This window comes from Acidovorax sp. FG42 (assembly GCF_057809195.1).
In genome coordinates this window covers 55,346-109,862 of sequence record NZ_JBMDJM010000016.1, presented here as the reverse complement: position 1 = coordinate 109,862, position 54,517 = coordinate 55,346, and the positions used below count along the sequence as shown (strand labels likewise).

Sequence of the window (54,517 nt, the reverse complement as noted above, 5' to 3'; positions counted from 1 at the left end):
GCCGTGGAGGTGATGGACCAGCTGGGATGGCTGGATGCAGCCCAGCAGGAGGCCCTGGCGCCTCGCAGAAACGCCGTCATTCGCAATGCCAAGGGGCTGGTGGTGGGCGGCCGCCAGCCTGTCTTTCGCCTGCAGCGCACAACAGCTTGAGCTGGGGTGGCATATGCGTGGCTACTGCCGGAAGTGCCAGCGCATGAGCCCAAGCCGTATTAGGCAAAAATATTGAATCAAATGGGCTGCTAGCGCACTATTCATATGCGCTAGCTGCTTCAAAAAATGTAGCAAAAGGCTCGGTGTCCGGCAGCACGTAGATCACCCCCGGTGCCCTCCCGAACCAAGGCGCGATGAACTGGTCGTAGAACGCGGCAGGTGCGTTCACGCAGCCGTAGCTGATGCGTTTGTCCCGCGCGCCGGGGCTCGCCAGGCGCTGCAGGCGGCGCTCAGCGGCGCTCACGCTGCGCACCCGGTGCAGTGAGACGGCAGCGTCGTAGTCGATCCACACAATGTCTTCACCCTGCAGGTTGCGGCCGGGCTCGGTCACAAAGCGGCCTGCAGGGGTGGTGCGTTCGTGCGGGCGGATGTGGGCCAGGGGCTTGGCCCCGATGCCCGGGGCTGAGCGGTCACCCGCAGCGGCCCCCAGCAGCACGGGTGCGCTGCCCAGCCATTGGGCCTGTGCGGAAAACACGTGGATGCGCGCGGCAGGCTTGTCGATCACGGCAAATGGCAAGCCCTGGTGATCGGCCGTTGCAGTGGACCAGCGCACCAGTTGGCGCACCCGGGCCGATGCGTCGTCTGGCAGCGCCAGGGCAGTCCCCGGTGCGGCTAGCGCACCAGACAGGGTGATCAGGGCACGTCTGCGGTCCATGGAGAAGAGTGGTGTGTGGGCTGTTTACTTCGCAGCCATTGACCGCCCCCCAGGCAGTCGCCACGCCCGCCGCTCCCCGCAGTTTATTGCGGTCAGAGTGAACAAGCTCACAGAAGGTGTCGGTCCAGTTTGCTGCAGCGGCCAATGCCACCAATAATGCCTGCATCCGTGACTCCCGCAAAGCCTGTGGCTTCGAATCGCCATGTTTGACCGTCTTCGCAAAGCGCTACATCTGCCCGGCGGCCCGAATGCCGCGCGGCCCGTGTCCAACCAGGAGGTGGTGCGTTGGGCGGCCACCCAGCGCCTGGCGGTGGTGCCGCAGGCGGTGGACGGGCATTTTGACCTGGGGGGCGATCTGAACGGCCACCCGTGGCGGCTGGAATGTGGCAACCCCACGCGCGACTACGTGCGCGGCCTGGAGTTGCGGGGGCGGGCCGACCTGGGGGTGGACCCTGACGCGGCGGTGATGGTGCTCAACCGTCCCTTGCAGGAGTCGCTGGAGGGCAATGCCTACAACGCCATCACCGACACCCTGCAGACCACGGTGAACGCCAGCCTGCCCGAGGAGATGCGCTGGCTGGCCATGTTTGAAGAGATGACCTGGCCGGGGCTGCCGGCCTCGTTTCGCCAGCACTTTGCGGTGGTGGCTGAGCGCGTCGAGACCGCACAGCGCTGGATCCATGCGCCGGTGGTGTCCCAGTTGCTCAATATCGTGGAAGGCGAGGGCGGGGCCGTGCGGGCGCAGTCGCCGCTGCTGTTGATGCTGGTGCGCGGCAAGGTGTACCTGCGCATGGAGCACACGCAGCGCAGCCTGACGGAGATCGCACAGGCCACGCAATTGCTGCTGGCGGCTGCCCAGGGGGCATTGAACAACCTGCCGCCGCCTGCGGCCGCAGGCGGGCCGACGGAAGACGCTGAAGACCCGCAGTAGGGCTTCTGCGGGTCCCGTGTCCTGTGCCGTGGAGCGTCAGCTACCGCGTGTGACCGGCACGGCGGCGTCGCGGCCGTAGGTGCCGTACTTGCCCAGTTCCCACTTGGCAATCGCGTTGCGGTGCACTTCGTCCGGGCCGTCGGCAAAGCGCAGGGTGCGCGCACCGGCGTAGGCATAGGCGAGTGGGAAGTCGTCAGACATGCCGCCACCGCCGTGCACCTGCATGGCCCAGTCGATGACCTGGCAGGCCATGCTGGGGGCCACCACCTTGATCATGGCGATTTCGGTCTTTGCGACCTTGTTGCCGGCCACGTCCATCAGCCAGGCGGCCTTCAGGGTGAGCAGGCGGGCCATGTCGATCTTGCAGCGGGCCTCGGCAATGCGCTCTTGCGTCACCGTCTGCTGCGCCACGGTCTTGCCGAAGGCCACACGCGAGGACGCGCGCTTGCACATCAGTTCGAGCGCACGTTCGGCCAGGCCGATCAGGCGCATGCAGTGGTGGATGCGTCCGGGGCCCAGGCGGCCTTGGGCGATCTCGAAGCCACGGCCTTCGCCCAGCAGGATGTTGGAGACGGGCACACGCACGTTCTCAAAAGTCATCTCGACGTGGCCGTGCGGCGCGTCGTCGTAGCCCAGCACGTTCAGCGGGCGGATGATCTTGATGCCGGGGGTGTCAGCGGGCACCAGCACCATGCTCTGCTGCGAGTGGCGGGGGGCTTCGGGGTCGGTCTTGCCCATGGTGATGAACACTGCGCAGCGTGGGTCGGCGGCGCCGGAGATCCACCACTTGCGGCCGTTGATCACGTACTCGTCGCCCTGGCGCTCGATGCGCGTCTCGATGTTGGTGGCGTCGCTCGATGCCACATCGGGCTCGGTCATGGCGAAGGCCGAGCGGATCTTGCCTTCGAGCAGCGGCTTGAGCCAGCGGGCCTTGTTGGCTTCGTCACCGTAGCGGGCAATGGTTTCCATGTTGCCGGTGTCGGGTGCGGAGCAGTTGAACACCTCGCTGGCCCATGGCACGCGGCCCATGATTTCGGCCAGCGGTGCGTATTCCTGGTTGGTGAGACCCGCACCTGAATAGCCCGAGGCTGCCGCGCTGTCGACGGGCAGGAACAGGTTCCACAGGCCTGCGGCCTGGGCCTTGGGCTTGAGGTTTTCGATGGTGTTCAGCGCGCTCCAGCGCTTGCCTGCGGCGGTGTTGGCGGCCAGCTCATCCTTGTAGGCGGACTCGTTCGGATAGATGTGGTCATCCATGAACTGGAGCAGCTTGGCCTGCAGTTCCTTGGTTTTGGGCGAGTAGTCAAAGTCCATGGGTTTCTTCTCCGTTGGTAATCGTGGGACGGCGCCGGGGTTGCGTCGTGTGTTCAGCCGCGCTGTGCAAACGACCAGGCCAGCTGGGCCATGGGCCGTGCGGTGTCGCCTGAGGCCTTGGCCTGGGCGCTGGAGGCTGTGCCGGCCTCTACCCGCTTGGCAATGCCCTGCAGAATCGCGGCGATGCGGAACATGTTGTAGGCGAGGTAGAAGTTCCAGTCCGCGCGCAAGGCTTCGGGCGTGGCGATGCCAGTGCGCTCGCAGTAGCGGCGGATGTAGGTGTCTTCGTCGGGAATGCCCAGGGCGCCCAGGTCCAGCCCCGCAATGCCACGCCCGAGCGATGCGGGAATGTGCCAGCTCATGCAGTGGTAGCTGAAGTCCGCCAGGGGGTGACCCAGTGTGGACAGCTCCCAGTCGAGCACGGCAATCACGCGGGGCTCGGTGGGGTGGAACATCAGGTTGTCCAGACGAAAGTCGCCGTGCACGATGGATACGTGGCCCTCATCCCGCGCGCTGGCGGGCATGTTGGCGGGCAACCATTCCATCAGGCGGTCCATCTCTTCGATGGGCTGCGTGATGGAGGCTACGTACTGCTTGCTCCAACGGCCGATCTGGCGGTCAAAGTAGTTGCCAGGCTTGCCGTAGTTGGCCAGGCCACGGTCCGCAAACTTGACGGTGTGCAGCGCTGCGATCACCCGGTTCATCTCGTTGTAGATGTCACCGCGTTCAGCAGGCGTCATGCCCGGCAGGGATTGGTCCCACAGCACGCGGCCCTGCATGCACTCCATCACGTAGAAGGCACGCCCGATCACCGACTCGTCCTCGCACAGCACAAACATGCGCGGCACGGGTACGTCGGTGCCGTACAGGCCGCTCATCACCGCAAACTCGCGCTCGATGGCATGGGCCGACGGCAGCAGCTTGGCCACGGGCCCGGGCTTGGCGCGCATGACATAGCTGGCGCTGGGCGTGATGAGCTTGTAGGTGGGGTTGGACTGCCCGCCCTTGAACATCTCCACCGTCAGCGGGCCAGCAAAGCCCTCCATGTTCTTGGAGAGCCATGCGGTCAGCGCTTCGATGTCAAAAGCATGCTGATCGGAAACAGGGCGGGTGCCGACGAAATGGTCAAAGTTGCTCATGGAGGCGGATGAAAGGTCGTGCAGTCGGTGATGGGGTAGTCGGCTCAGTTGTCGGCTTCTGCGATGCGCATGAGGGCTTCGCGGTCACGCACCACCAGGCCGCCTGGCTCGATGCGGATCGCGTCTTCGCGTTCCATGGCCTTGAGCTCCTGGTTCACGCGTTGGCGTGATGCGCCCAGCAGTTGGGCCAGTTCTTCCTGCGCCAGTTGCAGGCTGATGCGCATCTCGCTGCCGTCCGACAGGCTGGGCACCCCATAGCTGCGCACCAGGTGCACCAGCTGTTTGGCCAGGCGTGAGCGCAGGGGCAATGTGTTGAGGTCTTCCACCAGCCCGAACAGCTGGCGAATGCGACGCGCATGCAGGCGCAGCATGGCTTCGTACAGCTCGGTGTGTACGGCCAAAATCTTGCGGAAGTCGGCTTTGGCCACGCACAGGATCGTGGTGTCGCCATGCGCATAGGCGTCGTGTGTGCGCCGGTCCCCGTCGAAGATCGCCACGTCGCCAAACCAGATGCCCGGCTCCACATACGTCAGCGTGATCTGCTTGCCCGAGATGGAGGTGGAGCTCACCCGTACCGCACCGCGCGCGCAGGCAATCCACTCCTCGGGTGGATCCCCACGTGCGGCAATGAGGCCGCCGTCCTTGAAGCGTTTGACGTATGCACATCGGAGGATGTCGTGGCGTAGCGAAGGTGAGAGTGATGAAAACCAGCGACCGGAGTTGATCGCTTCACGTTCTTCGATAGTAAGAATCGGGTCGTCCATGGCCTGTCTTTTGGGTGACTAGAAACAGGCCCATTGTCGCGTCAGGGACCTGTGCAATGCGTCAGGGTTGTCACCTGCGTGTCTGCGCGTAAGGGCGCGTTGGCGAGTCACTGCGATATCGCAAATACGTGATGGGGCAATAAAAAACCCCCGGCGCTGGGTGGCAGCGTGCCGGGGGTTGATGTGCCTGTGATGGTGGATCGGCCGAGGCGTTTGAGGCGCAGCGCTATTCGTAGCGCGGCACGCGCTTTTCCAGGAACGCAGAGATGCCTGCGCCGCCATTAGCGTGGTGCAGGTTTTTCACGAAGTGGTCGCGCTCCTGGCCCAGGTGGTGCGTGAGCTGGGCCTGGGGGGCTTCGTTCAGCAGTTCCTTGATGCTGGCCAGTGCATTGGGCGCACGGGCGTTGAGCTGCTCTGCCAGCGCGAGGGCCGCGTCGAGTGCGCTGCCTGCTTCGGCAACGCGGTTGACCAGGCCCATTGCGTGCAGGCGCTCTGCGCCGATGCGGTCGCCACACATGAGGATTTCGGTGGCCAGCTGGCGCGGCAGCGTCTGGGCCAGGCTCCAGCTGGCGCCGCCATCGGGCGACAGGGCCACATTGCTGTAAGCCATCACAAACACGGCATTGCGCGCCGCCACGATGAAGTCGCAGGCCAACGCCAGCGAAAACCCGGCCCCGGCCGCAGCACCTTCCACGGCCGCAATTACCGGCTTGGGATAGGTGCGGATGGTCTCGATCCAGTTGTGCAGACCTTCGATGCTCTGCGCCTGAACCTCGGGCGGCTGTTGCCGGTTGGCCAGCAGCCGCTGCAGGTTGCCGCCCGAGCAGAACATGCCGTCCGAGCCGGTGATGACCACGCTGCGGATGTCAGGGCTGCTTTCGGCCACACCCAGCGCTTCCACGCCGGCGGCGTACATCACCGGGTCGATGGCGTTGCGCCGCTCGGGGTTGCGGAGGGTCAGGATCAGGGTCTGTCCCTGGCTGGTGCTCTGGAGTTCTGCGGGCATGGCGGTCTTGGGTGAGGTGGCCGTGGTGCTGGGCGATCAGGCTTCTTCGACGTGGCTCAAGCTCAGGCCGATGGCCCCGCGCCGGCGCAGCCAGGGGCTGGGGCGGTAGCGCGTGTCACCGTACACGGTCTGCATGTTGAACAGCACCTCCAGGATGTTGGTGGGGCCCCAGCGGTCGCCCATGGCCAGCGGGCCCAGCGGGTAGCCCAGGCCCAGGGTCACGGCGGTCTCCAGGTCCTTGGGGGTGCAGATGCCTTGCTGGCAGATGTCGCTGGCGATGTTGACGATGGTGGCCACCACGCGCTGCGTGACAAAACCGCCGCTGTCACGGATCACGCTGACGGCTTTGCCATCGCGCGCAAACAGCGCATGCGCCGCGTTGCGGATGTCGACGCGCGTGGCGGGGTTGGTGGCCAGCACGCGGCGCTTGGTGGCGGCGTCATCGATCAGCATGTCGATGCCGATGGTGCGGGCCGGGTCCAGCCGCTCCACCACCGCCACGGTGGTCACGTCAAAGCCCAGCGGGGCCACCAGCGTGATGGCCTGGGGGGAGGGCGATTGACCGGTTTCGATGGTGGCCCCCAGGTCCTTGAGCAATTGGTACAGCTCGGCCCGGCGCGCAGCGCGCGGGGACACCCACACCGGGGGAATGTCGTTGACGACGGGGACGGGTGCCTCGGCGGGCACCTGGGCCACACCCTCCACGTAGCGGTAGAAGCCTTCGCCCACCTTCTTGCCTACCACGCCCCCTGCCAGGCGCTGGGCCGTGATCACGCTGGGGCGGAAACGGGGTTCGTCGTAATACTGGCGGTAGATCGATTCCATGACCGGATGCGACACGTCCAGCGCCGTCAGGTCCATCAACTCGAAGGGCCCGAGCTTGAAGCCGACCTGGTCGCGCAGGATGCGGTCGATGGTGGCGAAGTCGGCCACACCTTCGCCCACGATGCGCAGGGCCTCCGTGCCAAAGCCGCGCCCGGCGTGGTTCACGATAAAGCCCGGGGTGTCTTGTGCCTGCACCGGGGTGTGGCCCATGGCCTTGGCATAGGCGGCCAGCGCAGTGCAGATGGATGGATCGGTCTTGAGGCCCGCAATGACCTCCACCACCTTCATCAGCGGAACGGGGTTGAAGAAGTGGAACCCCGCCAGGCGTTCCGGGTGCTTGAGGGATGCGCCAATCGCCGTCACGGACAGGGAGGATGTGTTGGTCGCCAGCACCGCATCGGCGCGCACCACCCCCTCCAGTTCAACGAAGAGGGCCTGTTTGGCATCCAGCCGCTCCACGATGGCCTCCAACACCAGGTCGCAGGCCGCCAGCTCGGCCACCGTTGTGACGGGGTGCAGCCGTGCAGTCAGCGCGGTGGCTTGGTCAGCCTCGATCCGGCCCTTGGCGACCAGCTTGTTCCATTGTTCCTGCAAGGCGGCCCGGGCGGCGTCGGCGGCCCCGGGGTTGGCGTCCAGCAGAAAAACCTGGCTACCGGCCTGGGCAGCAATTTGCGCAATGCCCCGGCCCATGGCGCCGGTGCCCACGATGGCGATGTTGGGAAACTGAATTTTCATAGCGGCATTATGGCTCTGGCCTTATCTGGGACTTATGTGCAAGAATCCTTCGGACCGAAAAACAGAATTGATTGTGAAAATCCGTAACACCATTTTTGGGCCGGGATTGTGGGCGCTTGCAGCCGGTGCTTCGGCGCTGTCCCTGGGCAATGGTAGTGGTACGGTGGTGTTGGGCTCCCCGGTCGATCTCTCGTTCGAGTTGCAGCCCGACCCTGGCACCGATGTCGCGTCGTCCTGCGTCACGGCCAAGCTGGTGGCAGGCGACAACGCCATCAGCGACAGCAAGGTGCGCGTGATCCCATTGCCCGAGGTGCGTGGGCGTCCGTCGGGCGTTCGCGTGTTGGCCTCGGTATCGCTGGATGAGCCTGTACTGACCGTCACCCTGTCTGCAGGGTGCAATGGCAAGACCACGCGCAGCTACACCTTCCTTTCGGACCTGCCGACCACCGTGACCCGATCTGCCTCCGCGTCGCCGGTGGATGTGACGCGGCTTCCCTCCGCCGCCACCCGCACAGGCGCGGAGTCACAGAATTCTCCTGCCGTGGGTGGTGGCAGTTCCGCCGCATCTTCAGCAGCAACCAGCATGGCCCAGGCCACCCGGCCCAGCGACAAGGCGGCGGCACCGGCAAGGGCTGTGCGTCCGCAGTCTGCGGACCGCAGCGCGCCAGGGGCTGCAACCTCCCCACGGCCTTCAGCGCGCGTGGGCGCGGCGGCTCCCGGCAAATCAGCGGTAGGTGCTGCACCGGCCTTGCGTTCCCGTCTGGTGGTGGAGCCACTGGACACGTGGCTGGACAGCCCGGTGGCACTGCGCTCCACCGGACAACTGCCCACTGCACCGTCCGAGGAGATGTCGGCCCTGCGGGCCCAGGCCGCTGCGTTGTGGAAGTCGCTGAACACCGCGCCCGAAGATCTGCAAAAGGACAGCGAACGGCTCAAGGCCCTGGAAACAGACACAGCCGCGCTGCGTGCACAGGCCGCCAAGGACCGCGCCACGGCCGGTCAGTTGCAGCAGCAGCTGGAGCTGATGGAGCAGGAGCGGTTCCCTGCAACGGTGGTGTATGCCCTGGGAGGCCTCTTGGCCCTGGCACTGCTGGGTGTGGCATGGATGTGGTCGCGGATGCGCAGTGCGTCCGACAAGGCGGTGCGGTCGTGGCGCGATTCGGTGGCCCTGGGCGCGCGCGCTGAGGCCACATCGGCCCATGACGAGGCGCTGGGTCTGACGCCCCATCCTGGCGACACCTGGCTGCCGTCAGAAACCCAGCCCCACGCTGCCGCAGCCGGCCCCGAGCCTGGTGCAAGCCCCCTGGGTAAAGCCGCCCCGGTGGCGGTGGAGCCACGCTTTGTGGCAACCAGCCCTGCGGCCAGTGCGCCCGCCCCGTTGCAGGCCAAGGCTGCTGCCCCGTCCACGGCGCCCTCCGTGGCAGCCCACATCGTCAACCCTGAAGAGCTGTTTGACATTCAACAGCAGGCCGAATTCTTTGTCTCGGTGGGCGAGCACCAGCAGGCCATCGAGGTGCTGAAGCATCACATTGCAGAGCACCGCGAGACCTCGCCGCTGGCTTACCTGGAGCTATTGAGGCTGTACCACACCCTCAGCCGGGTGGATGAGTTTGCGCAGTTGCGCACCCAGTTCATGCAGTTCTTCAACGCACAGGTGCCGGAGTTTGCGGGCTTTCACCGCACAGGCCGCATGCTGTACCACTACACCGACGCGCTGGCCGAGATCGAGGCCGAGTGGACAACGCCTGCGGTGCTGGGCTTGCTGGAGAAATTCCTATTCCGTCGTTCGGGCGCCGAAGCGGTGGAACCGTTTGATCTGGCGGCCTATGACGATCTGCTGCTGCTTTTGGCGGTGGCGCAGACGACGCCTGCCAGTGCACGGGGGGCGCCGCCGCCCCGCAAGCGGACGACTCCGCTGGCACCGCCCCGATCCGAAACTCTTGTCGCTCCTTCAGGTCCTACCCCCGCTGCGGCGGCGCTGCACGACGACTTGCCGCTCGATTCGCTGGCCGCCAGTCTGGAGTTCGAATTTGCGATGAGGGCCCAGCAGGAGTCGGCACCTGCGCCCGCTCCGGTTGCGCCCTCCAGGCCCTCAGCGTCTGTGGGCGAGGACTCGCGGGGCATTCCACTGGATCTGGATCTGTCGGACCCTCCCCACCTCACGCTGAGCGATCTGCCCCCGGTGCCCGTGACGGCGCCGCCACCCGCAGGCCAGCCGGTCGGCTTTGGCATGGAGAACGATCTCATGGAGCTTCGCCTTGAGCTGGAGCAGATGAAAAAGCCTGACCGCAAATAGCGGGTTGCCGTCCCATCGACCGCCCCAGGGGCGGCCAAGCGGCGCGGTGATTGCTGAAGCCCCGGCCGCTGCGCTGGAGCTATTCAGCCATCACCGCATCAGCGCCATGAGCGCTGCAGCCGATGCTTCAGGGTCCGGTGCATTGACCAAGGCCCGCACCACCGCCACGGAACCCACGCCAGTGGCCAGCACCGTGGGGAACTGCTCGGCGCTGATCCCGCCAATCGCCACTTGCGGGTAGTGCCGCATCAGCCGTGCATACAAGCCCAGCCTGCCCACGCCCTGGGGCGCGGTAGCCATTTTTTTGAGGGTCGTAGGGAACACGGCACCCATCGCGATATAGCTGGGCCCCACGGCGTCGGCACGCACCATTTCGGTATACCCATGGGTGCTCACGCCCAGGCGCAGGCCGGATCGGTGGAGCGTCTGCAGCTCTTCGGCAGTGAGTGCGTCCAGGTCTTCCTGGCCCAGATGGATGCCGTAGGCGCCTGCATCGATCGCATCCCGCCAGTGGTCGTTGATGAACAACAGCGCGCCCGTGCCTTGCACGGCCTCGACGGCGGCCTGGACTTCGGCCCGGATGGCGCGGTCGTCTTCCGATTTGAAGCGCAACTGCACCGTTGGCACCCCGGCGCGTGCCATGCGGCCCACCCACTGGGCGTCAGGCAGCACGGCATACAGGCCCAGGCGCTCGGGGCACGCGGCAAACTGCTGGGCGCGCGGAAGGCGCTGCAGGCCAAAGTCCTGGGGTTCGTCGGGCCACTGCTCGGGCTGTGCGCTGCCGGTGCGCAGCTCGCGCGCCTGCCAGGCGCGGGCCAGGCATTCGGCGTCGTGGGCGATGAAACCCAGTTGACTGCAAGCCTGCAGCGCGGCCAGGTACACAGGGTCCTGCGACGTGGGTGTGGGCACGGGCTCAGGCGCAAACCCTGCAAAGGTGGCCGCGTGGTGGCTCAGGATGGCGTTCGCCAGGGCGGTGGTGTCATGCATGGGCGTGGTGCCAGAAAGGGGTGCCCAGCACGGGGGTGCTAGGCTGGGCGGCGTCTTGTGCGGCCATGGCACCGGCCAGGCGGGCTGCGCGCCCGGCGCTCACGGCATCGGCAAACGCACCGGCCATGGCCACCGGGTCTTGGGCCAGGGCCACGGCGGTGTTCAGCAGCACGCCGTCATAGCCCCATTCCATGACTTGGCAGGCGTGCGAGGGCAGGCCCAGCCCGGCATCGACCAGCATGGGCACATTCAGGCGCTCGCGCAGTGTCTGCAGCGCGTAGGGGTTGACCGGGCCGCGCCCGGTGCCGATGGGGGCGGCCCAGGGCATTACGGCCTGGCAGCCCACGTCCACCAGGCGCTGACACAGCACCAGGTCTTCGGTGCAGTAGGGCAGCACCTGAAAGCCTTCTTTGATGAGGTGCTCGGCCACGCCCACCAGGTTCAGCGTGTCGGGCTGCAGGGTGTAGTCGTCGCCGATCAGCTCCAGCTTGATCCACGGGGTGTTGAATACCTCGCGCGCCATCTGTGCGGTGGTGATGGCCTCTTGCGCGCTGTGGCAGCCGGCGGTGTTGGGCAGCACGGGCACGTTGAGCTTGCGCAGCAGCTCCCAGAAGCTGCTGCCGCTCTCGGCCGGGTTGCTACCCTGGCGGCGGAGCGAGGCCGTGACCATGGCGGGCCGGGCCCGCAGCACGGCGGCTTCGAGCACGGCGGGCGAGGGGTAGCGCGAGGTGCCCAGCAGCAGGCGGCTGGCGAACGTCTGGCCGTACAGCACCAGCGGGTCTTGGGGCGTCGGAGTGGTCATTGGATTACTATGGTTTTGATAGCTGTTGGCGTATGTTTTGTATGCGGTAGCAGCCATTTTGATTGAGTTACTGTTACCTCAGCCGCCGGTGACCGGCGAGATGATCTCCACGCGGTCGCCAGGCTGCAGGGCATGGGCGGCGTAGCGGGTGTTGGGCACAAAGGTGGTGTTCACAGCCACGGCAAATGGGGGGCGCGCTTCGATGGCGGCCACGGCATCGGCCACGGTGGCGCCTTCGGGCAGTTCGTGCGGGACTTGGTTGATCGAGATGTTCATGCAAATGCGGGGGCGGCAACGCCGGTCGGTGCGGGGGCGGTGGGCTCCAGTTCCAGCCGGAGGTCAAAACGTTCGGACAGGGTCGATTGTCCCGTGTTCAGCACCTCCAGGGTCACGTCCAGCATCGCGGGCGAGATCATGAAGCCGTGGCGGTACAGGCCGTTGATCTCCAGCACGCCCGGGCGGGTCTGGCGGATGGCGGGCAGGTTGTCGGGCAGCGTGGGACGGCACTGCGTCGCCAGTTCCAGAATCCGCCCTTCGCCAAAGCCGGGGTGCACGGCGTAGGCGGCGCTCAGCAGCTCCAGGGTGGAGCGCACGCTCGCAGGGGAGCGGTCGTCGGACTCGATCTCGGTCGCGCCGATGACGAACAGATGGTCTTCTTTGGGCGCGATGTAAATGGGGTAGCGGGGGTGCACCAGCCGGGTGGGGCGCTGCAGCGTCACGTCGGGCGCGTGGATGCGCGCCACTTCACCGCGCACGCCGCGCAGCGCGCTCCACTGGCCCTTGGCGCCCAGGCCACGGCAGTCCAGCACCCGGTCTGGCTGGCCGGGTGCGCCGGGGGTAAATGCTTCGGGCGACTGGGGCGTGTGCCAGTGCGCCCGCACTCCCAGGCGCTCCATTTCCACCACCAGGGCGGCTAGCAACTGGCGGTTGTCCAGCTGGCCCTCGCCGGGCAGGTACAGGCCCTGGTTGAAGCGGTGCGCAAGGGCAGGCTCCACCTGTTCCAGGGCGCCGCTGTCGAGCTTTTGCAAGGCGGGCAGCTCGGGCAGGCTGCGCTGGTTGTTTTCGAGCTGGCGGGTAAAGCGCTGGGCTTCGGCGGCGTCCTGGCGGTGCCACACGATCAGTGTGCCGGCCTGCTGAAAAAAAACGGGCTCCGTCAAGCCTGCCAGCAGCTCCGGCCACCGGGTCAGCGCGTGGTGGCCCATGCGCACCACGCCGGGTTCGGTGATCGCGGACTCTGCCAACGGGGCCAGCATGGCCGCGGCCACCGTAGCGGCCGAGTTCTCGGCGGCGGGGCCCCCCGCGTCATAGATGTCCACGCGGTGCCCCTGGCGCGCCAGCTCCACGGCCAGCAGACGGCCCATCAGGCCTGCGCCCAGGATGGCAAAGGAAGAAGGTTGAAGTGACATAGATCCGTCAGTGTGTCCGTGGTGTGGCAAGCGGCCATGGACAAAACGGGGTCACCGTTGATGGAAACTCCCCACGCCAGCATGACCTGGATCGGGTAGCGGGGCTCCTGCTTCGGTCGCAGTGCACAGGGTTTTGTGCAGGCCCCAGGGTATTTCTCAGTCACACGCCCAAGAACAGCATCTTGATGGCAGGACACCCCTGTTTCGTCCGGAAAATGAATTACAGCACATCCCCCATGTGCCCCGTTTTGACGTGGCGCATAGGCCATAATTTTTGCCATGATTTCACCGACGACCTCCTTGCCCTCGACGGGCCACCGCTACGCACGCGTGCTCTCCATCGCAGGGTCTGACAGCGGCGGCGGCGCGGGCATCCAGGCCGACCTCAAGACCTTCAGTGCGCTGGGCTGCTACGGCATGACGGCCATCACCGCCATCACGGCCCAGAACACCTGCGGGGTGACGGGCATCCACGGCATTCCGCCCGAGATGCTCAAGGCCCAGATCGATGCGGTGGTGCAGGACATTGGCGTGGACGCCGTCAAGATCGGCATGCTGCACTCGCCCGACGTGGTGCATGTAGTGGCAGAAGCCATTCGGACCTATCAACTGCCGCACGTGGTGCTGGACCCGGTGATGGTGGCCACCAGCGGCGACCGGCTGATTGCCCAGGAGACGGTGGCGGTGCTGGTCCAAGAGCTGTTTCCGCTGGCCGAGGTGGTCACGCCCAACCTGGACGAGGCCGGATGGTTGCTGGGGCGTCGCATCGAAGGCGTGGAGGCGCTGGAGCTGGCCGCGCAAGACCTGCTGCGGCTGGGCGCCCGCGCGGCATTGCTCAAAGGCGGGCACTTGCCGGGCGACTGGGTGGTGGATGTGCTGGCCGTACAGGGTGGTGCTCAGGGGCACCGGTTGCAGTCACAACGCATTGCCACCCACAACGGGCATGGCACGGGCTGCACCCTGTCGTCTGCGATTGCAGCCCACTTGGCGCTGGGCCTACCGCTGGAGCAGGCCGTGGAACAGGCACGGGCCTACATCTTGGGGGCCATTGCTGCCGGAGCGAATGTCACCACCGGCCGGGGCCACGGCCCCCTCAACCACGGCTACGCGCCGGTGGCACAGCGGGTGTTTCAGGCGCCATAGAGCGTCTTTTTAGGTGTTTTGAGGCGCAAGCGCTAGTCAATCATGCGCTGAGCGCTCATCTTTTTATAGTGATTGATTGGTTCAGTGTGCCTTGGGCCTCGTGGCCCAGGCCAGCACAAAGCTGAACGCCAGCGCGGGCAGGGCAGAGCCCGCATCAGGCAGCACCTTGGGCGCCAGGTGGTACACCGCGATGCCGGCCAGCCAGATGGCTACGGGCGCCACATTCACCTTGCGCGCTGTCGCCAGCAGGGCGGGTGCATCGGTGCCAAAGGCCAGACGCCCGAGGATCACTCCAAACAGCGGCACAAACACCGAGCTGAGCAGCAGCAGGAACGGTTCTAGGCTGTGCATGGGCAGCACCAGCGCCAGCCCGGTGCACAGCGCGGCCACCAGCAGGCCCCAGGCGCGCACACCCCAGCGCGGCAGCAGGCTATGGGCCGACACGGCGCCTGAATACGCATCGCCATAGGCGTTGTCCACCTCGTCGATCAGGATCAGCGACAGCGCAATCAGCCCGCCCTGGGCCAGCAGCAGCGCCTGCACCAGGTCCTGGCTGGGCAAGGTCAGTGCCACCAGCACACCCAGGCTGTAGCACCAGATGTTGGCCAGCGCATAGCCCAGCCACGTGCCGCGCAGCGCTGAGCCACCGTTCTTGCCATGGCGGGCGTAGTCGGCCACCAGTGGCAGCCACGAGATGGGCATGGCGATCACCAAGTCGAGCGCGGGCAGCACGCCCATGCCGCCGTCGCCCTTGCGCGTCCACAGCGCTTCAAAGCCTTGCGTTTGTGCCAGCGACAAAAACTGCCACGACAGCCACAGCAGCGACAACACCACCAGCGGCAGCGCAATGCGTGCAATCAGCTTGCGCACCAGCTGCACCATCGATCCGCTGATGAGCAGCATCACCACGCCGCCCCACAGCAGCGTGGCCAGTACGGGCCAGTGGGCTCCCGCCATGGCGCCCGACTGCTGGCCGATGGCCACGGTGGCATCGCGCATCACCACCAGCTCGAACGTGCCCCAACCCACCAGCTGCACGATGTTCAGGATGATGGGCAGGCTGGCAAACGTGCGGCCATACACCGCGTGCATCAGCCCGGCACTGGCCAGGCCGCTGTCGCAGCCCAGCTTGGCCACCCAGCCCAGCAGGCCCGCACCCACGATGGAACCGGCCACGATGGCGATCAGGGCCTCTTTGGTACCCAGTGCAGGCATCAGATAAGCACCCACCTGCATCACCAGCAGGCCCACGCCCAGGCTGAACCAGAGCGAGGCATGGTCATGCCACTGAAAGACGCGTCGGTCGGGGGAGACAGGGGCCAGCGCTTCGTTGGTGGCGTGCGTGGCGGGCGATGAGGACATGGAATGGCTCCGTAAGCAGATACAGAGCAGGGACCGTCCGCCAGTGCGCCCGGATGTTTCAGGGCCGTGCCGTGGCGGACTTGCTTCCCTGCGCGAGGATGATCTCAATCAGGTTCAAAGGGACTCTCTCAGTCGAAGCGGGCGGGCCCACATCGACACCCCTAGCGATAGCGCACGCTAAAGCAGCGCGCTGCGGATTGTAGTGGTGTGCGGCCGTCGCGCGCCCAGTCAGGCAGCGGTGGCCGGGGCCACGCCCAGCAACTGGTGCAGGCGCGGGCTGGTGGTGGTGTATTGCAGTGCCACCTTGTCGCCCTTGAGCGCCTCGGCCGCGCCAAAGGCGGCCAGCGTGGCCTCGTGGAAGCCACACAGAATGAGCTTGCGTTTGCCGGGGTAGGTGTTGATGTCGCCCACGGCGTAGATGCCGGGCACGCTGGTGCAGAAGGCTTCGGTGTCAACCACCAATTGTTTGCGGTCCATGGCGATGCCCCAGTCGGCGATGGGGCCGAGGCGGGGGGAGATACCCAGCACGGCCACCAGCAGGTCCAGCGCCAGGGCGCGGGTGCTGCCGTCCGTATCTACGACTTGCAATGCAGTGAGGCGGTCACCCGCAGTGTCGATGCCGGTGATCTGCGCGGCCTCGACGTGGACGCGACCTTCGTCGCGCAATTGCTGCAGGCGTTGCAGTAAGGCGTCAGGCGCCTGGAAAACGTCGCGGCGGTGCAGCAGGCTCACGCGGGCGGCTTGACCTTGTTCGGCCAGTTCCACCGCGCGGGCCACCGCGGGCTCGTCGCCGCCGTGCACGACCACGTGGCGACCGGTCACATCCACTGTCGCGGGCAGGCTCTGGTAGTGGACCTGGGTGCCGACGAACCGCTCGATGCCGTCCACTTTGAGGGTGCGCGGCACAAAAGCGCCCACGCCGGCGGCAATGAACACGCTGCGGGCCAGCAGTTGTGCGCCTTGCGAGGTTTCGACCAGCAGGCGCCCGTCCGCTTGTACGGTGAGGGCGGACACCAGCGTGTTCAGGTGCCACTGGGTCTTGAACGGCGCGGTCTGCTGAAGCAGCAGACCAGCCAGCTCGCGCCCGGTGCACACCGGGATGCCCGGGATGTCGTAGATGGGTTTGTCGCCGTACAGCTCGACGCACTGGCCCCCTGCATGGGGCAGGGCGTCGATCAAGTGGGCGGTGATGCCTTGCAGGCCCAGCTGGAAGACCTGGAACAGGCCTACGGGACCTGCGCCGATGACAACGGCGTCGGTCTCGACCATGGTGGGCGCTTGCAAAGTCTCGGTCACCAGTGGCGCGCGCGGCGGGTTACTTGATCAGTTCGTTGACCTTGCCCGGCTTGCCGTTCCACTCGTCAGCGTCGGGCAGTGCAGGCTTGCGCTTGGTGATGCTCTTCCAGCCGTCGGCAAAGGCCAGGTCGGCGTTGAGCTTGATGAAGGCGATCTGGTCGGCCGGCAGGTCTTCTTCGGCAAAGATGGCGTTGGCCGGGCACTCGGGGATGCAGACGGCGCAGTCGATGCATTCGTCAGGGTCGATGACGAGCATGTTCGGGCCTTCGCGGAAGCAGTCCACGGGGCACACGTCCACACAATCGGTGTACTTGCACTTGATGCAGTTTTCGGAAACGACGTGGGTCATGACAGGAGTTGTGTGGGTCGGTGAAAACCCTCGATTTTAGAAGCTTTCACCGACCTTTGGTTACAGGGCCCCTTGCTGCGAAGGGGTGTCTCGGGCGTGCGGAGGCTGATCTGGGTCAGTGGCCCATCAGTTGACCAGCACGGCGCCCGCAGTTTTGTGGCTGGCGGTGTCCACCAGGATCAGCGATCCGAGCACGCGGGCCTGGGTGAACGGCGCAGCGGGAATCGCCTCTTGCAGCAGCAGTTCCACATGGCCGATGGCGTTGGGGTCGAGCTGCGTGGCAGCTTCTTCGGCCAGCGTGTTGATGTTGAGCTTGTGCACCACGGCCTTGACCTTGGCCTTGACCCAGCGGTGGCCATGCAGCGCCCAGTACACGCGGCCCGCGACCAGGGGCTCGTCGTCCATCCAGGCGATGGTGGTGCGCAGCTCGCGGCTGGCGGGCCAGGCCGGGGCGGCAGCGGGTGTGTCGCCAAAGTCGTCGTCGGCAACCGGCGCTGCAGCAGCCGTGGGCGCGGCCAGAATCCAGTCGCCGCGCGATACGTCCACCTCGCGGTCCAGGATGATGCCGGCGCTGGTGCCTGCGGGCACGTCCTTGGGGCGGCGGGCGTGGTCCAGCACCTGGGCCACGGTGGCCAGCTGGCCGCTGGGGAAGATCTGTACGGCGGTGCCGGGCGCAAAGCGGCCTGCGGCCACGCGGCCCCAGAACACGCGGCGGCCCTGGCTGGTGTCCGACGAGGACGAGAACTTCTCGACCCACTGCAGGGGGAAGGCTGGTGCCAGCGCTGTGTCGGCTGGGGTGTTGGGCAACTCTTCCAGCACTTGCAGCAGCGTGGGGCCGGTGTAGCCGCACCAGCCGGCATGGGCATCGACCACGTTCCAGCCCTTGAGGGCGGACACTGGCACCGTGGCACGCACGGTAATGCCGGCGGCCTTCGCAAAGGCATCCAGGGCGCCTTGGATGTGCTTCCAGGCCAGCGCGGGGTCTTCTACCGCGTCGAGCTTGTTCACGGCAAACACCAGCGAATGCACGCGCAGCAGGTGCACCAGCAGGCTGTGGCGGCGGGTCTGCGGCAGCAGGGCCAGGCCGGGGTTTTTCCAGTCGAGCTTGGTGGCATCGACCAGCACCACGGCGGCGTCGGCGCTGCTGGCGGCCGTGACCATGTTGCGGGTGTACTGCTCGTGGCCGGGCGCGTCGCCGATGATGAACTTGCGCTCTTCGGTGGCGAAGTAGCGGTAGGCCACGTCGATGGTGATGCCCTGTTCGCGCTCGGCGGAGAGGCCGTCGGTCAGCAGGGCCAGGTCGGTCTCGCCCTGGCGCTGTACGCCGGCCAGATGGTCTTGCAACACGGCCTTGCTGTCCACCAGCAGGCGGCCAATCAGCGTGCTCTTGCCGTCATCGACGGAACCACAAGTGATGAACTTGAGGGCGGAGATATGGTCGTTTTGGCTGGTAGCGCTAGTGTTATTTGCGCTGGCAGCTATTGAATTGATAGCGGTCATCAGAAATACCCGTCCTTCTTGCGCTTCTCCATCGAAGCATCCGATGTCTTGTCGTCCATGCGCGTGGCGCCGCGCTCGCTCACGTCGGCGGCCAGGGTCTCGATGACGATCTCGGCCGGGGTGGCGGCGGTGCTCTCCACCGGTGCGGTGCAGGTGATATCGCCCACGGTGCGGAAGCGCACGTCGCGCGTTTCCACCACCTCGCCATCGCGCGCGGGGGTCAGCTCGGTCACGGGCATCAGCAGGCCCTTCTTGTCCACCACCTGGCGCTTGTGCGTGTAGTAGATGCTGGGCAGGCCGATCTGCTCGCGGTCGATGTACTGCCACACATCCAGCTCGGTCCAGTTGCTGATGGGGAACACGCGGAAGTGCTCCCCGGGCTGCAGGCGGGTGTTGAACAGCGTCCACAGCTCGGGGCGCTGGGCCTTGGGCTGCCATTGGCCGAAGCTGTCGCGGTGGCTGAAGATGCGCTCCTTGGCGCGGGCCTTTTCTTCATCGCGGCGGGCGCCGCCGATGAGGGCGTCAAAGCGGAACTCTTCGATCGCTTCGAGCAGCGTGACGGACTGGTGCACATTGCGCGATTCGCCGGGGTGGGCCAGGCGCACGGTGCCGCGCGCCATGGAATCTTCCACGCTGCGCACGATCAGCTCCGCACCCAGCTCCTTCGCGCGGAAGTCGCGGAAGTCCGTCACTTCAGGGAAGTTGTGGCCCGTGTCGATCATCAAGAGCGGGTAAGGAATGCGGCCCGCGCCAAACGCCTTTTCGGCGCACTTGAGCATGACCAGCGAATCCTTGCCGCCCGAAAACAGCAGGGCGGGGCGCTCGAAAGCGGCGGCGACCTCGCGCAGGATGAAGATGGTTTCTTCTTCCAGGGCGTCGAGGTGCGAGTTGTTGAGGTGATAGCTCATATCGTTGGTTTTCTCAAGCAGCGCTGAGTCGGTGCGGGCGTTCATGGTCGGGCCTGGGGGTCAGTGGGCGAGGTGCAAGCCGCACTCGCGGTTGTCTTCACCCTTGGTCGGGTCCACGTAGTCGAAGTTGTTGGGCAGGCCGTGCTTCACGCAGTATTCGTACAAGTCTTTGGACGACCAGTGCAGCAGCGGCGCTACCTTGATGAGCCCGTCGGGGTTGATGCTCACGGGGTCCATTTGGGCGCGCACGGCGGTGTCGGTAGCACGCAGGGCGGTGAACCAGACTTCGGGCGCGGTCTCGCGCAGGGCGCGGGCAAAGGGTTCGAGCTTCACTTCTTCGGTGAAGGCGGCGTGGCGCGGGTCGTCCAGCGCGGGCGTGGGGCCGTCCACAGCTTCACGATGGGCGCGCGAACGCAGGGGCAGGTAAATCTTGAGGTTCAGGCCCAGTTGCTTGGTCACCTCGTCGGCAAAGCGGTAAGTGGCTTCGGTGTTGTAGCCGTTGTCCATCCACACCACGGGGACGTCAGGGTTCACCTGAGTGACCATGTGCAGGATAACGGCTTCAAAAGGCCGAAAGTTGGTGGTGACGATGCTGGTCTTGCCCAGGCCCAGGGCCCATTCCACCAGGGCGGGCGCGTTGCGGCCCAGGTCGGCGTTGATACTTGCGAGATCGATGTGACTCATGGTGAGGGGCTCGTGTTTCGGTGCGGTGCGCCTGTCAGGCGGCCTTGGCGGCAAACAGGGGTTGGGGGTTCACGGCGTCGCCCTGGTAGAAGCCGGGGAAGCGTTCAAACTGGCGCTGCGCATCGGCAGCGTCCACGCCCTCGCGCAACACAGCGCTCGAAAAGCCGGTGCGCTGCATCTGCACCAGCTGGTCGATCAGCACATCACCGGTGGCGCGGATTTCGCCCTTGAAGCCACGGCGGCGGCGCAGCAGGAAGGCCTGGCTGAACGCGCGGCCGTCGGTGAAGTTGGGGAAGTGCAGGTCCACACGTTCCACGCCTTCCAGCGGCAGGGCCAGGGCGTCGGCATCGTTGGCCAGCGCCACCGCGCGGGCGTCGCCTTCTGCCGGGGGCTGGTGTTCGTGGGATGCGAGAAGTTTCAGGTTCATCATCGTTCCGGGATCAGGGGCAGTGCGGCTTCAGGCCGTGGCCAGGGTTTCGTCTTTGTGGCGGGCGAGCTTGGCGGCTTCCTTGAAGGGGTCGAGGCCGGTGCGGCGCACGGTGTTCTGGAAGGTCTCGCCGCTTTCGCGCAGGTCGCGGTAGGTGTTCAGCACGGCCTCGATCACGTCCGGCACTTCGGCGGCCGAGAACGAGGGGCCAATCACCTTGCCGGCCACGGCAGCGCCCGACAGGTCGGAACCATCCGAGCCGCCCAGCGTGACCTGGTACCACTCCTTGCCGTCTTTATCGACGCCCAGGATGCCGATGTGGCCGCTGTGGTGGTGGCCGCAGCTGTTGATGCAGCCGCTGATGTGCAGGTCGATTTCGCCAATGTCGTCCAGCTCGTCCAGGTCCTGGTAGCGCTGGGTGATGGCCTCGGCAATCGGCAGCGAGCGGGCGTTGGCCAGCGCGCAGAAGTCGCCGCCGGGGCAGGCAATCATGTCGGTGAGCAACTGCACGTTGGCGCTGGCCAGGCCCAGGGCCTTGGCTTCTTGCCACAGGTCGAACAGGCGGCTGGCGTGCACCCAGGGCAGCAGCACGTTCTGGTCGTGCGTCACGCGGGCTTCACCGGCGGAATACTTGTCCACCAGGTCGGCCAGGGCGATAAGCTGGTCGCTGGTCGCATCGCCGGGCGACTGGCCGGGGCGCTTGAACGACAGCGTTACGGCGCGCAGTTGCGGGTTCTGGTGCGGGTGCACATTGCGCTGCAGCCAGCGGCCAAACATCACGTGGTCTGCGGCCTGTGCGTCCAGCTGTGCTTGCAGGGCCTCTGGCGCCACATCGGCAATGTCAGCCAGCTTCGGTGCCACAAAGCAGGCGGCCACGCGGTCAAATTCGGCCTGCGGGATGGTGTGGGGGCCGCCGTCGATCTCCAGAATCTGGCGGTATTCGGCTTCCACATCGTCGATGTACTGCTGGCCTTCGGACTTCACCAGAATCTTGATACGGGCCTTGTACTTGTTGTCGCGGCGGCCGTGCTCGTTGTACACGCGCACGATGGCCTCGATGTAATTCATGATCTGGTTCCAGGGCAGGAACTCGCGGATCACGGTGCCAATCACCGGCGTGCGGCCCATGCCACCGCCCACAAACACCTTGAAGCCGATCTCACCCGCATCGTTCTTGACCAGGTGCAGGCCCACGTCGTGCCAACCGGTGGCTGCGCGGTCGTCCTTGGCGCCGGTGATGGCGATCTTGAACTTGCGGGGCAAGAACGCGAACTCGGGGTGCAGCGTGGACCACTGGCGGATCAGCTCCGCATAGGGGCGCGGGTCCACGATCTCGTCCACGGCGATGCCTGCCAGCGCGTCGGTGGTGGTGTTGCGGATGCAGTTGCCGCTGGTCTGGATGCCGTGCAGGTTGACGCTGGCGAGCAGGTCCATCACATCCGCGCTCTTGGACAGCGGAATCCAGTTGAACTGCACATTGGTGCGGGTGGTGAAGTGGGCGCAGTTCTTGGGCAAGAAGGTGGTGCCCAGCTTGCCCTGGCCTTCCATGGCGGCCTTGAAGACGGCGGCTTCGGGCTCGTCGTATTCGCGGGCAATCTGCGCCAGCACGCGCAGCTGGCGGCTGGCGATCTCGCCGTAGGGCACGGCCACGCGCAGCATGGGGGCGTAGCGTTGCACATACCAGCCGTTTTGCAGGCGCAGGGGGCGGAAGTCGTCCTCGCTCAGCTTGCCCGTCTGCCAGCGCGTGAGCTGATCACGGAACTGCGCGGCACGCTGTTGCACGAACTGGGTGTCGAAAGCGGTGTATTGGTACATAGGGGACTCAGATCAGAATCAGTTTGAAGCCTGCCCAGGCCAGCAAAAGGGACAAGGCGGAGCGAATCAGGCGCTCAGGCGTGCGGGTGACCAGGCGCGAGCCCAGCCAGATGCCCGGCAGCGAGCCAGCCAGCAATTGTGCAAGCAAAGGCCAGTCCACCGAGCCCAGCGAGGCATGGCCCAGGCCCGCCACCAGGGTCAGCGGAACGGCGTAGGCGATGTCGGCGCCGATGATGCGCGGCAGCGGCAGCAGGGGGTAGACCAGCAGCAACACCGTGACGCCGATGGCGCCCGCGCCTACGGAGGTGAAGGTGACCAGCGTGCCGATGACGGCGCCCAGCAGCACGGGCAGGCTCCAGTGGCGCGGGCGGGTGGCGTCGCCGGTGTGGGCCTTGCGTGCGGCGTTTTGTGCGGCCTGGCGCTGGGCAGAGAAAACAATGGCCTTGTAGAGCGTGGCGGCGGCCGTGAGCAGCAGGGCAAAACCCAGCGTGGTGGTCATGATGCGCTGGGCGGTGGCGCTGGCCGGGCCCAGGGTATGCAGCGCCCACAGCGCCAGCAGGGCGGCAGGAATGCTGCCTGCGCACAGCTGGCCCACCACTTTCCAGGGCACCAGACGCTGGCGGGCCAGGCTGACGGTGCCGCCCATCTTGGTGAAGGCTGCAAACAGCAAATCGGTGCCCACGGCCATGTGGGGCTTGATGCCGAAGAAGAAGATCAGGATCGGCGTCATGAGCGAGCCGCCACCCACACCGGTCAGGCCCACGATGAGCCCAACGGCAAAGCCCGCAAAAACAAACGCCAATTCATGCATGGCGGCGAATGTAGAGGGGCTTCTTATGGATGCAAACTATTGTTTTGCTCTGCCAATATGTCGATTTGTTTATAAGTAAGGATTGGCGCGGGCTGGCAGGGGGGATGCTGGAGCCGCCCGCCGTGCTGGATCTATTGCAGCCGCTCGGTGCCCAGCGCTTTGGCTAGCCGCGCATCCAGCGGCAGCGGCTCGCCCTGCAGCCGGGCCGCGAGCAGTTCGCCGCACAGGAGCGCAAGCGTCAGCCCGCGCGCGCCCATGGCCGTGCTGGTCCACAGGCCCGGCAGCTGGGCTGCATCCACCGGGCCCACGATGGGCAGGCGGTCGGGCGCTGTGCAACGCACGGCGGCCCAGGTGCGCAGGGCGGGGGGCTCCCCTGCGGCGGGCTGTAGAGCCGGGGCGTTCAGTGCCTGGGCGAACAATGGTTTTAGCTGGGGGGCGATGCCGGGCAGCAGGCCCTGCAGCTTGGCCCAGTTGGTGGCGTGGGCGGCTTGGATGTCGGTGGCGCTGGGCGGCAGGGCCTGCACATCGCGCTCAAAGGTGGAGCCCATCACCCAGCCCTGGTCGCCATCGGCTTGATCGCCCAGCGGGAACCGGGGCACCAGGTTCCCATTGCCGTTGGCCGGGAACGGAATCCATGGCCGCAGGAGCGCTGCCGGGTCGGCATGTTGGCCCCACGACACCTGCCCGCGCACCGGCTGCAGGGGCCAGCGGTGGTTCAGCAGGGCCAGGCTGCCTGCGCCTGCAGCAATGACCACGGTGGGCGCCTCGGCCAGCACCTGGCCCTGGGCATCGAGTGCCTGCCAGGTGGTAGTGGCGGGGCCGTGCGCAGTGGAGGCTGCTTCCACACGCCGCAACTGGGCCACTGCGCAATTCCCCCGCCATTGAATGCCGGGCTGGCCCAGCAAGGCCTTGGCCAGGCGCGCCGGGCGCACCCAGCCCGCCTGGTGGTGCCAGCAGGCCGTCGCGTCAGGCGGCAACTGGGCGGCTGCCAGGGCAGCAGATGGCGCAGGCTCGCTCCAGGCGGCGCCCGGCCCCTGGGTCCAATCGGGCGACAGGCCGGGGCTGCCGTCGGTGCGGTGCTCCAGCACGCCGCTGTGCGCCCAGTCCACCCCCTCATTCAGCAGCCAGCGGGCCTGCTCGAGCGTGGTGCGGATGCCGCTGCGCGACAGGCGCGACAGCACGCTGTCGTCGGGCGACACATGGGGGGCGAACACACCGGCGGGCAGGGCCGATGCGCCCGCAGCGGGCTCAGCGGCCTGGTCCAGCACCTGCACCTGCCAGCCGCGCCGGGCCAGGCTGGCAGCGGCGGCGGCGCCCGCAATACCGCCACCGATCACGATGCAGGGGCCGGGCGGGGAGGGGGGCGGCGCCGCCTCTGCTTGGCGTGAGGTGCGCGGTTCCCAGCGCGGGTTGAAGGTGGCATGCAGGTTGTCGCGCTTGGGTGGCACGCCGGGCACGCGGGTCACTTCAAAGCCACATTGCGCCAGGGCATCACGCACGGCACGCGCGATGGTCCAGGTGGCCAGGCGGGTGCCGCGCCGACAACAGCGTGCCACGGCCTTCAGAGTGTGCAGGTCCCAGCTGTCGGGGTTGCGCTGGGGACTGAAGCCGTCGAGGTAGATGGAGTCCACCGTCAGGTTCTGCTGGCGCAGCATGGCCTGGGTGTCGCCCACGTACAGGGTGAGCAGCACCCGGCCTTCATCAAAGCGCAGCCGGTGCACGCCCGGCAGCAGGCCCCACCATTGCTGGTGCAGTGCTTCGGCCAGCGGCGCCAGCTCGGGGTGGACCGAGGTGGCGCGCAGCAGGTCGGCCGCGCTCACGGGCCAGGCCTCGGTCGATACGAAGTGCAGCAGCGTGGGGCGCTGCGGGTCGGCCCGCCAGGCCGCCCAGGTCACCAGGAAGTTCAGGCCAAAGCCAAAACCGGTCTCCAGAATGCGCCATTGCGACTGCCCGGCCCAGGCCTCGGGCAGGCCGCAGCCGTGCAAAAACACACGGCGGGCCTGGTCCAGGCCACCGTTTTCACTGTGGTAGCGGTCGCCGAAGCGGGGGCTGTAGGGGGTGCCGTCGGGCAACCAGTCGATGGGCTCAGACATGGGGTGGGGACTGGAGGTTTGCGGCGCTTGCATCGCCCTTGACCTGCGTCACTGGCGCGGCCCAGGCCAGGGCAGCCAAGCAAGGGGCGCCCCGCAGCGAGGGCTGAGTCTCCCTGCCCGTAGCGTGCAACGCTACGAGAGCGGGGGGAAGCGGCGTAGCCGCTCAGGGGGGTGCTCTTTATTTACGCGCTGGGCGGGACGTAGCCCGCCGCAGCGTCTGCGCCCCACCAAAGAAATGGTTTTGGCGAAACCACTTTTTGCAGCGCTGCACTTCGCGTCGCTCCGTTACGCGCTGGGCGGGACGTAGCCCGCCGCGGCGTCTGCGCCGCTGCCAAAAAAGTGGTTTTCCATCTGGCGTGCCAAATACTGGCGGGCACGGGCATCGGCCAGGTTCAGCCGGTTTTCATTGACCAGCATCGTCTGGTGCTTGAGCCAGCCCGCCCAGGCTTCCTTGCTCACGCTTTCCCAGATTCGTTTGCCCAGTTCGCCGGGGTAGGGCGGAAAGTCGAGGCCTTCGGCTTCCTTGCCGAGCTTGATGCATTGAACGGTGCGTGCCATGGGAATTCCTTGAAGTGGGGGCGAGCGAAAAAGGCTTCGCTCAGATGATTTGGATATTAAGAACTGAAATCTCAGTAGTTCCAGTTTTGAAGAGGGCCTTCCAGAATGCGTTCCATCGGTGTTTTGCACCGCAACACATTCATAAAAGAGGCCCTTCCATGAACTTTCGCCGCGACTTTATCAAGTTTCCTTTTGCCGCTGCCTTGGTGGGCAGTTTGGCCCTGACGGCATTGCCGTCGTTTGCACAGTCTGTGACGCTGCTCAATGTGTCGTACGACCCGACCCGCGAGCTGTATGTGGAGTTCAACCAAGCCTTTGCCAAGCACTGGAAGGCCAAGACGGGCCAGGACGTGACCATCAAGCAAAGCCACGGCGGATCGGGCAAACAGGCGCGCTCCATCATCGACGGGCTGGAAGCCGATGTGGCCACGCTGGCCCTGGCGGGCGACACCGATGCCCTGCATACCAATGGCGGCTGGATTCCCAAGGACTGGCAAAAGCGCCTGCCGCACAACAGCTCGCCCTACACCTCCACCATCGTGCTGGTGGTGCGCCAGGGCAACCCCAAGGGCATCAAGGACTGGGACGACCTGGTGCGCCCCGATGTGAAGGTGATCACGCCCAACCCCAAGACCTCCGGCGGCGCGCGCTGGAACTACCTGGCCGCGTGGGAATTTGCCAAGCGCAAATACGGTGGTGACGCCAAGGCCAAGGACTTCGTGGCCAAGCTGTATGGCAACGTGCCCGTGCTCGACACTGGCGCACGCGGCTCCACCATCACGTTTGCGCAGCGCAACCAGGGCGACGTGCTGATTGCGTGGGAGAACGAGGCCTACCTGCTCGAAAAAGAGTTCGGCACCAAGTTCGATGTGATCGCCCCGTCGATCTCCATCCTGGCCGAGCCCGCCGTGTCGGTGGTGGACAAGAACGTGGACAAGAAGGGCACCCGTGCCGTGGCCGAGGCCTACCTGCAGTACCTGTACACCGAAGAAGGCCAGGACATTGCGGGCAAACATTTCTACCGCCCCGCCGTGTCTGAAAAGGCCAAGGCCAAGTACGCCAAGCAGTTCCCCAAGCTGAACCTGTTCACCATCAACGACGCGTTCGGTGGCTGGGACAAGGCGGCCAAGGACCACTTTGCGGACAACGCCAGCTTTGACCAGATCTACACCCGCAAGTAGGTAAGCCAGCCAGTCCACCCGCCTTTCGTGTGCGGGGGGATGGCGCCCCGTCTCCGTGCAACAAGCCAGGCCCCAGCGGGCCGGGCGGGGCGTTGCTCGCCCTTTTTGAATGAAAACAGGCTCAAGCGTTAGTCAAACATGCGCTGACAGCTATCAAAACCATAGTATTCAAGGAATCCACACCATGTCCGCCTTGCTCATCGCCGGCAGCCCCTCGGAGCGCTCCCGCTCCGCCGCCTTGCTCGACGCCGTGGCCCAGCGCCTCTCGGTGCGCGGTGCGCTGGTGGACCGCATCCACATCCGCGACCTCTCGCCCCAGGCGCTGCTGCTGGCCGACTTTGGGCACCCCACGGTGGTCAGCGCCATCGACCAGGTGGCCGATGCCAGCGTGCTGGTGGTGGCCACCCCCGTCTACAAGGCGGCGTACAGCGGCGTGCTCAAGGTTTTTCTGGACCTGCTGCCGCAAACCGCCCTCAAGGGCAAGACCGTGCTGCCCTTGGCCACGGGTGGCAGCCCGCACCACATGCTGGCGCTGGACTACGCGCTGCGCCCCGTGCTGCAGTCGCTGGGCGCCAAAAGCATCCTGCCCGGCATCTACGCCACCGATGCCCAGGTCACGCTGACGCCCGAGGGCACCTACCACGTGCAGGCCGACATTGCCGCCCGGCTGGACGATGCGGTGAACGTGCTGGTGACCGAAACCCTGCGCCCATCACCCGCCCAGGCCACGCGGTTTGCGCCGGTCAACTTCGCTGACGTGCGATGTAGCGTCTGACGCAGGCCCGGCGCTGCGGCAGTCCCGCAGTGCCAGCGCCACCTTCCTTCCCCTTCATTTATTTCCATTTTTGATTTTTGCTGCGCCGGGTGCGCGGGCAGGGCGGTGTGCCGCCTGCTGTCAGCCCGCCCGGTGCTCCCCTCACCCGATTTGCTGCTGGAACCTGCACCATGAACGAACTGAACCGCTTTTCCCTGCAACGCCGCCACCTGCTGGCCGCCAGTGCTGCCACTGCCGCTGCGGCAGCGCTCCCTGCTACCTCTTGGGCCCAGTCCTCCGGCGCGCCCCGCGTTCTGCGCGTGGGCCACCAAAAGGGCTGGCTCTCCATCCTGAAGGGCCGCGGCACGCTCGAAAAGCGCCTGGCCCCGCTGGGTGTCAAAGTCACCTGGACGGAATTCAACGCCGGCCCCGTGCAGCTTGAAGCGCTCAACGTCGGCTCCATCGACTTTGGCGACGTGGGCGAAGCCCCACCCATCTTTGCCCAGGCCGCAGGCGCGCCGCTGGTGTACGCCGGTGCCACCGTGCCTCGCCCCGCGCTGGAGGCCGTGATCGTGCCCAAGGACTCACCCATCCGCAGCGTGGCCGACCTCAAGGGCAAGCGCGTGGCCTACAACAAGGGCTCCAACGTGCAGTATTTTTTGGTCAAGCTGCTGGAGAAACACGGCCTGAAATACGCCGATGTGCAGTCCGTCTTCCTGGCCCCGGCCGACGCGCGGGCCGCGTTTGAAAAGGGCGCGGTCGATGCCTGGATCATCTGGGACCCGTTCCTGGCCGCCGCGCAAAAGACGCTCGACGCCCGCCTGCTGGCCGACGCCACGGGCGTGGTCAACAACCGCGCCTACTACTTCACCTCGCGCGACTTCGCAACCAAGAACTCCGATGTGCTGCGCATCGCGATCGAAGAGGTCAACGCCATCGACACCTGGGCGTCCAAAAACAAGGAAGCCGCCGCTGCCGAGCTGTCGGCCGTGCTGGGCCTCGACAAATCCATCACCGAGCTGTACCTGAACCGCGCCCGTTTCGGCACGGCCCCGGTCACGCGCGAGATCCTGGCCGAGCAGCAATCGATTGCCGACACCTTCTTCGACCTGAAGCTGATTCCCAAAAAGCTCAACCTGCTGCACGCCGCGCCGGTCGATCTGCTGTAACCGCCTTTGCCCAAGGAGCTGCCCATGCCTGCCCCCATGCCTTTCCCGTTGCACGCCCAACTGCGGCGCGTGCTGTGCGTCACGGCCGCCGCCTGGGGGCTGAACCTGCAGCAGCGACGCGGGGCCCTGCGCGCGCCCCAGTTCGGCTTTGCCATCTCCTACTGACCCCGTACGGACCTCGTTGAGATACCGCTTTGAAAAGACCTGTGCCATGCAAATTTTCTGGTTCATTCCCACCCACGGCGACAGCCGCTACCTTGGCACCGCCAAAGGCGCACGCCAGCTCAGCCATGACTACCTCCAACAGGTGGCGGTGGCCGCCGACAGCCTGGGCTACGAGGGCGTTTTGATCCCCACCGGGCGCTCTTGCGAAGACCCCTGGGTGGTTGCATCCAGCCTGATCGCCGTGACCAAGAAGCTCAAATTTTTGGTGGCGGTACGCCCCGGCCTGCACCAGCCGGCGCTGGCTGCGCGCATGGCGGCCACGTTCGACCGCCTCTCGGGCGGGCGACTGCTCATCAACCTGGTCACCGGTGGCGACCAGACCGAGCTGGAGGGCGACGGCGTGTTTCTGGACCACGCCACGCGCTACGAGCAGTCCGCCGAGTTCATCCGCATCTGGCGCGAGATCCTTGCGCGCAGCCACAGCGGTGAATCGTTCGACTACGACGGCCAGCATCTCAGCGTGAAGGGCGCCAAGCTGCTGTTTCCGCCCCTGCAGCAGCCGCACCCGCCGGTGTACTTTGGGGGCTCGTCCGATGCCGCCCACGACCTGGCGGCCGAGCAGGTCGAGACCTACCTGACCTGGGGCGAGCCGCCTGCCGAAGTGGCCAAGAAGGTGGCCGACGTGCGCGCCCGTGCTGCAAAGCATGGGCGCACCGTGAAGTTCGGCATCCGCCTGCACGTCATCGTGCGCGAGACCGAAGACCAGGCCTGGCAGGCGGCCGAAGAACTCATCAGCCATGTGGACGACGTGACCGTGGCACGCGCGCAGGCCGTGTTTGCGCGCATGGATTCCGAAGGCCAGCGCCGCATGGCGCGGCTGCATGCCGGCGCCAGGAATAAGGCCCCCACGCTCGGCACTGGCGTGTCCTCGCTGCCCCCCGAGGGGGCGCAATCGCCTAGGGGCGGCCCGTCGGCGATTGGGCGCACGCGGGCCGACCTGGAGATCAGCCCCAACCTCTGGGCCGGTGTGGGCCTGGTGCGGGGCGGTGCAGGCACGGCGCTGGTGGGCGACCCGCAGACCGTGGCCGCGCGCATCGAGGAATACGCCGCGCTGGGGCTCGACACCTTTGTGCTCTCGGGCTACCCGCACCTAGAAGAGGCCTACCGCTTTGCCGAGCTGGTGTTCCCGCTGTTGCCCGTGGACGTGCGCGAGAAGCTTGCGGGCGGCAACCCGCTGGGCCCGTTTGGCGAAACCGTGGCCAATGACTTTGTACCGCGCGCATCCCAAAGCTGAGTGCAGCGCTGCCCAGGAGACCGCCCATGTCCATCCAGTCCATCAACCATGTGCAGCTGCCGTTCCCGGCCGGTGCCGAGGCGCCCATCCGGCGCTTTTACAGCAGCCTGCTGGGCCTGCCCGAGGTGCGGCTGAACGCCAGCAAGGCCCTGCGTTTTGTGGCCGGCACGCAGCGCATCGACCTGGTGCCCACCGAGCACTGGCAGCCCGCACCCGCCGTGTCGCACCTGGCCTTTGAGGTGCAGGACTTGCCCGCACTGCGCCACCGCCTGCTACAGGCCGAACTGCCGCTGGTGGAAAACCGTGCGCTGCCTGGCTACCTGCGCTTTTACGTCAAGGACCCGGCGGGCAACCAGCTGGAGTTCTTGGAGCCCGACAACGATCCCCAGGAAATATCGCCATGACACAGGCCCAGACAAACACGGTGCCCGTGCGCGAGCTGCAGGTCTCGCCACCCATTGCCGACACCATCGACCATCCGCTCGACGGCCCCCTTCTGCCCGCACCTGTGGCCAGATTTTTTGCCAGCGTGGCGCGGCGCCTGCTGCCATGGGCCGTGCCGGTGGGCCTCATCGTGCTGTGGCAGATCGCCTCGTCGCAAGGATGGCTCTCCACCCGCGTGCTGCCCGCGCCGCTGGAGGTGGTGAAGGCTGCCTGGACATTGACCCTGTCGGGCGAGCTGTGGACGCACGTCAAGGTCAGCGCGGGCCGTGCGCTGGCCGGGCTGGCGATTGGCGGCGGCCTGGGGCTGCTGCTGGGCCTGCTGACCGGTTCGGTCAAGCTGTTCGAGACGCTGCTCGACTCCACCATACAGATGGTGCGCAACATTCCAGCACTGGCGCTCATTCCGCTGGTGATCCTGTGGTTCGGCATTGACGAATCGGCCAAGCTGTTTCTCATCAGCGTGTCGGTGTTCTTTCCGATCTACCTCAACACCTTCCACGGCATCCGCAATGTGGACCCGGGCCTGATCGAGATGGGCCGCACTTACGGCCTGGGGCGCTGGCAGCTGTACCAGCAAATCATCCTGCCCGGCGCGCTCTCCAGCATCCTGGTGGGCCTGCGCTTCTCGCTGGGCCTGATGTGGGTGATCCTGATCGTGGCCGAGACCATCTCGGCACAGGCGGGCATCGGCTACCTCACGATGAATGCGCGCGAGTTTCTGCAAACCGACATCGTGCTCGTGGGCATCTTGCTGTACGCGCTGCTGGGCAAGCTGGCCGATGTGTTTGCCAAGGGGCTCGAACGTTACTGGCTGCGCTGGCATCCCGGTTACCAGGCTTGATGCTGCGCGCTTGGATACTCACATTTTTATAGCTGCTGGCGCAATAGCCACTAGCGCAGGAGACCTTTTTGACCACAAGTTCATCTTTACAACCCCAGGGCGTTCGCCTGGAAGTGCGCGGCGTGGACAAACGCTACGGCGCGCGCAATGTGCTCCAGAAGGCCGACCTGGTCATCGAACCCGGCCAGTTCGTCGCCATCGTGGGCCGCAGCGGCTGCGGCAAGAGCACGTTGCTGCGCCTGGTGGCGGGCCTGGAGTCCGTCTCGGGCGGCGCGATCCGCATCGATGGCAAAGACATCGACGGCCTGAGCGGTGACACCCGCATCATGTTCCAGGACTCGCGCCTGCTGCCCTGGAAGCGTGTGGCTGACAACGTGGCCCTGGGCCTGCCGCCCGAGCGGCGCGGCGCTGCGGCCGACGTGCTGGCGCGCGTGGGGCTGGGCGACCGGTTGAACGAGTGGCCGGCACGCCTGTCGGGCGGCCAGCGCCAGCGCGTGGCCCTGGCACGGGCCCTGGTGCACAACCCGCGTTTGCTGTTGCTCGACGAGCCGCTGGGCGCGCTGGATGCGCTGACGCGCATCGAGATGCACCGCCTGATCGAAGGCCTGTGGCGCACCAGCGGCTTTACCGCGTTGCTGGTGACCCACGACGTGCAGGAGGCCGTGGCCCTGGCCGACCGCGTGATCCTGATCGAGGACGGCCAGATTGCGCTGGACCAGCGCATCGACCTGCCGCGTCCGCGCTCGCACGGCGATGCCGCCTTTGCCGCCATCGAAAAACGCATCCTGGACCGCGTGCTGCAAAAGCCCGATGGCGACCCGGCGCACGAAGCCCCCTGGCCGGGTGTGCCGGCGCACGGGCTGCGCTGGGCCGTGTGAGCTTTCACCTCTTTCCTCTTTCCACCTTTTCTTTTTCTTTCAACGGACTTTTTAGGAGAACCCCATGTCCATTCAAGCCATCAACGTTCGCAACCAGTTCAAGGGCAAAGTGCGCGAGATCATTCGCGGCGACGTCGTCTCCGAGGTCGATGTCGAAACCCCTTGGGGCATCGTGACCTCCGTCATCACCACCCGCTCGGTGGACGACCTGGGCCTGGTCGTGGGCTCCGATGTGGTCGCATTGGTCAAGTCCACAGAGGTGTCGATCGCCAAGCTGTGAGTCGGGAGCAGGGCGCAGGGCCATGCGGCTCTGCGCAGCCCTCATCCTGTGGCACGCGCCTGCGTGTCGCGTTGGCAGGCAGCGCGGCTCGCCGCATCCAAGTCTTGCCCTGCGCCCTATCTGGTAAGAACCCTGGGGCTATTGCCCCCAAAGCCGCCCGGGTTGCCTACACTCGGGCCCATGACAACCCTTCTGGTTTGCCCCTTTGCCGCCCTGGCTGCGCTGCCCCGCGCAGCGGCCTGTGCGCGAGCGGTGGCCAAGAAGAACGCGCGTCGTCAGCTGACGCCAGCACATTCCTGAGCCCGGCGGCACCCTCTCTCCTCATCCCCTTGTAGCGCAACCATCCACCGCCGGGCACCAGCCAAGCGCGGTAGCGGCCGTCTTGTCCCCACGGGGCACCGCCGCATTCGATGGAGTGCTTTGTATGCATGCAGTTGTGACCCCTGGCGAGCGCATGCTCACCGATTTGGACTATTCGCGCCTGACCAAGCTGATCGGCAACCGGCCAGCGCCCTTGCTGGATGACCTGCTGGCCAACGCCGACATCACCAGCCCGCGCACCGTGCGTGCGGACGTGGTCACCATGAACTCGCGCGTGGAGCTGGTGGACCCGCACACCCACCGGCGCCAGGTGCTGACCCTGTGCTACCCGCAGGACGCCGAGCCTGCGGCGGGCTTTATCTCGGTGCTGTCGCCGGTGGGCATCAGCCTGCTGGGCCTGCGGGTGGGAGATATGGCCAAGTGGCAAACGCCGCACGGCGAAGAGTGCTCCGCCACCATCGAGAGCATCCAGTACCAGCCTGAAGCCACGGGCGACTACCTCACCTAGTCGCCTTCGCACGTCGGCCCGATGCGGGCCGTACCACCAGATCACTTCCCACCAGACCGGCGCCAATTACATTGGCAGCCGTTGGAGGAGTGCGCGTTGTTCACCACAGAAGGACGTACCACCATGACCCCTCGCTCCATCCTCGTCGTCACCGATTTTTCTGAACTGGGAGGGCACGCGCTGGCACGCGCGGCGTTGCTGGGCGCAGAGCATCGGGCTGCGTTGCAGCTGGTGTATGTCGCCCAGCCCGGTGAGGTGCCTCCCCCCGATGTGGCGGTGCGCCTGTCGCACCATGCGCTGCAGCTGCGGCAGCGTCACCAGATCGCTGTGCAGGCCGTATCGCGCGTGGATTGCACGGTGGCAGACATCGCCCGTGCGGCAGCCGCGCACGACCTGGTGGTGTGGGGCACGGCACCGCAGCGGGGGCTGCGGGCCTGGTGGGGCACGCACCCCGCCCTGCAGTTGCTGCGTGCTTGCCAGCGCCCCGTGGTCGTGGTGCGCAACGCGGCGGACCAGACCTACCAGAGCCTGTTGGTGGCGGTGGACTTTTCGCAGGCATCGCACCGATTGGTCGAGCTAGGCCTGGCACTGCACCCCCGCGCACGTGTGGAACTGTTCCATGCCATCAGCACCGCCAATGAGGGCAAGCTGCGGTATGCCGAGGTGTCGGAGCGCGCCATCCAGATCTACCGCGAGCAGTGCAGGCGCCATGCGCAAGACCGCATGTTCACGCTGACCGACTCGTACGACGCGCGGCGCAATCGGTTGTCATCGTCCATCGGCCGGGGCGATCCGGCGCGACAGGTGCTGGTGGCACAGCAAAGCGCTGGGGCCGACCTGATTGTGGTGGGCAGGCATCCCGCGTCCCCGTGGGTGGACTGGTTCTTCGAGAGCGTGGCGCAACGCATCTTGCGCGAAGCGCGCACGGACGTGCTGGTGGCACCGCACGGCTTTCAGACCGCCTCCCGGGGCACTGCTGTCAAGCGCCTTGCCACCGACCTGCCCGTGCGCCGCGTCAAGGCGGGTGCGCCACGCCCGCCAAGCCATCCCAACCCCGCTGCGCTGTGGAGCGGGGCATGACGCGGCGGGCCTCCGGTGTCAGGCTGCCTTGGCCAGCGGTGTGGCATAGCGGCTGGCAGGCCGCGCTAGGCCCAGGTTCTCGCGCAGCGTCGTGCCTTCGTAGGCAGTGCGGAACAGCCCGCGCCGTTGGAGCTCCGGCACCACCAGGTCCACAAACTCGTTGAGCGACTGGGGCAACACGGGCGGCATCACGTTGAAGCCGTCGGCCGCGGCGTTCTCAAACCATTCCTGCATGCGGTCTGCAATGGTCTGCGGCGTGCCCACCACCACCCAGTGGCCGCGCGCGCCGGCCAGGTATTCGTACAACTGGCGCACGGTGTAGTTCTCGCGGCGGGCCAACTGCAGCACCACATGCGCGCGGCTGTTGATGCCCTTGGGCGGCTCGGGAATATAGGGCGGTGGTGCGTCCAGGTTCCACTGCGTGAGGTCTTCGCCGGGCCAGAAAGGGGCCAGCGTGGCCAGGCCCACGCTGGGGTGGATCAGTGCCTGCAGCTCGGCCCACTTGGCCTGGGCTTCTTCCTCGGTGCGGCCGATGACCGGAGAGATGCCGGGCAGCACCAGCAGCTCGTCGGGCCGGCGGCCGTACTTGGCCATCCGGCCTTTCACATCTTTGTAGAACGCCTGGGCCTCGGCCAGGCTGGTCCAGGCGGTGAAGATGGCCTCGGCCGTGGCGGCGGCCAGCTCCTTGCCATCTTCGGAAGAGCCCGCCTGCACGATCACCGGGTGGCCCTGGGGCGAGCGCTCGATGTTGAGTGGGCCCTGCACCTTCAGGTGCTTGCCGATGTGGTTGAGCGTGTGCAGCTTGTCGGGGTCAAAGTACACGCCGCTGGCCTTGTCGCGGCTGAAGGCGTCGTCGTCAAAGCTGTCCCACAGGCCCTTGACCACATCCACAAACTCGTGGGCGCGCTCGTACCGCAACGCGGGGTCGGGGTGGGCATCCAGACCAAAGTTGCCGTGCACGTTCTCTGCACTGGTGGTCACCACGTTCCAGGCCGCGCGGCCCTTGCTGATGTGGTCGAGCGAGGCGAACTTGCGTGCCAGCAGGTACGGGTCTTCGTAGGTGGTGGATGCCGTGGCCACAAAGCCGATGTGCTTGGTGACGGCCGAGAGCGCCGCCCACAGCGTGACGGGCTCGAAGTGCGAGAGCCGCCCCTGGCGGCTGAAGGACTCGCGGTCGCCCTTGTGCCACACGCCCGGGCTGTCGGCCACAAACACCTGGTCGAACAGGCCGCGCTCTGCGGTCTGTGCCAGTTCGATGTAGTGGTCGATATTGACGCCCGCATCGGCCTGAGAACCGGGGTGGCGCCACGCGGCAATGTGGTGGCCCGTGGCCATGATGAAGGCGCCGAGGCGCAGTTTTCTTGGGGTTTGTGGTTCGGTCATGTGGGTGTCCAAAACGTTATGAGATTTGCCCGCGGCCTACGGCACCGGCGCGGACCAGGCCAGTGCACCCGTGGAACCGGCTTCGCCGGGCCACCGGGTGCGTCCCCCTTCGGGGATGTCCTGCATCACTCCCTACGGTCGGTGATAGCGCGGCCTCGGGCCATCCGCTGCGTTGCTTTTTTTGCCAATAGCTCGGCTATTGGCTGCAAAAAGACGCCTTGCGGACTGTCCCGATCCGCACTACCACCGACTCGCGAGGGTGATGCAGGACATCCCTGGGAAGGCGCCGAAGGCGACTCAGGGGGCTACTCAGTGATAGTGATGCGATGCAGCTTGCGGTGCTGCGGGAAGAAGTCGCCCACCGCGTAGTGCTGGGTGGAGCGGTTGTCCCACACCGCCAGCGTGCCTGGCGCCCAGCGCAGGCGGGCCTGGAACTCGGGCACCTGGGGCAGGGCAAACAGCTGGGTCAGCAGGGTGTCGCTCTCCACGCGCGACAGGCCCTTGATGTGGCTGGTGAAGGTGGAGTTCACATACAGCACCTTCTTGCCTGTGACCGGGTGCACACGCACCACCGGGTGCTCCACCGGCGGGTACTTGGCGCGCGCGGCCTTCAGCTCGTCGCCGCTGGCGTCCTTGCGCAGCAGGTACTCGGTCCAGCCGCTGATCTCCCAGGTGTGCACGGCCGTGAGCGTCTCCAGATAAGACTGGAAGGCGGGCGGCAGGCTGGCGTAGGCGGCGGTGAGGCTGGCCCACAGCGTGTCGCCGCCGCTGGCCGGAATCACCTGCGCATACAGGCTGGTGCCCAGGGGCGGCTGCTCGCGCCAGGTGATGTCGGCGTGCCAGTTGCTCGACGCCTTGGGGCGCTCGGCCGTGCTCTCCACGATCTCGATCTCGGGGTGGTTTTCCAGCCGGGGGAAGAACGCCTTGACCTCGGCCACGTTGCCAAAGCTGCGGGTGAAGTCCACCTGCTGCTGCGGCGTGATGTGCTGGTCGCGGAAGAACAGCACTTCGTGCACGGCCAGGGCCTGGCGCAGCTCGGCCTGTGTGGTGGCATCCAGCGGCTGGCGCAGGTCCAGGTCGTGGATGACGGCGCCAATGGTGGGGGTGTAGGGCTCCACCGCAAAGCGGGTGAAGGTGGGGTGCAAGTCGTTGATCTTGGACATGGTGCTGCTTTCTGAAACGAGGGTGGTGGAAAGAGAACGGCCATGCCATTGGGACACTGCAAGCGCTGCACACCAACGAAGCTGTTTGCATATCGATAGTTGGAAAAACAGGCGCTGCAGTCAGGCGAGCGGGTAGGGCGCTTGCGCATTTGGATATCTGTTTTTGGTCGTTGGCCGCATTGCCGGGCGTGCCTAGAGTGGGGCTCGACAGGTGCAGGGCGTGGCCCGTGCACCGTCCCAACGCAACCCCTACGAAAGATCGACACCCATGACAAAAACACCCTGGAATACCACCCGCCGCAAGGCCTTGACCGCAGCCGGAGCTGCCTTGGCGCTGGGCCTGTGGGCGGGCAGCGCCGCTGCACAGACGGCAGAGCCGCTGAAGGTGGTCCGCATTGGCGTAGCCACCGGCGGCGTGGGCAGCGACCCCGTGCGCCACGGCGGCACGTCGGCCGCGCTGGCCTACACCGATGGCGCGCTGGAAGAAGAGTTCAAGAAAGACGGCGTGAAGGTGCAGTGGACTTTCTTCAAGGGCGCAGGCCCCGCCGTGAACGAGGCGCTGGTCAACAAGCAATTGGACTTTGCATGGCAGGGCGATTTGCCTTCCATCGTGCACCGCGCCAGCGATGTAAAGACCAAGATGATCCTAGGCAGCGGCGTGCGTACCGGCCTGTACTTGGCAGTGCCGCCGGATTCCAACATCCGGCGCATCGAAGACCTCAAAGGCCGCAAGGTGGCGGTGTTCAAGGGCACCAACCTGCACCTGGCCGCCGTGCGTGCGCTGGCCGACAAGGGTCTGAGCGAACGTGATGTGAAGCTGGTCAACCTGGACCTGCCCAGTGCCGAGGCCGCGTTGGTGAGCAAAGACATTGACGCCGCTTTTGGCTACGTGGGCTTCTTCAAACTGCGCGACCAGGGGCTGGCCAAAGTGGTGTGGTCGGCCGCCGAAGACTCGTACAAGTACACCCGCCAGACAGCGCTGCTGGTGACCGACGACTTCGCCGCCCGCCACCCCAAGGCGGTGGAGCGTGTGGTCAAGACCGTGGTGCAGTACGCCCACAAATACTCCGACGAAAACCGCCGCGCCGACCTGTTTGCGCAATGGGGCAAGGCCGAGTACCCCGAGAAGGTGTGGCGTGAAGACTTCATCGGCCAGCCGCTGCGTGTGCGCCTGTCGCCGCTGCTCGACCCGTTTCTGGTGGCGCGCTACAAGGACGCGGCCGACGAGGCGTTCAAGCTCAAGCTGATCCGCAAGAAGCCCGAGATCGACAGCTGGTTTGACCGCCGCTACCTGAACGCTGCGCTCAAGGAACTGAAGCTGGAGGCTTACTGGCCCGTGTATGGCGCCAACGGGGACTTGGCAGCCGCGCCCTAGTAGTGGGCTCTGCGCCAGAAGGATTGAATCCTAGGTAGGGGGACCGGGCCGGTGAAAACCGCCCTTTGCAACCCGCCGGCACCCAGTGCCCGGCGGGTTTTTTTGTGCCTGCGTCTGGCCCTGCTCATAGCGTCTGCACCGCTGCTCATGCCGCAAACATCTTTGTCATTGCATATGAGTATTAACCATTTATTTTTATAACAAACGTCTTTTACATTTCTTTTGGTTGTTATTGAAGTTGCCCGCCCAGCCCTGGGCAGTAGCACTTTTTCCACCCGAAAGGACATGCAAAAGATGGCGATACCCGCACTGAACGCGGCCGGGCCTTCCAGCCCCATGCACCCGTTGGAGCCGCTGCCGAAGGTGCCTGCGCGCCGCGTTGCGATCTTGAGAAACAAGGCCTCGTGGGCTTGGGCAGGTCGCTCGCTCTGGGCCTGGCCTTTTCCGCTGGCCGTGCTGGCACTGTGGCAGTTGTCCGCCGTGTGGGGCTGGGTTCCCGAGCAGGTGCTGCCTCCGCCCGCTGCCGTGTTCAAGGTGTTTGGTGAGCTGCTGGCCAGCGGCGAGCTGTGGGACCACCTGCGCATCAGCATGGTCCGCGTGTTTGCGGGCTTTGGCATTGGCCTGTCGCTGGGCCTGCTGCTGGGCGGTGCCATGGGCCTGTCGCCCACCTTCCGCGACTACGTGTTTCCGCTGTTCAAGGCGTTCAGCCAGGTGCCGGTGATCGGCTGGCTTCCGCTGCTGATTCTGGTGGTGGGCATCGATGAGGCATTGAAGTTTTTGCTGATCGCTAAGGCTGCGCTGGTGCCCGTGGCCATCAACACCTGCCAGGGCATCCAGAACGTGCCCAACCGGCTGGTGGAGGTGGCGCGTGTGTATGGCTTTACCCGCTGGCAAATGCTGCGCAAGGTGGTGTTTCCGGCGGCCACGGCGCCTATCTGGAACGGCGTGCGCTATGGGCTCACCCATGCCTGGCTGGCGCTGGTGGTGGTGGAGCTGCTGGCGTCGTCCGAGGGCATCGGGTTTCTCATCGTCTATGGCCGCCAGCTCTTTCAGCTGGACGTGGTGCTGGCCGCCGTGCTGGCCGTGGGCATCGTGGGTTTTGTGATCGACAAGCTGCTGGCCGTGTCCGAGGCGTGGCTGCTGCGCTGGCGCAAGCCGGGTCTGTGAAAGGGGTACGCGAATGTCTTCTGTGAACGTGCAACGCAACCTGTTCCACAAAGTGCCCCCACGCCTGCGGGGCTGGGTGCTGCCTGTGCTGATCCTGGCGGTGTGGTGGGCGGTGGTGGCCTCGGGTGCGTCTGATTCGCCCTTGCTGGTATCGCCGCTGGCCGTGTGGCAGCGGGGCGTGGGCCAGGTCACGAGCGGTGAACTGTGGGTGGCCTTGTCGGCCAGCCTGTGGCGCATGGCCTGGGGCTTTGGTATTGGCGCCAGCGTCGGGCTGGCGGTGGGGGCGCTGCTGGGCTGGTCGCGCTGGGCCGAGCGGCTGGTGGGGCCCACCTTCCACACGCTCAAGCAGATCTCGCTGTTTGCGTGGATTCCGATGCTGTCGATGTGGTTTGGCCTGGGCGATGCCGCCAAGATCGCCTTTGTGGCCATGGCCGCGTTCTTCCCCGTGGTGCTCAACACGCTGGAGGGCCTGCGCAGCGTGCCGCGCGAATACCTGGAGGTGGCCCGCGTGTACGAGTTCAGCGTGTGGCAAACGTTGCGCCGGGTGGTGGCGCCTGCTGCCGCGCCCTCGCTGTTCACCGGCATCCAGCTGTCGCTCATCTACAGCTGGCTGGCCACGCTGGGGGCCGAATACCTGCTGGCCTCGGGCAAAGGCATTGGCAACACGCTCATCGACGGGCGCGAGCACTTCTGGATGGACCTGGTGCTGTTTGGCGTGGTGGTGGTGGGCCTGGTGGGCTTTGCACTGAACGCGCTGCTGGGCGCGCTGGAAAAGCGCCTGCTGGCCTGGCGCGACCGCACGATCGCCAGGTACTGATGCCGCTAACGCATCGCATACGCATACGAACACAAGGAAATCAACATGGCACACGCCGGCACCCTGGCCATTCGCGGCCTGAACAAGCAGTACGAGGTCAAGGGCGAAGCCCTGCCTGTGCTGCAGGACATCAATCTCACCATCGAGCCCGGCGAGTTCGTGAGCATCGTGGGGTCGAGTGGCTGTGGCAAGTCCACGCTGCTACGCCTAGTCATTGGGTTGGAGGGGGACTATCAGGGCGAGATCCTGCTCAACGGCCAGCGCATTGTGGGCACCAGCCTCAACCGGGGCATCGTGTTCCAGGAGCACCGCCTGTTTCCCTGGCTCACGGTCGAGAAAAACGTGGCGCTGGGCCTGCTCAATTCCAGCCTGACCGAAGGCCAGCAGCGCGTCACCGTGCGCGAGCACATTGCGCTGGTGGGGCTGCAGGGGTTTGAGACAGCCTACCCGCACCAGCTCTCGGGCGGCATGTCGCAGCGCGTGGCCATTGCGCGGGCGCTGGTCAACCGGCCCGACATCTTGCTGCTGGACGAGCCCTTTGGCGCGCTCGACGCCATGACCCGCGCCCACCTGCAGCAGGAGCTGCACCGCATCTGGCAGCAAGAGGGCATCACCATGATCTTGGTGACCCACGACGTGGAAGAGGCCGTGTACCTGGGCGACCGCGTGGTGGTGATGGAGCCGCGCCCTGGCCGCATCCGCCGTACTGTGCCGGTGGGGCTGCCCCATCCGCGCGAGCGGACCTCGCACGCGTTCACCGCCATCAAGGACAGCGTGCTGCGCGAGTTTGCGGGCCACCCGGCGGCCGACCTGGCCGAGCCGCCGCTCAAGCGCGGCGAGCAGCTGGCACCCGCTGCGCAGTGGCAGTTTGCCGTTTGATTTTTTGTTCTCCTTTTTCTGATTCCCGAGATTCCCCATGACACCAAAGAACTCCTCTGTTTTCTCCACACGCCGCTCGCTGCTGGTGGCTGGCGCTGCCGCGTTGGCCGCCCCTCTGGTGCTGCGCGCCCAGTCGCCTGCCAAGGTCATCCGCATCGGCTCGCCCGACCTGGGCACCGCCGGCAAGCCTTCGCCCGGCGGCAGCGTGTTTGCGGTGCTGCAGGCCAACAAGTGGCTGGAAGATGAATTTGCCAAGGACGGCATCAAGATCGAGTGGAACTTCTTTCGCGGCGCAGGTCCGGCGGTGCACGAGGCGCTGTCGGCCAAGCAGCTCGACATCGTCTCGCTGGGCGACCTGGCCGCTGTGATTGGCCGCGCGCGCGGCCTGCCCACCCGCTTCATCGCGGCCACGGGCCGGGGCAGCAACAGCTACCTGGCCACCGCGCCGGGCGTGCACATCAAGACGGTGGCCGACCTCAAGGGCAAGAAGGTCACGGTGCTAAAGGGTACGGCCTACCAGCGCACATTCGACAACCTGCTGGCCACAGCGGGCCTGACCGAAAAGGACGTGAAGCTCATCAACATGGACTGGCCCACGTCCAAGGCTGCCGTAGTGGCCGGGCAGATCGATGCCACGTTTGGCGGCTCGGATCTGTTCCTGCTCAAGGCGCAGGGCGCGCAGATCGCGCTGAGCACCAAGGGCCGGGGGCCGGACTACACCATCAACTCGGGCATCCTGGCCACCGAGGATTTCGCCGCGCAAAACCCGCAGCTCACCCAGCGCCTGGTGACCCAACTGGTGCGGGCCGCCCACTGGTCTTCGCAAGAGGGCAACCGCGAGGCGCTCATCAAGCTGTACGCCGACAACAGCGGCAACCCGGAGTTGTCGTTCCGCGAAGAACTGGCGGGCGACAACCTCAATGCGCGCTACTCGCCGCTGCTCGATGAAGGCTTCATCGCGGGCTACCAGGGCGTGCTGGATGACGGCGTCAAGCTGGGGCTGATCCGCCAGACCTTTGATGTGAAGGCCTGGTTCCAGCCTGCGTTTGTGCAGCAAGCCGTCAAGGACCTCAAGCTCGAAAAGCAGTGGCGCGAGACCGACGCCGCAGGCAAGGCCAAGGGGGCGGCATGAGCATCGCCGCCTCCGCTTTCACCCAAGCGCCCAACATCGTCTTCATCCTGGCCGACGACCTGGGCTGGGCCGACCTTAGCGTGTACGGCCAGGCCGACTTCACCACGCCGCACCTCGATGCGCTGGCGGGCGAGGGCGTGCGCTTCACGCAGGCCTATGCCAACTCGGCCGTGTGCTCGGCCACGCGCTTTGCACTGATCACCGGGCGCTACCAGTACCGCCTGCGTGGCGGGCTGGAGGAACCCCTGGTGCGCAAGGCCCATGTGCACGGCCTGCCGCCGGAGCATCCCACGCTGCCATCGCTGCTGCGCGACGCGGGCTATGACACGGCGCTGATCGGCAAGTGGCACCTGGGCAGCCTGCCCACATTCGGCCCGCTCAAGAGTGGCTACGACCGCTTCTTTGGCAACTACGGCGGTGCCATCGACTACTTCACGCACAAGCCCGGTGTGGGCGATGCCGTGGCGCGCGATTTGTACGAAGGCGAAGTGCCCGTGGAGCGCGTGGGTTACTACACCCAGCTGCTGGCCGACGAGGCCACGCGCTGGATCGGCGAGCGCAGCGCGGCCAAGCCGTTCTTTTTGTCGCTGCACTTCACCGCGCCCCACTGGCCCTGGGTGGGGCCGGAGGACGAAGAAATATCGCTGGGCCTGAAGGACCTGTTTCACTACGACGGCGGCAACCTGGCCACCTACGCGCGCATGGTGCGCTCGCTCGACAAGGCGGTGGGCCAGGTGCTGGATGCCCTGAAGGCACAAGGCCTGGCCGACAACACCATCGTGGTGTTCACCAGCGACAACGGCGGCGAGCGATTTTCCAAGACCTGGCCCTTCACCGGCCAGAAGACCGAGCTGCTCGAAGGCGGCATCCGCGTGCCCACGTTGTTGCGCTGGCCCGCGCGCATCGCGCCGCAGGTGAGCGATCAGGTCACCGCCACCATGGACTGGCTGCCCACGCTGCTGGCCGCTGCGGACGTGGCGCCTGATGCCGACTACCCGCCCGACGGCGAGAACATCCTGCCCGTGCTGCTGGGCGATGCGCCCGTGCACCCGCGCACGCTGTTCTGGCGCTACAAGTCGCAGCGCCAGCGCGCGGTGCGCGAGGGGCGCTTCAAGTACCTGCGCATCAACGACAACGAGTTTCTGTTCGACGTGGAAGCCGACACGCTGGAGCGCGCGAACCTGCGCCACAAGCACCCCCAAATCTTCGAGCGTCTGCGCACCGCGTGGGAGCAGTGGAATGCGCAGTTCCTGCCCATCACCGACGAGGTCATCACCCACGGCCTGTCGCCCGACATCCAGGCCGACCGCTATGTGCCCGACCTGAGCCAGCGGGGCATGTGAGGCCTCTGTGTGGCAGAAAGCCAAAGAAAAGTGACTGATGCGCTAGTGGAATATGCGCTTGATGCTATCAAAAACATAGTATTTGCAAGCCCTCTGCCCGATGGGCCCTATGGCTGAGTGTCAAAGGGATCGTCACCAGTGCGGGCCTTGGCAGGAGGCAGTCACATGGACATTGTGGGACCGGCTTTTCATTCATGAACTTTCAGCAACTGCGCTCCGTGCGCGAAACCGTGCGGCGGGGCTTCAACCTGACCGAAGTGGCCCACATCCTGCACACCTCGCAGCCCGGGGTGAGTCGCCAGATCCGCGAGCTGGAGGAAGAGCTGGGCGTGGAGATTTTTGTACGGGCGGGCAAGCGCCTCACGGGCCTGACACCGCCTGGCGAGGTACTGCTGCCCACGGTAGAGCGCCTGCTGCTGGAGGCCGACAACCTCAGGCGCGCTGGCCAGGACTTCAGCGACAGTGTGCAAGGCCGCCTGTCGGTCGCGGCCACACACTCGCAGGCGCGGTATGCGCTGCCCCAGGTGGTGCGCGACTTTCGGGCCTTGTTCCCGCAGGTGTCGCTGCACCTACACCAGGGCTCGCCGCGCCAGGTGGCAGAGATGCTGCTGTCTGGCGAGGCCGACATCGGCGTGGCCACCGAGGCCCTGGCTGGCTATGACGCCCTGGTCACCCTGCCGTGCTACCGCTGGACGCACAGCATCGTGGTACCGCCGGGCCATCGCCTGCTGGACCTGCCTAGCCCGGTGACGCTGGAGCAGCTGGCGCAGTACCCCATCATCACTTACGAGCTGGGCTACACCGGCCGCGCGCACATCGACGAGGCCTTTGCGCGCGAAGGCATTGCGCCCGACATCGTGCTCACCGCCATGGACGCCGACGTGATCAAGACCTACGTGGAGCTGGACATGGGCGTGGGCATCGTCGCGTCCATTGCGGTCGATGAAGAGCGCGACCGCCACCTGCGGCTCATCGACGCGGGCCATCTGTTCGAGGTCAATCTCACCCGCCTGGGCCTGCGGCGTGGCGCCTGGCTGCGCGGGTATGCCTACCAGTTCATTGAAAGCTTTGTGCCCACGCTCACCCGCGATGTGGTGCAAAAGGCCGTGGCGCAGGGCGCTGAGCCCGGGAGCCTTCTGGGGAAGTGATGGCTGAGTGATGGGCACCGCACCAGCCGGTGGGCGGCAGGGCGGTCCACTTCCGCGAATTGCAAGGGCCTTTTGCTCCATGGAGCGGCAGTGACATTTCAGATGGGTTGCTCCGTGGCGCCAGAGTGTTCAGCACCCGCCGTGCGGTCGCGGCGGCGCGGCCGGCGGAGCGTGGCCTGGCGGCGCCAGGCACGCAGCAGATGGCGTGCTGCACTGGCCAGGGCTTCGTCCAGCGCACAGCGCCAGTCCCTGGCCACAGACGACACCACCACCGGGCCTGCGCCGTCGGTGCGCAGGGCAATCTGGCAGCGTTTGTCTGCACCGCCCCGGGGGCCATTGATGTCATCCAATTTGATGTCTGCACGGGGCACCAGGGCGTGCAGCCGCCGGAAGGCAAATCGCACGCGGCGCTCCACCGTCTCGCGCAGTTGCGCTGCTTCGGGGTGATGGGTTCTGACAAGAATCTGCATGGGCAATCTCCTGGGTTGAAGGTGACACCGTAGCCCGCAGGGGCGCGGCCAGCCAGCAGGCTTTTTCTGCGTGATGCGCTTGGAAAGCATGTGCATTCGGTGCGCTCGACCCCTGGCGCGAATCTTCGTATTTTTGGATGTCAGGCTCATAGAAAACCTGCTTTTTGATGGCGATGCGGGGCCGCAGATTCAAGGCTCCTGTTCACTTGCTAACGACCGCTACAAGGAGCCATCCATGAATCTCTGGTCTGCCATCCCTTCGCTCATTGCTACTCTGCGCCAGCGTCTCGCGCGCTGGCTGTCTCGTGTTGCCGTTGGGCCGGTGCCAGCGCTGCGGCGCGTTCCGGTGCCGCTGCGGGTCCAGACGCAGTACCGGGACGGCTGGCAGCCGCGTTCGCGCTATCGCCGTTAGGTGGGGCAGGGCGGCAGCGGCTGCTGCAGCTGCAGCTTGCGCCCAGGCGATACGAGCAGGGCTGCTTTGATGCTGCCGCCTTACCGCGCAGACGCCTCCACCATCTGCCGCACCAGCGGGTGGTGCTGACCTCTGCGCGACCAGATGGCATGCACCTCCTCAAAAAGCGCGGGGCAATCGCCCAGCAGGCGCAGGCCTCGCACCAGCCCCACGTCTTGCGCCCCCAGGCGGCTGACCGGAAACACCCCCAGCCCCCGCGCTGCAAAGACGGCCAGCAAGGCGCTGTCCTCAAACTCGCCCACCACGCGCGGCTGCAGACCCAGGTCTTGAAACCACGCATCCAGCGTGGCACGCAACGGCGCGTGGTGTGTGGGCAGCAGCACCGGCAAGTCTTGCAGGGACTGGGGAAAGCGGTCGCGCGCCGCCTTCTTGACCAGCGATGCTGGTCCGTACCACTGCAGCGGCGAGCGCGCGATGCGTTCGCTGGTCAGGCGTTGCTGCGGGATGCGCGGCGCTGCCTGCCCGGCCAGCACCGCGTCTAACTGGTGCAGGGCCAGCTCGGACAGCAGTTCGTCAGACTCTCCCTCGTGGCACACCAGCCGCAGATGGGGCGTTGCCAGCACCGGCTCCAGCAGCGCATGGGCTGCCAGCTTGGAGATGCCGTCCGACAGCCCCACCGACAACCGCGCCACACGGGCTGTGGCGGCCTCACGCACTTCTTCTTCAATGTACTGACCCAGTTGAAAAATCTCTTCGGCCCGGGTGAACGCGGCCTGCCCGGCTTCGGTCAGCGCCACACCGCGCCCCGAGGGCTTGAGGAGCTGGTGGCCCAGCGACTTCTCCAGGTCCCGCACCTGGGCGCTGATGGTCTGCACGGCCATCTCCAGCCGGTCTGCAGCCCGGGCAAAGCCGCCTTCCTTGGCAACCATCCAGAAGTAGTACAGGTGGCGGTAGTTCAGCATGCACGGCCTCAGGTTCGAGAAAACCGAATGCTAGGTGCGGCCCGGGCTGGTGTCTATGTCATGCCGGTTTGCCCATACTGACCGCTTGCCCATTGCGCAACTCAAGGAGGTTTTGCATGTTCTACGCAATTAACTGGTTTCTCTCATTGGCCTTGCTGGCCCTGTGGTCGCTGGCGTGCTGGGCCCTGCATGCAGTCACCGTGTGGGTAGTGTCCAGCGCGGGCGCCCTGGCAGGGGGCAGCGCGGTGGCGGACGTGATCTTGATGCCCGCCTGGCTCAAGGCCTGGATGCCCCCGGAACTGATGGGCCAGTGGGAGGCCCTGGTCTCCTGGGCCGGCCTCATCGTGCAGGCCGTGCTGGAGGCGGTGCCTGCTCTCGCAGGCGCGGTGACCTTCCTGGCCTGGGCGCTGTGGGGGCTGGGTGCCGTGGTGCTGGTGGCACTGGCGACCGGCATTCACATCCTCATCGCACTGGCCCAACGCCGTGGCGGTGGCCCCGGCACCCCGCAGCCCGCGTTGGCCCGCTGAGTGGGGGTACCCGGGCGCCCGCGGTAGCGTCAGGGCAGCGACTTCACGCCCTCAAACGCCGCGTTCAGCGCGGCCTCTGCGGTCAGCAGGCGCTGCCGGGCTTCGGCTGACCAGGCGCGGTCCTTGGCCAGCGTGTCCTTGGCGACGGCCACCATGCGCGCGACCTCCTGGGGCTGGGGGCCGCCTGTGCCGGTGCGCGTCAGCACCATCTCGGCGGGGGACAGTGCGCGGCGAAATTCCTTTTCAGTGAGCGGCAGGCGCTGGTCCTTGATGTCGTACTTTTTGCCCGCTTCGCGATAGATGCGCACGGCTTCGGCGTACGGAAAGTCCTTGGGCCGGATGTTGCGTTCCTTGGCGTACACCACCACGTCCGACGCAAAGTGATGGCCCACCCGGAACGGAATGGCATGGGTGCGCTGCAGGGTTTCGGCCAGCTCCATCGACGTGGTCCATTCGGATTCCAGTTCGTCCAGTGCGCGGGCCGGGTCGATGCGCAGCGAGTCCAGCACATCGGCCAACTGCTGCAGCATCTCCACGCCCTGGACAAAGGTTTTGGCGCTGCCGGGGCTCCAGGTGTTCTTGTAGTCGATCATGCCGGGCGTGACGTTATGGGCGCGCCACAGCGATGCCTGGGCCGACGCCACCACATCGCTGGCTTTGGCGCGGGTGTTCTGGATGATGCCGGGGTTGGCCTTTTGCGGCATGGCGCTGCTGGTGTAGGTCTTGCCGCTGGCCAGCAGCAGCCATGGCCGCGTCTGGTGGTACTGGGTGTGCACATCCTGCATCAACGCGCCCACTCGTATGGCGGTGGAGCTGGCGATGGAGGTGGCCTCGATGGGAATGTCATACGTGCTGATCTGCCCCGCATCCAGCGAATTGACGATGAGCCCGTCAAACCCCAGCAGCTGTGCGATGCGCTCGCGGTTGATACTCCAGCTGGAGTTGGCCAGCACGGCCGTGCCCATGGGGCTGAGGTTGATGCGCGCGTAGGCCTCGCGGATGCGTGCCGAGTCGCGCGCAAACGAATCGGCAAACGCCATCAGGTAGTGCCCATAGCTGATGGGCATGGCCTGCACGCCGTTGGTGTAGGCGGGCACATAGGTGGCGGTGTGCGCCTGTGCGATGGTGATGAGCCGCGCGCGCACCTGGTCCAGGGCGTCGGCAAAGTCCAGCATCTCCAGCCGCAACTGCGCGGCATTCAGGGTGGAGTGGATGTCCTGGCGGCTGCGCCCGGTGTGGATCAGCGTGGCCTCGGGGCCCACGGCGTCCGTGATGATTTTTTCGACCTGCAGCACATCTGTGGGGCGCTTGCCACCCGGGGCCGTCGCCTGCGTGATCGACAACTCCACGCCCCGCGCAATGCGGCCTGCCTGGGCTTTGGGGATGATGCCTTGCTCCACGTTGACCACGGTCGACGCCATGTTGATGCGGCCAAACCAGTAGAAGGTGTCCTGCGACTTGGACAAGGCGCTCGTGGCGTCCCCCTTGACCAGACCCTGGATCTTGGCGACCTGCGCCTGGCATTCGGCCGTGGTCTTGCAGGCGGTGTCGAGGGTGTCTGCAGCTTGTGCGTGGCCCATGGTCAGGATGGCGCTCACGACCGGGGCGAGCAGGAAGCGGGTGGGGCGCAAGGTGATGGTGCGCAGGGGCTGGTGCTGGGGTAATGGCATGGTGGTTTGTCTCCTGGCGTCCCGCGCAGCCGGCGGCGGGCTGGTGCGGGAATAAGATTCGTTAATTGAATGTGCTTGGCGCGGGCATTGCTCGTGCCAGCCTCAGAATATTTCCACAGCAGGCTCTGCAAGGCCAATGCTTGTTTTTCAAGTGAATTCAATTTCTGAATAGCCCATGCCAGATTTGACGCCTTCCGTCCTGTTCAACCGCATCCTGGGGCGGGTGCGCCTCAAGCACCTGCAACTGGCCATTGCGATTGCCGACCTGCAAAGCCTGCACCGGGCGGCTTCCTCCATCGGCCTGAGCCAGCCCGCCGCGACCCATGCGCTGGTCGAACTGGAAAGCTCCCTGGGCGGCCCCCTGTTCGAGCGGCATTCCAAGGGCATGCGCTTGACCCGCCTGGGAGAGGCGGTGCTACCGCTGTTGCGCGCATCGCTGGTCCCTCTGCAGGCGGCTGCAGGCAATGCGGCGCTGATGCAGCAGGGCGCTGCGTCCGCGCTGATCCGCATTGGCAGCATCGCGGCGGGCATCAACGGCCTGCTCACGGTGGCCATTCCGACCTACGTCGCCGCGCATCCCGATGCAGCCATCGATGTCCATGAGGTCACGATCGACAATTTGCTGGAGAGCATTCAGGAAGGCACGCTGGACCTGGCCATCTGCCGGGAGCCGAGCCCGTTGCCGCAGGGGTTCGGTTTTCGTGCGGCGCTGCAGGACGGGTTTGTGGTGGTCTGCCGCCCCCAGCACCCTCTGACCCGGCAGGCCACCGTCACGGCCGCAGAGCTGCTGGCGCAGCGTTGGCTGGCCCCACCCCTGACCGGGCTAGGCCCCCAGCAGGTGGAGAGCCTCTTCGATGAACTGGGTGGCGTGCCCGAGCTGTGCCGCGTGTCGAGCCGATCCACAGAGATCATGCACGCCATGCTGGCCGACAGCGACATGCTGGCTTGTGCGCCCGCCAGCCTGGTCCGGCCGCTGGTTCAGCGTGGGGAGCTGGCGGTGTTACCGTGTAACTCGCAGGCGGTGGGGCCCCTGGGCGTCCTCGCCAAGGCGGAGGTGCTGGCGCACCAGACCCACCCGAGTCAAAGCTTCATCACGCATGTGCTGGCCGTTGGGGGCGGGCTGCGTCACTAACGACAGTCAGCCAAACGCTGCGGCGGCGCGACCAGCGCTGTGTCAGCCGCCCTGGTCGCCGGCATCGCTCTGGGCAGGGCTCAGCGCTTGCATCAGCATCTCCACCAGAGCGCGCAGCCGAGGCACCCTGCGCAGGTCCCGGTGATAGCCCAGCCACACGTCGCGCCCTGGTGGGGCCGGGGTACTTTCCAGCCTTTGCAGGCCGGGGTGCGAATCCCCCAAGGGGCAGGGCAGCACGGCCAGGCCCGCTCCGGATGCGCAGGCCACGGCCTGCACGTGCCGGTTGTTGCTGCGGAAAGCGATGCGCGCCGATGGAAAGGCCTCGCGCAGCCAGGCCGCGTCCGGCATCTCGCTGAAGCCCAGGTCCATGGTGATGAGGCGAACGTCCGCGCCGTCTGTGGGCATGTCCGCACCACGCTGCATGTACAGCGCGTAGGGCACATGCATCAGCCTGCGCTGTATGACATCGGGCTCGTCAAAGGGAACGATGCGTGCCACCAGATCCGCCTCGCGGCGCGCCAGGCTGAAGAGGCGTGCATCGGTCAGGAGTTCGATGCTGACGCGGGGGTGGTGGTGAGTGAAAGCTGCGCACAGCGGCGCCAGCACGTGCAGGCCAAACCAGTCAGAGGTTGATACCCGCAGCGCGCCTTCCAGCTGCTGGTCCGCGCCGTCCAGCTGGCGGGAGAACGACAGCGCCTGAGCCTCCATGCCCTCGGCGTGGCGCAGCACGGCGGCACCTTCGTCGGTCAAGACAAAGCCCTCGGAGGTCCGCTGAAACAGGGTGTGACCCAAAGAATGCTCCAGCGCCTTCAGCCTGCGGCCCATGGTGGGCTGGCTTTGTTGGAGGGCACGGCCTGCGGCACCCAGCGTGCCGTGCCGGGCAATGGCCAAGAACACCTGTACGTCATCCCAGTTCATCGGCTGCATCATACAAAAGTGAATGGAAAGGTTTCAATATTGTGGCTTTTCATTCAAAAGCGAAAGGTGAAAACTGGCGGCACTGTTCAACCCCACGAAGGAAAACGCCATGTCCACCTCTACCGCCCCCACCATGCAGGCCCTGGTGCTCGCCGCCCCCAACGGCGCATTGACCCCTACCTGGCTGCCCCGGCCGCAGGCCGCTGCGGGCCAGGTGCTTGTCCGCATCCACGCCAGCGGCGTGAACCCGCTGGACACCAAGATCCGCGCCGGCGCTGCCGAGCACGCCCAGCAGCCACTGCCCGCCGTTCTGGGCATGGACCTCGCGGGCGTGGTGGCGGAGGTAGGGCAGGGCGTCTCTCGCTTCAAGGTAGGGGATGCGGTGTATGGCTTTACCGGCGGCATCGGCGGGCTGCAAGGCAGCCTGGCGCAATACGCTGCGGTGGATGCCCGGCTGCTGGCCCACAAGCCAGGCCGGCTGACGATGCGCCAGGCAGCGGCCTTGCCGCTGGTCTTCATCACTGCCTGGGAGGGCCTGGTGGACCGCGCCAACGTGCGCAGCGGGCACAAGGTGCTGGTGCACGGCGGCGCCGGTGGCGTGGGCCATGTGGCCGTGCAGCTGGCCCGCGCGCGGGGTGCCGAAGTGTTCGCCACGGGCACGGCGGCGCAGGCCGGTTACATCCGGTCTCTGGGCGCGACGCCCATCGACCATGAAGCAACCTCGGTCGAGGCCTATGTCAACGCGTTCACCGACCGCCAGGGTTTCGATATCGTTTACGACACCGTCGGGGGGCCGGTGCTGGATGCGTCGTTTGTGGCCGTCCGCCGCTACTCGGGCCATGTGGTGACGTCGCTGGGCTGGGGCACCCACAAGCTGGCGCCCCTGTCGTTCCGGGGCGCGACCTTCTCGGGCGTGTTCACGCTGCTTCCCATCCTCACCGGGGAGTTTCGCGAACACCATGGCGAGATCATGGAGCAGGCCACCACGCTTGCGGAAGCGGGGCAACTGGTGCCGTTGCTGGACCCGACCAGCTTCACGCTGGATACGGCCGAAGCGGCACACGCTCTGGTCGCCGAGGGCCGTGCCCGCGGCAAGGTGGTGGTGAGCGTGCTGCCATGAGCAAGCCGCGTCAGACTTTGGCAGAACGCGACAGCGCGCCAGCCAGCAGGGGCGATCCAGCAGGCCTGCGGTTTGGCGCGATGGACCCCACGCACGAACACCTGCGGCGCGTGGCCGATGCTTTGATCGCCGCCACCAATGCGTTTGCGGTGGAGCAGGTGCTCGGCCTTTTTGCGCATGACGCCGTGATCGACGACCCCTCCACGGGCCACCGATTTGATGGCCATGCCGGAATACGCCGCTATGTCGAGCAGTACTTCGTTGGCTACCAGACGGTGACCCGGTTCCTGTCGATGCAACGCCTGGGGCCGCAGCGCGCGAGGGTGCGGGTGGACTTCACGGGGGATTTTGGTCATGAGATCGGCAACCTGGACATCACCGTGGATGCGCTGGGCTTGATCGCCCGGCTGGATGCCGACCTGGAATGAGCGGTGTGAATGGCTTGGTGGCGCGACCACCCTCCGGGCTGGCGTACGACGCCAGGCTGCACCGGGCTGCACGAGGCAGCGTTGGGCTGTGTTGAAGCGGAATTTGAGCGAAAACAGCCTGAGGCGCTAGTGAATCATGCCGTGGCAGCTATCGAAAAGAGAGCATTTTGATCCGGCTTAGCGCGGCAAGCACCCCGCAAACCCCCTGGGCCCTGCTGCTGACACATCCGCCAACGTCACGGCCTCCAGCCGGTCGTTCTGCCCCGGTATCTTCGTCAGCCGCTGCCCGTTCTGCCAGCGCCACTGCTGGCCGTCAAAGCTGTAGATGAAGGTGTGCGTGCGGTTGGACAGCAGGTGTGCCGGGGTGAGGGTGATGGCCTGGGCAGCGGCTTGCGTCGGTGCGTGGGCCTGGGCCTCGTTGTCCTTGATGACGAGCTTGCCCACATAAGGCGTCACGGTGGATTCGGTGCGCGTGACTTCGGGCTGGACCAGGGCGGGGCTGTATCCGGTCAGGGTCCAGTCGCCCGCTGCGCCGGGCAGCACATGGGGTTGCCGTGCGGCCAGGAACTGGGTGCAGGCGGTGGTGATGGCATCGAAGCTGGTGGTGGCGGGGCCGGTGGCTTCGGGCTTGCTGCAGCCTGCGAGGCCCGCCACCACGGCGGCAGCGGCTGCCAGGTGGAGGAGGGCGCAGGAGCGGATTGGGGGCTGGGTCATCGGGCGTGAGGCGGTGGTTCGTTGCGCAGTTTGGCCGCACGACCAGTCTGCTGCGGGCTGGCTGCATTGTGGGCGGCTGGCTGCGGCGGGTCTTGACGGATATCAAGGCGCACAGGCTTTTACGGCGGCGTGCCGCGCAGGGCCAGCGCGCCTTCATCACCCCGGTACCAGCGCAGCAGGGCGCTGGGCGGCGTGGCAACGGTGCTGTCCAGCGCGGCCAACACCGCCGCATTGAGTTCGTGGGCGCGGGCGGGCAAGGATTGGTCGCGGTAGGCGAGGGCGGTGCCGGCCATCAGCGCTTCGGCGTCCACCAGCAGGCGCAGGTTTTGCGGGATGGTGGGCGATTGCTCTGCACAGTGCGCAGCCGACAAGGAATGCGCCTTGCGGCAGGCGGCAGGGCGCACGCTGTAGATGGCACACCGATCATTGACGAGGAAGCTGCAGGGCTGGCGTGTGCTGCCCGCGCTTGCCGCCGCGACGTGCTGCTGCAGGCGCAGCGTGGTTGTGGCCTGGTCCGCACCGGGCAGCGTGTGCAGGTGCTGGGCGATGTGCAGCACCTCGGGCTCCGTCGCCTCCACGCGCAGGTGGCAGCAGTGCGCGCAGCCCGCTTGGCATGCTGGCTGGGGGCCGGTGGCGCGGGCTTGTTCTGCCACGGTATCCAGGCCCTTGTGCAGTTGTGCGATGAAATCGACGGCGGCCTGGGCTGCGGGCTCGGTGGCTTCGGCGGCCTGGGTGGCGGCGTTGGTGTCGGTGCCATGGGCTGCTGCGCCCTGCATGGCGTGGGCCTGAACCGCCCGCAAGGCCTGCCCGGCCGCGCTGCGCACGCGGG

The 54,517-nt window shown here is 66.3% G+C and carries 54 protein-coding genes, 2 pseudogenes and 1 riboswitch (2 of these 57 cut by a window edge); of the genes and pseudogenes, 26 read left to right on the top strand and 30 right to left on the bottom strand.

All coding sequences use genetic code 11. The annotated features are described in order from the left end of the window. On the top strand, positions 1–150 hold the end of the coding sequence (locus tag ACODSM_RS16850; RefSeq protein ID WP_488806245.1) for an asparaginase. The gene continues 864 nt to the left of window position 1, outside the view; 150 of the gene's 1,014 nt are visible here — the last part of the coding sequence; its start codon lies off the left edge, out of view; the stop codon is at positions 148–150. Between the two features lie 97 nt (positions 151–247). Here ACODSM_RS16850 and ACODSM_RS16845 read toward each other — a convergent pair whose 3' ends face one another. After that, entirely contained in the window at positions 248–865 is a 618-nt protein-coding gene (locus ACODSM_RS16845) for a hypothetical protein (RefSeq protein ID WP_488806243.1), read from the bottom strand. A 202-nt stretch (positions 866–1,067) separates the two neighbouring features. On the opposite strand from ACODSM_RS16845, the gene ACODSM_RS16840 reads away from it, so the two are divergent. Beyond that, entirely contained in the window at positions 1,068–1,796 is a 729-nt protein-coding gene (locus ACODSM_RS16840) for a hypothetical protein (RefSeq protein ID WP_488806242.1), read from the top strand. Between the two features lie 36 nt (positions 1,797–1,832). Here ACODSM_RS16840 and ACODSM_RS16835 read toward each other — a convergent pair whose 3' ends face one another. The 5 genes from ACODSM_RS16835 to ACODSM_RS16815 all read right to left on the bottom strand — a co-directional run bounded on the left by ACODSM_RS16835 (position 1,833) and on the right by ACODSM_RS16815 (position 7,576). Next, the gene (locus tag ACODSM_RS16835) at positions 1,833–3,107 is read right to left on the bottom strand and encodes an acyl-CoA dehydrogenase family protein (protein WP_209819334.1); all 1,275 of its coding nucleotides are present in this window, start codon (positions 3,105–3,107) and stop codon (positions 1,833–1,835) included. 53 nt (positions 3,108–3,160) lie between these two features. Beyond that, positions 3,161–4,246 carry a phosphotransferase gene (locus tag ACODSM_RS16830; protein WP_209819336.1) on the bottom strand — a complete coding sequence of 362 codons (1,086 nt, stop codon included), beginning with the start codon at positions 4,244–4,246 and terminating at the stop codon, positions 3,161–3,163. A 44-nt stretch (positions 4,247–4,290) separates the two neighbouring features. Continuing rightward, the gene (locus ACODSM_RS16825; protein WP_015013747.1) at positions 4,291–5,010 is read right to left on the bottom strand and encodes a Crp/Fnr family transcriptional regulator; all 720 of its coding nucleotides are present in this window, start codon (positions 5,008–5,010) and stop codon (positions 4,291–4,293) included. A gap of 226 nt (positions 5,011–5,236) precedes the next feature. Further along, complete coding sequence (locus tag ACODSM_RS16820; protein WP_488806239.1) at positions 5,237–6,016, bottom strand: oxepin-CoA hydrolase, alternative type; 780 nt, start codon at positions 6,014–6,016, stop codon at positions 5,237–5,239. A 36-nt stretch (positions 6,017–6,052) separates the two neighbouring features. Beyond that, on the bottom strand, positions 6,053–7,576 hold the full coding sequence (locus ACODSM_RS16815) for a 3-hydroxyacyl-CoA dehydrogenase (RefSeq protein WP_422849337.1): 1,524 nt from the start codon (positions 7,574–7,576) through the stop codon (positions 6,053–6,055). Positions 7,577–7,649: 73 nt separating this feature from the next. Here ACODSM_RS16815 and ACODSM_RS16810 point away from each other — a divergent pair, with 73 nt between their 5' ends. Continuing rightward, positions 7,650–9,872 carry a hypothetical protein gene (locus tag ACODSM_RS16810; RefSeq protein WP_488806237.1) on the top strand — a complete coding sequence of 741 codons (2,223 nt, stop codon included), beginning with the start codon at positions 7,650–7,652 and terminating at the stop codon, positions 9,870–9,872. A gap of 90 nt (positions 9,873–9,962) precedes the next feature. Here ACODSM_RS16810 and ACODSM_RS16805 read toward each other — a convergent pair whose 3' ends face one another. The 4 genes from ACODSM_RS16805 to thiO all read right to left on the bottom strand — a co-directional run bounded on the left by ACODSM_RS16805 (position 9,963) and on the right by thiO (position 13,067). Then, positions 9,963–10,859: a thiamine phosphate synthase gene (locus tag ACODSM_RS16805; protein WP_488806235.1), complete on the bottom strand. Its 897-nt coding sequence runs from the start codon at positions 10,857–10,859 to the stop codon at positions 9,963–9,965. Beyond that, positions 10,852–11,661, bottom strand: coding sequence for a thiazole synthase (locus tag ACODSM_RS16800; RefSeq protein ID WP_015013752.1), 810 nt, complete (start codon positions 11,659–11,661; stop codon positions 10,852–10,854). Before ACODSM_RS16800 ends, ACODSM_RS16805 begins: the two co-directional genes overlap by 8 nt. Positions 11,662–11,739: 78 nt before the next feature. Then, positions 11,740–11,937 carry a sulfur carrier protein ThiS gene (gene thiS, locus ACODSM_RS16795; protein WP_015013753.1) on the bottom strand — a complete coding sequence of 66 codons (198 nt, stop codon included), beginning with the start codon at positions 11,935–11,937 and terminating at the stop codon, positions 11,740–11,742. Next, positions 11,934–13,067 carry a glycine oxidase ThiO gene (gene thiO, locus ACODSM_RS16790; RefSeq protein ID WP_488806232.1) on the bottom strand — a complete coding sequence of 378 codons (1,134 nt, stop codon included), beginning with the start codon at positions 13,065–13,067 and terminating at the stop codon, positions 11,934–11,936. Before thiO ends, thiS begins: the two co-directional genes overlap by 4 nt. A gap of 279 nt (positions 13,068–13,346) precedes the next feature. On the opposite strand from thiO, the gene thiD reads away from it, so the two are divergent. Next, positions 13,347–14,210: a bifunctional hydroxymethylpyrimidine kinase/phosphomethylpyrimidine kinase gene (gene thiD, locus ACODSM_RS16785; protein ID WP_476017781.1), complete on the top strand. Its 864-nt coding sequence runs from the start codon at positions 13,347–13,349 to the stop codon at positions 14,208–14,210. An 81-nt stretch (positions 14,211–14,291) separates the two neighbouring features. Here thiD and ACODSM_RS16780 read toward each other — a convergent pair whose 3' ends face one another. From ACODSM_RS16780 to ACODSM_RS16730, 11 genes are all read right to left on the bottom strand, one after another. After that, on the bottom strand, positions 14,292–15,572 hold the full coding sequence (locus ACODSM_RS16780) for a purine-cytosine permease family protein (RefSeq protein ID WP_488806230.1): 1,281 nt from the start codon (positions 15,570–15,572) through the stop codon (positions 14,292–14,294). A 68-nt stretch (positions 15,573–15,640) separates the two neighbouring features. Beyond that, positions 15,641–15,745: riboswitch (TPP riboswitch) on the bottom strand. 55 nt (positions 15,746–15,800) lie between these two features. Beyond that, positions 15,801–16,841 (bottom strand): NAD(P)/FAD-dependent oxidoreductase, encoded by a 1,041-nt coding sequence (locus tag ACODSM_RS16775; protein ID WP_488806228.1) that lies wholly within the window; start codon positions 16,839–16,841, stop codon positions 15,801–15,803. A gap of 46 nt (positions 16,842–16,887) precedes the next feature. Continuing rightward, positions 16,888–17,217, bottom strand: a complete 330-nt coding sequence (gene fdxA, locus ACODSM_RS16770) for a ferredoxin FdxA (protein ID WP_008904181.1) — start codon at positions 17,215–17,217, stop codon at positions 16,888–16,890. Positions 17,218–17,343: 126 nt separating this feature from the next. Continuing rightward, positions 17,344–18,717, bottom strand: coding sequence for a sulfate adenylyltransferase subunit 1 (locus ACODSM_RS16765; protein ID WP_488806226.1), 1,374 nt, complete (start codon positions 18,715–18,717; stop codon positions 17,344–17,346). After that, positions 18,717–19,670 (bottom strand): sulfate adenylyltransferase subunit CysD, encoded by a 954-nt coding sequence (gene cysD / locus ACODSM_RS16760; RefSeq protein ID WP_488806224.1) that lies wholly within the window; start codon positions 19,668–19,670, stop codon positions 18,717–18,719. Before cysD ends, ACODSM_RS16765 begins: the two co-directional genes overlap by 1 nt. 15 nt (positions 19,671–19,685) lie before the next feature. Then, positions 19,686–20,309 carry a phosphoadenosine phosphosulfate reductase domain-containing protein gene (locus ACODSM_RS16755; protein ID WP_488806222.1) on the bottom strand — a complete coding sequence of 208 codons (624 nt, stop codon included), beginning with the start codon at positions 20,307–20,309 and terminating at the stop codon, positions 19,686–19,688. Between the two features lie 34 nt (positions 20,310–20,343). After that, positions 20,344–20,730, bottom strand: coding sequence for a DUF934 domain-containing protein (locus tag ACODSM_RS16750; protein WP_209819849.1), 387 nt, complete (start codon positions 20,728–20,730; stop codon positions 20,344–20,346). Between the two features lie 36 nt (positions 20,731–20,766). Beyond that, positions 20,767–22,551 (bottom strand): nitrite/sulfite reductase, encoded by a 1,785-nt coding sequence (locus ACODSM_RS16745; protein ID WP_488806220.1) that lies wholly within the window; start codon positions 22,549–22,551, stop codon positions 20,767–20,769. 7 nt (positions 22,552–22,558) lie between these two features. Next, entirely contained in the window at positions 22,559–23,362 is an 804-nt protein-coding gene (locus ACODSM_RS16740; protein WP_015013763.1) for a sulfite exporter TauE/SafE family protein, read from the bottom strand. Between the two features lie 131 nt (positions 23,363–23,493). Next, complete coding sequence (mnmC, locus tag ACODSM_RS16735; RefSeq protein ID WP_488806218.1) at positions 23,494–25,455, bottom strand: bifunctional tRNA (5-methylaminomethyl-2-thiouridine)(34)-methyltransferase MnmC2/FAD-dependent 5-carboxymethylaminomethyl-2-thiouridine(34) oxidoreductase MnmC1; 1,962 nt, start codon at positions 25,453–25,455, stop codon at positions 23,494–23,496. A 285-nt stretch (positions 25,456–25,740) separates the two neighbouring features. Beyond that, entirely contained in the window at positions 25,741–26,013 is a 273-nt protein-coding gene (locus tag ACODSM_RS16730) for an oxidative damage protection protein (RefSeq protein ID WP_015013765.1), read from the bottom strand. Positions 26,014–26,171: 158 nt separating this feature from the next. Here ACODSM_RS16730 and ACODSM_RS16725 point away from each other — a divergent pair, with 158 nt between their 5' ends. From ACODSM_RS16725 to ACODSM_RS16690, 8 genes and pseudogenes are all read left to right on the top strand, one after another. Beyond that, positions 26,172–27,194, top strand: coding sequence for a sulfate ABC transporter substrate-binding protein (locus tag ACODSM_RS16725; protein ID WP_488806216.1), 1,023 nt, complete (start codon positions 26,172–26,174; stop codon positions 27,192–27,194). Between the two features lie 184 nt (positions 27,195–27,378). Continuing rightward, complete coding sequence (ssuE, locus tag ACODSM_RS16720) at positions 27,379–27,969, top strand: NADPH-dependent FMN reductase (protein ID WP_060984826.1); 591 nt, start codon at positions 27,379–27,381, stop codon at positions 27,967–27,969. A gap of 170 nt (positions 27,970–28,139) precedes the next feature. Beyond that, on the top strand, positions 28,140–29,117 hold the full coding sequence (locus tag ACODSM_RS16715; protein ID WP_488806213.1) for a sulfonate ABC transporter substrate-binding protein: 978 nt from the start codon (positions 28,140–28,142) through the stop codon (positions 29,115–29,117). 24 nt (positions 29,118–29,141) lie between these two features. Next, entirely contained in the window at positions 29,142–29,282 is a 141-nt protein-coding gene (locus ACODSM_RS16710) for a hypothetical protein (protein ID WP_172727574.1), read from the top strand. Between the two features lie 46 nt (positions 29,283–29,328). Then, complete coding sequence (locus ACODSM_RS16705; RefSeq protein ID WP_488806211.1) at positions 29,329–30,576, top strand: FMNH2-dependent alkanesulfonate monooxygenase; 1,248 nt, start codon at positions 29,329–29,331, stop codon at positions 30,574–30,576. Between the two features lie 26 nt (positions 30,577–30,602). Further along, a complete protein-coding gene (locus ACODSM_RS16700; protein ID WP_015013771.1) occupies positions 30,603–30,980 on the top strand; it encodes a VOC family protein in 378 nt (125 codons plus the stop codon). After that, entirely contained in the window at positions 30,977–31,861 is an 885-nt protein-coding gene (gene ssuC, locus ACODSM_RS16695) for an aliphatic sulfonate ABC transporter permease SsuC (protein ID WP_476017772.1), read from the top strand. Before ACODSM_RS16700 ends, ssuC begins: the two co-directional genes overlap by 4 nt. Before the next feature lie 113 nt (positions 31,862–31,974). Continuing rightward, positions 31,975–32,403, top strand: a pseudogene (locus ACODSM_RS16690) (ABC transporter ATP-binding protein); the annotation flags it as partial. Here the strand turns inward: ACODSM_RS16690 and ACODSM_RS16685 are convergent. Further along, positions 32,398–32,508: pseudogene (locus tag ACODSM_RS16685) on the bottom strand (hypothetical protein); the annotation flags it as partial. The pseudogenes ACODSM_RS16690 and ACODSM_RS16685 overlap by 6 nt on opposite strands. Before the next feature lie 295 nt (positions 32,509–32,803). Here ACODSM_RS16685 and ACODSM_RS16680 point away from each other — a divergent pair. The 3 genes from ACODSM_RS16680 to ACODSM_RS16670 all read left to right on the top strand — a co-directional run bounded on the left by ACODSM_RS16680 (position 32,804) and on the right by ACODSM_RS16670 (position 34,928). Further along, positions 32,804–33,019 (top strand): TOBE domain-containing protein, encoded by a 216-nt coding sequence (locus ACODSM_RS16680; protein WP_015013774.1) that lies wholly within the window; start codon positions 32,804–32,806, stop codon positions 33,017–33,019. A gap of 424 nt (positions 33,020–33,443) precedes the next feature. Next, positions 33,444–33,848 carry a GreA/GreB family elongation factor gene (locus ACODSM_RS16675; RefSeq protein ID WP_488806207.1) on the top strand — a complete coding sequence of 135 codons (405 nt, stop codon included), beginning with the start codon at positions 33,444–33,446 and terminating at the stop codon, positions 33,846–33,848. A 123-nt stretch (positions 33,849–33,971) separates the two neighbouring features. Beyond that, positions 33,972–34,928: a universal stress protein gene (locus tag ACODSM_RS16670; protein WP_488806205.1), complete on the top strand. Its 957-nt coding sequence runs from the start codon at positions 33,972–33,974 to the stop codon at positions 34,926–34,928. A gap of 18 nt (positions 34,929–34,946) precedes the next feature. Here ACODSM_RS16670 and ACODSM_RS16665 read toward each other — a convergent pair whose 3' ends face one another. Together ACODSM_RS16665 and ACODSM_RS16660 are read right to left on the bottom strand one after the other, a co-directional pair. After that, a complete protein-coding gene (locus tag ACODSM_RS16665; protein WP_488806203.1) occupies positions 34,947–36,311 on the bottom strand; it encodes an LLM class flavin-dependent oxidoreductase in 1,365 nt (454 codons plus the stop codon). Positions 36,312–36,616: 305 nt separating this feature from the next. Beyond that, the gene (locus ACODSM_RS16660) at positions 36,617–37,474 is read right to left on the bottom strand and encodes a TauD/TfdA dioxygenase family protein (RefSeq protein ID WP_488806201.1); all 858 of its coding nucleotides are present in this window, start codon (positions 37,472–37,474) and stop codon (positions 36,617–36,619) included. A gap of 268 nt (positions 37,475–37,742) precedes the next feature. On the opposite strand from ACODSM_RS16660, the gene ACODSM_RS16655 reads away from it, so the two are divergent. The 7 genes from ACODSM_RS16655 (at position 37,743) to ACODSM_RS16625 (ending at position 45,335) form a co-directional block, all read left to right on the top strand. Next, positions 37,743–38,849, top strand: a complete 1,107-nt coding sequence (locus ACODSM_RS16655; RefSeq protein ID WP_488806199.1) for an ABC transporter substrate-binding protein — start codon at positions 37,743–37,745, stop codon at positions 38,847–38,849. Positions 38,850–39,134: 285 nt separating this feature from the next. After that, positions 39,135–40,016: an ABC transporter permease gene (locus tag ACODSM_RS16650; RefSeq protein ID WP_488806197.1), complete on the top strand. Its 882-nt coding sequence runs from the start codon at positions 39,135–39,137 to the stop codon at positions 40,014–40,016. Between the two features lie 13 nt (positions 40,017–40,029). Further along, complete coding sequence (locus ACODSM_RS16645) at positions 40,030–40,833, top strand: ABC transporter permease (protein WP_488806195.1); 804 nt, start codon at positions 40,030–40,032, stop codon at positions 40,831–40,833. Positions 40,834–40,878: 45 nt separating this feature from the next. Next, positions 40,879–41,712, top strand: coding sequence for an ABC transporter ATP-binding protein (locus tag ACODSM_RS16640; RefSeq protein WP_488806193.1), 834 nt, complete (start codon positions 40,879–40,881; stop codon positions 41,710–41,712). Positions 41,713–41,749: 37 nt separating this feature from the next. Next, positions 41,750–42,844: an ABC transporter substrate-binding protein gene (locus ACODSM_RS16635; protein WP_488806191.1), complete on the top strand. Its 1,095-nt coding sequence runs from the start codon at positions 41,750–41,752 to the stop codon at positions 42,842–42,844. Next, entirely contained in the window at positions 42,841–44,187 is a 1,347-nt protein-coding gene (locus ACODSM_RS16630; protein WP_488806189.1) for a sulfatase family protein, read from the top strand. The genes ACODSM_RS16635 and ACODSM_RS16630 overlap by 4 nt, the downstream gene beginning before the upstream one ends. Positions 44,188–44,381: 194 nt before the next feature. Then, a complete protein-coding gene (locus tag ACODSM_RS16625; protein WP_488806187.1) occupies positions 44,382–45,335 on the top strand; it encodes a CysB family HTH-type transcriptional regulator in 954 nt (317 codons plus the stop codon). A 98-nt stretch (positions 45,336–45,433) separates the two neighbouring features. On the opposite strand, the gene ACODSM_RS16620 is transcribed toward ACODSM_RS16625, so the two are convergent. Both ACODSM_RS16620 and ACODSM_RS16615 read right to left on the bottom strand, forming a co-directional pair. Beyond that, positions 45,434–45,805 carry an HPF/RaiA family ribosome-associated protein gene (locus tag ACODSM_RS16620; RefSeq protein WP_488806185.1) on the bottom strand — a complete coding sequence of 124 codons (372 nt, stop codon included), beginning with the start codon at positions 45,803–45,805 and terminating at the stop codon, positions 45,434–45,436. A 492-nt stretch (positions 45,806–46,297) separates the two neighbouring features. After that, positions 46,298–47,179 (bottom strand): LysR substrate-binding domain-containing protein, encoded by an 882-nt coding sequence (locus tag ACODSM_RS16615; protein ID WP_488806183.1) that lies wholly within the window; start codon positions 47,177–47,179, stop codon positions 46,298–46,300. A 116-nt stretch (positions 47,180–47,295) separates the two neighbouring features. Here ACODSM_RS16615 and ACODSM_RS16610 point away from each other — a divergent pair, with 116 nt between their 5' ends. Continuing rightward, positions 47,296–47,706, top strand: coding sequence for a hypothetical protein (locus ACODSM_RS16610; RefSeq protein WP_488806181.1), 411 nt, complete (start codon positions 47,296–47,298; stop codon positions 47,704–47,706). 29 nt (positions 47,707–47,735) lie between these two features. Here ACODSM_RS16610 and ACODSM_RS16605 read toward each other — a convergent pair whose 3' ends face one another. Then, positions 47,736–49,376, bottom strand: coding sequence for an argininosuccinate lyase (locus tag ACODSM_RS16605; protein ID WP_488806179.1), 1,641 nt, complete (start codon positions 49,374–49,376; stop codon positions 47,736–47,738). A gap of 175 nt (positions 49,377–49,551) precedes the next feature. Here ACODSM_RS16605 and ACODSM_RS16600 point away from each other — a divergent pair, with 175 nt between their 5' ends. Continuing rightward, on the top strand, positions 49,552–50,508 hold the full coding sequence (locus tag ACODSM_RS16600) for a LysR family transcriptional regulator (protein WP_295940766.1): 957 nt from the start codon (positions 49,552–49,554) through the stop codon (positions 50,506–50,508). Between the two features lie 42 nt (positions 50,509–50,550). On the opposite strand, the gene ACODSM_RS16595 is transcribed toward ACODSM_RS16600, so the two are convergent. After that, positions 50,551–51,426: a LysR family transcriptional regulator gene (locus ACODSM_RS16595; RefSeq protein WP_209819412.1), complete on the bottom strand. Its 876-nt coding sequence runs from the start codon at positions 51,424–51,426 to the stop codon at positions 50,551–50,553. A 109-nt stretch (positions 51,427–51,535) separates the two neighbouring features. Here ACODSM_RS16595 and ACODSM_RS16590 point away from each other — a divergent pair, with 109 nt between their 5' ends. Beyond that, positions 51,536–52,546 carry a zinc-dependent alcohol dehydrogenase family protein gene (locus ACODSM_RS16590; RefSeq protein ID WP_488806176.1) on the top strand — a complete coding sequence of 337 codons (1,011 nt, stop codon included), beginning with the start codon at positions 51,536–51,538 and terminating at the stop codon, positions 52,544–52,546. Next, positions 52,543–52,974, top strand: coding sequence for a nuclear transport factor 2 family protein (locus ACODSM_RS16585; RefSeq protein ID WP_295940770.1), 432 nt, complete (start codon positions 52,543–52,545; stop codon positions 52,972–52,974). The genes ACODSM_RS16590 and ACODSM_RS16585 overlap by 4 nt, the downstream gene beginning before the upstream one ends. A 177-nt stretch (positions 52,975–53,151) precedes the next feature. Here ACODSM_RS16585 and ACODSM_RS16580 read toward each other — a convergent pair whose 3' ends face one another. Both ACODSM_RS16580 and ACODSM_RS16575 read right to left on the bottom strand, forming a co-directional pair. Beyond that, on the bottom strand, positions 53,152–53,688 hold the full coding sequence (locus tag ACODSM_RS16580) for a hypothetical protein (protein WP_295940773.1): 537 nt from the start codon (positions 53,686–53,688) through the stop codon (positions 53,152–53,154). Positions 53,689–53,807: 119 nt separating this feature from the next. Next, positions 53,808–54,517, bottom strand: partial view of a YkgJ family cysteine cluster protein gene (locus ACODSM_RS16575; protein WP_309823676.1) — the 3' portion only. The gene runs 64 nt beyond the window's last position; the window shows 710 of its 774 coding nt (coding positions 65–774); its start codon lies off the right edge, out of view; the stop codon is at positions 53,808–53,810.

Bases quoted from the DNA above. Each gene is read 5' to 3' on its own strand.
- ACODSM_RS16755 (WP_488806222.1), bottom strand. From the start codon at position 20,309: ATGAGTCACATCGATCTCGCAAGTATCAACGCCGACCTGGGCCGCAAC.
- ACODSM_RS16610 (WP_488806181.1), top strand. From the start codon at position 47,296: ATGTTCTACGCAATTAACTGGTTTCTCTCATTGGCCTTGCTGGCCCTG.
- ACODSM_RS16665 (WP_488806203.1), bottom strand. From the start codon at position 36,311: ATGACCGAACCACAAACCCCAAGAAAACTGCGCCTCGGCGCCTTCATC.
- ssuC (WP_476017772.1), top strand. From the start codon at position 30,977: ATGACACAGGCCCAGACAAACACGGTGCCCGTGCGCGAGCTGCAGGTC.
- ssuE (WP_060984826.1), top strand. From the start codon at position 27,379: ATGTCCGCCTTGCTCATCGCCGGCAGCCCCTCGGAGCGCTCCCGCTCC.
- ACODSM_RS16740 (WP_015013763.1), bottom strand. From the start codon at position 23,362: ATGCATGAATTGGCGTTTGTTTTTGCGGGCTTTGCCGTTGGGCTCATC.
- ACODSM_RS16625 (WP_488806187.1), top strand. From the start codon at position 44,382: ATGAACTTTCAGCAACTGCGCTCCGTGCGCGAAACCGTGCGGCGGGGC.
- ACODSM_RS16630 (WP_488806189.1), top strand. From the start codon at position 42,841: ATGAGCATCGCCGCCTCCGCTTTCACCCAAGCGCCCAACATCGTCTTC.
- ACODSM_RS16780 (WP_488806230.1), bottom strand. From the start codon at position 15,572: ATGTCCTCATCGCCCGCCACGCACGCCACCAACGAAGCGCTGGCCCCT.
- fdxA (WP_008904181.1), bottom strand. From the start codon at position 17,217: ATGACCCACGTCGTTTCCGAAAACTGCATCAAGTGCAAGTACACCGAT.
- ACODSM_RS16660 (WP_488806201.1), bottom strand. From the start codon at position 37,474: ATGTCCAAGATCAACGACTTGCACCCCACCTTCACCCGCTTTGCGGTG.
- ACODSM_RS16680 (WP_015013774.1), top strand. From the start codon at position 32,804: ATGTCCATTCAAGCCATCAACGTTCGCAACCAGTTCAAGGGCAAAGTG.
- ACODSM_RS16805 (WP_488806235.1), bottom strand. From the start codon at position 10,859: ATGCATGACACCACCGCCCTGGCGAACGCCATCCTGAGCCACCACGCG.
- thiO (WP_488806232.1), bottom strand. From the start codon at position 13,067: ATGTCACTTCAACCTTCTTCCTTTGCCATCCTGGGCGCAGGCCTGATG.
- ACODSM_RS16765 (WP_488806226.1), bottom strand. From the start codon at position 18,717: ATGACCGCTATCAATTCAATAGCTGCCAGCGCAAATAACACTAGCGCT.
- ACODSM_RS16725 (WP_488806216.1), top strand. From the start codon at position 26,172: ATGAACTTTCGCCGCGACTTTATCAAGTTTCCTTTTGCCGCTGCCTTG.
- ACODSM_RS16590 (WP_488806176.1), top strand. From the start codon at position 51,536: ATGTCCACCTCTACCGCCCCCACCATGCAGGCCCTGGTGCTCGCCGCC.
- ACODSM_RS16800 (WP_015013752.1), bottom strand. From the start codon at position 11,661: ATGACCACTCCGACGCCCCAAGACCCGCTGGTGCTGTACGGCCAGACG.
- ACODSM_RS16645 (WP_488806195.1), top strand. From the start codon at position 40,030: ATGTCTTCTGTGAACGTGCAACGCAACCTGTTCCACAAAGTGCCCCCA.
- ACODSM_RS16600 (WP_295940766.1), top strand. From the start codon at position 49,552: ATGCCAGATTTGACGCCTTCCGTCCTGTTCAACCGCATCCTGGGGCGG.
- ACODSM_RS16775 (WP_488806228.1), bottom strand. From the start codon at position 16,841: ATGGTCGAGACCGACGCCGTTGTCATCGGCGCAGGTCCCGTAGGCCTG.
- ACODSM_RS16710 (WP_172727574.1), top strand. From the start codon at position 29,142: ATGCCTGCCCCCATGCCTTTCCCGTTGCACGCCCAACTGCGGCGCGTG.
- ACODSM_RS16585 (WP_295940770.1), top strand. From the start codon at position 52,543: ATGAGCAAGCCGCGTCAGACTTTGGCAGAACGCGACAGCGCGCCAGCC.
- ACODSM_RS16635 (WP_488806191.1), top strand. From the start codon at position 41,750: ATGACACCAAAGAACTCCTCTGTTTTCTCCACACGCCGCTCGCTGCTG.
- ACODSM_RS16820 (WP_488806239.1), bottom strand. From the start codon at position 6,016: ATGCCCGCAGAACTCCAGAGCACCAGCCAGGGACAGACCCTGATCCTG.
- ACODSM_RS16825 (WP_015013747.1), bottom strand. From the start codon at position 5,010: ATGGACGACCCGATTCTTACTATCGAAGAACGTGAAGCGATCAACTCC.
- ACODSM_RS16730 (WP_015013765.1), bottom strand. From the start codon at position 26,013: ATGGCACGCACCGTTCAATGCATCAAGCTCGGCAAGGAAGCCGAAGGC.
- ACODSM_RS16655 (WP_488806199.1), top strand. From the start codon at position 37,743: ATGACAAAAACACCCTGGAATACCACCCGCCGCAAGGCCTTGACCGCA.
- ACODSM_RS16580 (WP_295940773.1), bottom strand. From the start codon at position 53,688: ATGACCCAGCCCCCAATCCGCTCCTGCGCCCTCCTCCACCTGGCAGCC.
- mnmC (WP_488806218.1), bottom strand. From the start codon at position 25,455: ATGTCTGAGCCCATCGACTGGTTGCCCGACGGCACCCCCTACAGCCCC.
- ACODSM_RS16650 (WP_488806197.1), top strand. From the start codon at position 39,135: ATGCAAAAGATGGCGATACCCGCACTGAACGCGGCCGGGCCTTCCAGC.
- ACODSM_RS16675 (WP_488806207.1), top strand. From the start codon at position 33,444: ATGCATGCAGTTGTGACCCCTGGCGAGCGCATGCTCACCGATTTGGAC.
- ACODSM_RS16615 (WP_488806183.1), bottom strand. From the start codon at position 47,179: ATGCTGAACTACCGCCACCTGTACTACTTCTGGATGGTTGCCAAGGAA.
- cysD (WP_488806224.1), bottom strand. From the start codon at position 19,670: ATGAACGCCCGCACCGACTCAGCGCTGCTTGAGAAAACCAACGATATG.
- ACODSM_RS16595 (WP_209819412.1), bottom strand. From the start codon at position 51,426: ATGAACTGGGATGACGTACAGGTGTTCTTGGCCATTGCCCGGCACGGC.
- ACODSM_RS16815 (WP_422849337.1), bottom strand. From the start codon at position 7,576: ATGAAAATTCAGTTTCCCAACATCGCCATCGTGGGCACCGGCGCCATG.
- ACODSM_RS16640 (WP_488806193.1), top strand. From the start codon at position 40,879: ATGGCACACGCCGGCACCCTGGCCATTCGCGGCCTGAACAAGCAGTAC.
- ACODSM_RS16835 (WP_209819334.1), bottom strand. From the start codon at position 3,107: ATGGACTTTGACTACTCGCCCAAAACCAAGGAACTGCAGGCCAAGCTG.
- ACODSM_RS16845 (WP_488806243.1), bottom strand. From the start codon at position 865: ATGGACCGCAGACGTGCCCTGATCACCCTGTCTGGTGCGCTAGCCGCA.
- ACODSM_RS16700 (WP_015013771.1), top strand. From the start codon at position 30,603: ATGTCCATCCAGTCCATCAACCATGTGCAGCTGCCGTTCCCGGCCGGT.
- thiS (WP_015013753.1), bottom strand. From the start codon at position 11,937: ATGAACATCTCGATCAACCAAGTCCCGCACGAACTGCCCGAAGGCGCC.
- ACODSM_RS16745 (WP_488806220.1), bottom strand. From the start codon at position 22,551: ATGTACCAATACACCGCTTTCGACACCCAGTTCGTGCAACAGCGTGCC.
- thiD (WP_476017781.1), top strand. From the start codon at position 13,347: ATGATTTCACCGACGACCTCCTTGCCCTCGACGGGCCACCGCTACGCA.
- ACODSM_RS16705 (WP_488806211.1), top strand. From the start codon at position 29,329: ATGCAAATTTTCTGGTTCATTCCCACCCACGGCGACAGCCGCTACCTT.
- ACODSM_RS16840 (WP_488806242.1), top strand. From the start codon at position 1,068: ATGTTTGACCGTCTTCGCAAAGCGCTACATCTGCCCGGCGGCCCGAAT.
- ACODSM_RS16620 (WP_488806185.1), bottom strand. From the start codon at position 45,805: ATGCAGATTCTTGTCAGAACCCATCACCCCGAAGCAGCGCAACTGCGC.
- ACODSM_RS16670 (WP_488806205.1), top strand. From the start codon at position 33,972: ATGACCCCTCGCTCCATCCTCGTCGTCACCGATTTTTCTGAACTGGGA.
- ACODSM_RS16605 (WP_488806179.1), bottom strand. From the start codon at position 49,376: ATGCCATTACCCCAGCACCAGCCCCTGCGCACCATCACCTTGCGCCCC.
- ACODSM_RS16830 (WP_209819336.1), bottom strand. From the start codon at position 4,246: ATGAGCAACTTTGACCATTTCGTCGGCACCCGCCCTGTTTCCGATCAG.
- ACODSM_RS16715 (WP_488806213.1), top strand. From the start codon at position 28,140: ATGAACGAACTGAACCGCTTTTCCCTGCAACGCCGCCACCTGCTGGCC.